This window comes from Streptomyces sp. NPDC059201 (assembly GCF_042754585.1).
Lineage (GTDB): Bacteria > Actinomycetota > Actinomycetes > Streptomycetales > Streptomycetaceae > Streptomyces.
This window is the reverse complement of the sequence record NZ_JBHZBB010000006.1, coordinates 391,203-446,727: the sequence shown is the minus strand read 5'-3', so window position 1 is coordinate 446,727 and position 55,525 is coordinate 391,203. Positions and strand designations below refer to the sequence as shown.

The window sequence follows — 55,525 nt, the reverse complement described above, 5'->3', positions numbered from 1 at the left end:
CCTGGGAGCCGTACACGCTCGTCGCGGTCGAGCTCGCGGCCGAGGGGATGGTGGTGCTCGGGCAGGCCGCGCCCGGCGTGCGGACGGCGGACCTCGCGGTGGGCATGGAGGTCGAGGTCGTGCCCGGGGTCCTGAACGAGGACGCCGAGCACGTGTGGACCACCTGGCGGTGGCGGCCCGTGGGGACGACGGAGGAGCGCGCGTGAACGACATCGCCATCATCGGGGCCGGGATGCACCCCTGGGGCAAGTGGGGGCGGAGCTTCGTCTCCTACGGGACCGCCGCCGCCCGCACCGCCCTCGCCGACGCGGGCGTGGACTGGCGGGACATCGGATCCATCGTCGGGGCGGACACCATGCGGTGCGGCTACCCGGGGTACGTGGCCGGGGCGACGTTCGCGCAGGCCCTCGGCTGGCAGGGAGCGCGGGTGAGCAGTGTGTACGCGGCCTGCGCCTCGGGCGCCCAGGCCATCGGCGCGGCCCGGGCGCAGATCCTGGCCGGGCTCGCGGACGCGGTGCTCGTCGTCGGCGCCGACTCCACCCCCAAGGGCTTCCTCGCGCCGGCCGGCGGGGAGCGGCCCGACGATCCCGACTGGCTGCGGTTCCGGGTGCTGGGGGCGACCAATCCGGCGTACTTCGCGCTCTACGCCCGCCGCCGGATGGCCCTGTACGGGGACACGGCGGAGGACTTCGCCCAGGTCAAGGTGAAGAACGCGGCGGCCGGGGCGCTCAACCCGCTGGCCCGCTACCGGAAGACGGTGACGGCCGAGGAGGTCGCCGCCTCGGCGGTGGTCGCCGATCCGCTGCGGCTGCTCGACATCTGCGCCACCTCGGACGGCGGCGCCGCGCTGGTGCTGTCGAGCATGGAGTTCGCGCGCCGGCACGGGCATCCGGATCCGGTGCGGATCCGGGCGGTGTCGACGGTCTCCCCCACCTATCCCAAGGCGGTGCTGGACCTGCCCGACATCGCGACCGACTCGACCGCCGCGCTCGCGCCGTCGCCGCACACCTTCCGCGCCTCGATCGCGCGGGCGGCGTACGAGGAGGCGGGGCTCGGGCCCGAGGACCTGTCGCTGGCGGAGGTGTACGACCTGTCCACGGCCCTGGAGCTGGAGTGGTACGAGGACATCGGCCTGTGCGGGCCCGGGGAGGGCGCCAAGCTGCTCAGGGACGGGGTGACCCGGCTGGGCGGGGCGCTGCCGGTGAACACCAGTGGCGGTCTCGCCTCCTTCGGTGAGGCCGTGCCCGCGCAGGCGATCGCCCAGGTCTGCGAGCTGACCTGGCAGCTGCGGGGCGCGGCCGGCGACCGGCAGGTGCCGGGGGCGCGGGCCGGGATCACCGCCAACCAGGGCCTGTTCGGGCACGGGTCGGCGGTGGTGGCGGTCCGCTGAGACCACGCGGGCCCGGCCGCCACGCGCGCGTGGCGGCCGGGTCCGTACCTATCAGGTCGCCACGTGCGCGTGGGCCCGGTCGGCGAGGACGAGGGCGTGCTCGACGACGGCGACGAGGACGCTCTTGACCGACTCGCGGTCGCGGGCGTCGCACATCACCAGCTCGACCTCGGGGTCGAGGTCGAGCGCCGCCCGTACCGTCTCCGTCGGGTAGCGGCGGGAGCCCTCGAAGCAGTTGACGGCCACCGTGAAGGGGATGCCGCGCCGTTCGAAGTAGTCGATGGCGGCGAAGCTGTCCTCCAGGCGGCGGGTGTCGGCGAGGACGATCGCGCCGAGCGCCCCCTGCGCCAGCTCGTCCCAGAGGAACCAGAAGCGGTCCTGTCCGGGGGTGCCGAACAGGTACAGGACGAGGTCCTCTCGGAGGGTGATCCGGCCGAAGTCCATGGCGACCGTGGTGGTCGTCTTGGCCTCGACGCCGTGCAGGTCGTCCACGGGACGGCCTGCCTCGGTGAGGACCTCCTCGGTCCGCAGCGGCCGGATCTCGCTGACCGTGCCGACCAGCGTCGTCTTGCCGACTCCGAAACCGCCCGCCACCAGGATCTTCAGGGTCACCGGCTCGACGGGGGGCTTCTTGCGGCTAGAGCGCCCGAAGGCCATTGATCACCTCGCGGAGGATGCTCACGTCCGGCAGCTGGGCCGGCGGAACGGGACGGGTCACGTGTACGAGTTCCTCGTCGACGAGGTCGCCGACCAGGACGCGGACCACCCCGACGGGGAGGTCGAGTCCGGCGGCGAGCTCGGCGATGGACTGGGGCTGCTCGGAACAGCGTTCGACGATCTCCACGTGTTCCGGGGAGAGCGACTGGTCGCGTCCGGGGTCGTCGGCGGCGGGTTCGGGGACCACCACGGCGATGAGGTCGAGCCGGTGGCGGCCGGCGGCGCTCGTCCGGCCCCGGGTCATCGCGTACGGGCGGACGACCGGGCCCGCGTCGTCGTCGTACCAGTGGTGGGGGACGGGCGTCCGGCGGCCGGGGGCGTCCCGGTCGGGCTGGCTGCGCTCGGCTGCGTCGCTCATACGGGGCGGCTCACCCTCCCGTGTGCGGACCGGTCCGGGGGGCCGTGCCGAGATGGGTGCCGACCCGCTTGACCATGAGGGTCATCTCGTAGGCGACCTGGCCGACGTCGGAGTCGGCGTCGGCGAGGACGGCGAGGCAGCTGCCGTCGCCCGCGGCGGTGACGAAGAGGAACGCCTCCTCCAGCTCGACCACGGTCTGGCGGACCCTGCCCGCCTCGAAGTGGCGGCCGACTCCCTTGGCGAGGCTGTGGAAGCCGGAGGCGACGGCGGCGAGGTGCTCGCCGTCCTCACGGCTCAGGTCCCGCGACGCGCCGGTGGCCAGGCCGTCGCTGGAGAGCACCAGGGCCTTGCGGATGGCGGCGACGCGGTCGACCAGCTCGTCCAGGAGCCAGTTCAGCTCGCCGTTGCCGTGGGCGGCGCTGCCCGTGCTTGCTGCGGCGTTCGGTGCGGTCATCGACCGTCCCCCTCGGGTGTCGTTCCGTGTGCTGTGGTGTCGTCCGGGCCGGAGCCGTGCCGGCGTCCGCGCTGCCAGCCGCGCTGCATGGCGGCCATGCGCGCGCGCACCTCCTCGGCGTCGCGCTCGAAGTCGTCCTCGGCCGGGCCGTGCTCGGCGGGCCGCGGGGCGCCCGTGCCGCCGTCGGCCGGGCGCTCGGGCTCGCGCAGCTGCGGGACGAGGCTGGCCTGGCGGACCCGGCGCGGAAGCCCGTCGAGCGTCACGGGGGCGTCGGCGGGCCGTACGCGGACCGGCTCGCGCGCCGCCGCGGGGGCCGCCGCCTCGCCCGGCGAGGCCGGAGCGGGGGGCGCGGGGGGTGCCGGGGGTGCGAACGGCTCGGGCCGCGGGGCCGGAGCCGGACGGGCGTCGGTGCCCTCCGGGCGTACGGGGACGAGCGTGGGTCCTGTGGTGCGCGGCGGCACCCGGCGGTCCTCGGCGCGGCCCGCGCCGGGGGCGGGGTGGGCGCGGCCGGGCTCGTCGAGCCGGCGCCCGTGGTCGACGACCAGCGTCGGCGGGCGGCGGCGCGGCAGCGGCACGGCTCCGGGGACGCCGGTGGCGCCGTCCTCGCCCGCCGGGTCGCCCTCGCCGTGGCCGGTGGCCTGGTCGGGGACCTGCTGGTGCTGTTCGCCGGCCGGGGCGAGGCCGGGGCGGCGGCGCTGGGGGCGGAAGAGGCCGCCACGCTCGCTGTCGCTGTCGAGGAGGTCGGCGGAGCGGTCGAGGAGCGCGTCGATGTCCTCGGGGCCGAGCGGCGGCTCCAGCTCGACCGGACCGTCCAGGGGGCCTTCGAGCGCCCGGTCCTGGGCACCGTCGAAGGAGCCGTCCACGGAGCCGGGCCTGTGACCGCCTCCCGTCACGTCCGTCAGATCGGGCACGCGCGCGAGGGCGGGCCGACGCTGCGGGAGCGGGTCCTCGTCGAGGACGCCGGCAGCCGCACCGGAGGTCGTACGGGATCCGTTCGAGGCGTGCTGCGGGTCGCCGTTCTGGGTGCAGGGGTCGACGGTCTTGCGGTCGAGGCGGAAGCCCGCGCCCTGGGTCTCGGGGGCGTCGGTGAGCAGCGCGGCCGGGATGAAGACGACCGCGGTGGTGCCGCCGTACGGGGAGGTCTGGAGCGAGACGCGGACGTTCTGGCGCTGGGCGAGGCGGCTGACCACGAACAGGCCGAGTCGGTCGGTGTCGGAGAGCTCGAACTCGGGGGTCTCGGCGAGCCGCAGGTTGGCGTCGAGGAGGACGTCGGGGCTCATGCCGAGGCCGCGGTCGTGGATCTCCAGCGTGAAGCCGTTGGCGACCCGCTCGCCGAGGACCTGGACGGCGGTGTGCGGGGGCGAGAACACGGTGGCGTTCTCGAGGAGTTCGGCGATGAGGTGGGTGAGGTCGGCGACGGCGGGGCCGCCGACGCCGAGCCGGGGCAGCCGGCGGACCTCGACGCGCTCGTAGTCCTCGACCTCGGCGACGGCGGCCCGGACCACGTCCATGAGCTGCACGGGCTTGCGCCACTGGCGGGAGGGGGCGGCGCCGGAGAGGATCACCAGGCCCTCGGCGTGGCGGCGCATGCGGGTGGTGAGGTGGTCGAGGCGGAAGAGGTCCGCGAGCTCCTCGGTGTCCTCGGTGCGCCGCTCCATGGTGTCGAGCAGGGTGAGCTGACGGTGGAGCAGGACCTGGTTGCGGCGGGCGAGGTTGACGAAGACCTCGGAGACCCCGCGGCGCAGCTCGGCCTGCTTCACGGCGGCCTCGACGGCGGCGCGCTGGAGGGTGTTGAGGGCCTGGCCGACCTGGCCGACCTCGTCCTCGCCGTACCGCAGGTGGGGGACCTCGGTCTCGACGTCGACGTGCTCGCCGGAGGCGAGGCGGCGCATGACGCTGGGCAGACGGACGCCGGAGACCTCCTGGGACTCCTTCTGGAGGCGGCGCAGGTCGCGGACGAGGGAGCGGCCGACGCGGACCGAGATGCCGATGGAGGCGAGGAGGGCGAGGAAGCCGAGGACACCGGCGACGCCCGCCTTGATCAGGACGCTGTAGGCGGCGGGCTGGACCCGGTCCTGGTAGCGGTCGCCCGCCGCGGTGTTCGCGCGGGCGAGCTCGTCGAGGACCGGGCTGGCCTCGTCCTGCCAGTACGCGGCCGTGACGCCCTTGGGCCGGTCGGTCGGGCCGCCCTTGATGAACTGCTCCTCGGCCGTGCGCAGGGCCGTGGTCTCGGGGCTGCGCCAGTACTGCTCGAAGCGCTGCCGCTCGGAGGCGGGGAGGAGTTCGAGGTTGACCTCGTAGTACTGCTTGCGGCCGGCGACGAGGTCGGAGACGGCGCGGATCTCCTGGGCGGTGATCCGGTCGGCGACGAGCGCGGAGAGGACGAGGGCGTCCTGACGGGAGAGGAGTTCACGGGCGCGGGTGATGCCGACGAGGGCGCGGCCCTGCTTGTCCATCTCGACGTTCTCCAGCGCGTGGAGGGTGACGAGGAAGCTGTAGCAGGGGTCGACCAGCCGGTTGTAGAACTCCAGCGCCTGGATCCGGCCGATGCTGCGCTTCTCGATCGAGCGGCGCAGAGAGGAGATCTCCTCGAAGGCGGTGAGGAGCGAGTCGAGCTTCTGGCTCGTGACCGGGCGCATCTCCTCGCGGACGCCGGGGTCCCCGGCGTTGGAGCGGATCCGGTCGATCTGGCGGTCGGTGGCGAGGCGGGCCTCGCGGAGCTGGGTGAGGGCCTCGGAGCCGCGCGGGTCGGCGAGGTAGACGAGGGACTGGCGGCGTTCGAGCTGGATGACCCGGGCCGTGTCCTCGATGGGATAGCCGACCTTGTCGACGATGTAGCCGACGTCCAGGAGCTGGTCGGCCTCGCGTCCGGTGAGGACGGTGGCGAAGGCCCAGAGGCCGGTGAGGGAGACGAGCGGTACGAGGAGCAGCGCCACGATCTTCCGGCGGATGGACTTCCCGCGAAAGCGCATGGCCTCCCCCACGTACGGCCTCCGTGGCCACGGAGGTCCCTCGAACGGCGTCGCCGCGTCAACACGGCGCGTCAACCTTCGGTTTCAACAAACGGCGGCGTGAGCCTACTACTGCATCGCGGCCATCTCGAAGGTGTGTCTGGGCGATTTTCAGCCTGTCGAGTGAGTGTTGATCATGAGATGTCCTGGTATTCCAGGAGTTATGGTCGGCCACTGTGGCGCAGGACACCTGACGGTGCACCATTTCGCGCCCCGGGCGCAATGGCTGGAATCGATCGTTCCGTTCGCGTTGTCGGGTGAAGTGGGGAAACCTTTTCCCTGTCCGGAGCGTCATGAAGTACGGGGGAACGCCCCGTCCGAGGACGGGCGGGTCGCGCGCCGGCCGGGCGCGCCGTGTAGAACCGCGTGATCCGGGCAGCCACCCCTGGGAGCGTCGTGCGGTGGGGAGTGACAGGACATGGAAGACGAGACGCGGACCGCGGGTCAGTTGTGGGTGGAGGACGACCGCGGACTGCGAAGGATGCCGGACCCGGTGCGGAACGCCGCGGTGCGGGCGGTGATGATCACGTCGGTGACGATCATCCTGGCCGTGGTCGCCTTCCTCACCTCGATCACGAGCTCCTGGCTGGCCTATCCGATGACGATAGCGGCGGTGGTCGCGACCGTGGTGGCCACCTGGAGCGTGCTGGACATCTGGATCACCCGCCAGGTCTGGCGGCAGCGCAACGGCGTGGTCTCCGAGCCGAGCAGCACCGCCTACCAGGCGCGGCGGGACCGGGTGGCGGAGGAGCGGGTCGCCTGACGGCTCGGTAGGGCGTGCCACGGATGGCGTGACACGGCACGGCGGAGGCCCGGTCCCTGGTGGGGACCGGGCCTCCGGCGTGTCCACCGGGCCTTCGGCGTGTCTACGGCGCCGTCGGGGGTTCCTCGTCCTGGTGGCGGCGGAACATCCGGGTCGCCGTGATCTCGCCGTGGATCGTCTCGCCCTCGCCGGCCGGCTGCGGCAGACCCGGCCGCAGGTGCTCCTCGACGCTGATGTACTTCAGGCCGGCCCGCAGGTCCGCGTCGTTGCGCAGCCGGATCACCAGCGGGAACTCGGCCAGCGCCGTGGTGTCGAACAGGCCGGTGGTGTAGAGCAGCTGGACGCCGAGCGCGTCCGAGACCGCCCGCTGGAGCTCCAGCAGATACGTGGCGTTGGCGCGGCCGATCGGGTTGTCCAGGAACAGCGTGCCCGCGTGCCGGTGCTTGTCCCGGCCCCGGTCGTTGGAGCGCAGCGCCGCCATCGTGCAGTACAGGGCGATGGCCGCGGTGAGCAGCTGGCCGCCGGAGAAGACGTCGCCCATCTGCCCCACCGGCACCCGCTCGGCGCGCAGCACCGCGTCGGGCTTGAGGATCTCGACCGCGATGCCCTTGGGTTCGAGCGCCGCCTGCACGCCGCGCAGCAGCAGGGACATGCCGTCGCGGCGCAGGTCGGAGTTCTTCCTGACGGCGGCGCGGGTGGCCTCGTCGACGACCTCGCCGAGCCGCTCCGTGAGGGTGGCCTGGTCGGGCTCCTCGAAGCGGATCCGCAGGAACTCCTGGCCGGACCACTCCCCCAGGCCCTCGGGGAGCCGGGAGAGCCGCTGGGCGGAGCGGAGGGTGGCGAGGGAGGTCTCCACGAGCCCGCGCAGCCGGTCCACGATCGACTCGCGGTTGCGCTCCAGTTGGGCCAGCTCGTCGGTGAGCACGCGCAGCCGGGGCGCGAACGCCTCGGCCCACTTGGCGGCGTGCTCGGGCAGCGCCGAGGCGGGCAGTTCGCGGATCTGCTGGCGGGCCGGGGTGCGGACCTGCTCGTAGCGGGTGGAGTTGGCGTGCCGGACGAGGATGTCGCTCGCCTCGCGCACGGAGGCGTCGGCGGCGGACAGCTCGGCCGTGCAGGCGCGCAGCGCCCGCCGGGCCTCGCCTGCGGTGGTCCTGGCCTCCTCCAGGGAGCCGGGGTACGGCTCCTGCTCCTCCGGCTCCTCCTCCGCGTGGTCGCGCAGCAGGTCGCGCAGGAGCGCCGCCGTCTCGTCGAAGCCGCCGGCGGCGTCCTCGGCGGACCGGTGGTCGCGCAGCAGCCCGGCGTGGGCGGCGCGCGCCGCGTCCAGGGCGTCGCCGCGGGCGGCGAGTTCGGCGCTCGCGGTACGCAGCAGGGCCTGGGCCCGGTCGGCGTCGGCCGGGACCAGCTCCTCCGGCAGCTCGGTGTGGGCCCCGCCGTCCTCGGGGGCGAGCCGCTCGGACTCGCCGCGCAGCCGGCCGAGCTTCTCGCTCGCCTCGGAGGCGCGGGTCTCCAGCATCTGCACCAGGGACTCGGCGCGGGCGGCGGCGGCCTGCCGGGACGGGCCGTCGGCGCCGTCGGTGGACTCCAGGAGCTGCTCGGCGCGGGTGCGGACCTTGTTGGTGAGCCGGTCCAGTTCGGCGAGGGCGGCGGACTCGTCGCTCTCGGCGCGGGCCTGCTCGGCGCGCAGGTCGGCGCCGACGCCGACCTTCTCGTACAGCTGGGAGGCGGCCCGGTACGCCTCGCGGAGGGTGGGGAGCGCGGCGCGGGGCGCGCCGGGGGTCTCCTCCGGCAGCTGTTCGGGGGCGCCGGCGATCTCGGCGCGCTCGGCGCGCAGCGCGCGGGCGGTGCGGTGGGCGTCGTCGGCGGCGCGCTGGGCGGCCCTGCGGTCCTCGTCGGCGGCACGCGCGCGTTCCAGGCAGGTCTGGGCGCGGGCCTCGGACTCGGTGGCGTCGTCGGCGAGTTCGCGGAGCTTGGCCTGCCAGGCGGAGCGCTCGCGCAGCCGGAAGGCGAGGCCGGCGAGGGCGTCGGCGGCGCGTCGGGCGCGCTGGGCGGCCTCCTGGCGGTCGTCGCGGACGGCGAGGGCCTCGGCTGCCGTCTCCTCGGCCTCCGCGCGCGTGGCGCGGGCCTCGTCGAGGGTCTGGGCGGCGGCCTCGGCGGTCTCCCGGGCGGTGGCGGCGACGGCCGCGAGCTCGGCGAGCATGCCGGGCGGGCAGTCGGCGCGCCAGGCACCGATCCGGGCGGCGAGGGCGCGGTCGCCGGCGAGGCGGGCCGCGAGGGCGCGGATCTCCTCGTCGCGGGCGGCGGCACGCGCGCGGAGCGCCTGCCGTTCCTCGTCGGCGGCGTGCTCGTCGTGCATGGCCGGGTTCGGCGGCACGAGGAAGACTCCGGTGTCCTCGCCGGCGTCCTGGGTCGGTACGGGGGCGAGGAGGGCGGCGGCGGTGCCGACGGCGACGGCGGAGCGGGGCAGCAGGGCGGCCGAGCCGAGGGCCTCGCGGGCGCGGCCGTAGGAGACGGGGTCGGTGATGACGACGCCGTCGACGAGCTCGGGGCGGGCGGCGAGCACGCGCGCGTGGTCGGCGGGGTCGACGGACTGGGCGAGGTAGCGCCAGCCGGGGAGGGCGGGGATGCCGTGCTCGCCGAGGAACTCGACGGTGGCGAGGACGTCGGGGCCGGGCGGCAGCAGGCCGCCGTCGCCGAGGGCGCCGAGGATGCGGGAGTCGTCGGCGGCGGCCGTGCGCAGGTCGAAGAGCTGGCGCTCGGCGGAGGAGACGGCTCCGTCGAGCAGGCGGCGCAGTTCCTCGGCGTAGCGGTCGAAGTCGGTGACGGAGAGCGGGGCCTGGGCGTCCGCGGCGTCGCCGGGCAGGTCCTCGTCCCCTTCGGCGGGGGCGGTGGCCCCGGCGCGCTGGCCGGGGAGCGGGGAGCCGGAGCCGGGGAGGCCGAGGAGTTCGGCGAGGCGCTCCTCGGCGGCCAGGGCCTCGGCGGCGCGGCGCTCGGCGTCGTAGGCGTTGCCCGCCGCCTCGGCGGCGTCGGCGGCGCGGGCGGCGGCGAGTTCGGCGCGGGACTCGGCGGCGGCCGTCTCGCGGGCGCGTTCGCTCGCGGTGCGGGCCACCTCGCGGGCGGCGTCCCAGGCGGCGACGGTGGTCTTCTCGGCGTCGGCGGCGGCGAGGGCGGCGCGGGCCGGGTCGGCGTCGGGGGCGGAGTCGTCGAGCCAGCCGGCCCGTACGGCCTCGGCGGTCTCCTGCTCGACCTCGGTGAGACGCTGGCGCAGGTGGCCGGCCTCGCTGCGGGCGCGCTGGGCCTCGGTGGCGGCGGCGGTGGCGTCCCGGTGGGCGGCCTCGCCGGCCTCCTGGAGGGCGGTGGACCGTTCTTCCTCCTCAGCGGCGTGCCGCTCGCCCTCCTCGGCGGCGGCGGCGAGGGCCCGTACGAGGTCGGCGGCGGCCTCGGCGCGGGCGGCGAGGGCCGGGGCGGCGTCGCGCTCGGCCTCGCGGATGGCGGCGGCCACGCGCGCGGAGCGGTCGCCCGCCGCGCGGTGGCGGAGCACCGATTCGGCGGCCTGCCAGGCGGAGTGCAGGGTGCGGGCCTCGATGAGCTCGCGGCGCTGGGAGGCGGCGCCCTTCTCGGCGGCGGCGAGGGCCAGGGAGGCGTGCCGGTAGGCGAGTTCGGCGGCGATGAGGGCGCTGCGCTCGCGGGCCGTCTCGGCCTCGGAGACGGCGTGGCCCGCGGAGGTGACCTGCTGGGCCAGTTCGGCGGCGCGGGCGCGTTCGCCCGCGGCGCGGCCGGAGAGGCGGCGGGCGAGGGTCCGGGTGCGGCGTTCGGCCGCGGCGTGGACCTCGCGCGCGTGGGAGCGGGTTCCGGCCGCGTCGACGATGCGGGTGAGGAGGTCGACGGAGCCGGCGGTGAAGTCGCGTTCGGCGGTGAGTTCGGCGCGGCGGCCGAGCTTGTTGCCGAAGCCGCCGACGAGGTCGGCGAGGCCGTCGGTGTCCCGGGTGTCGGTGACCGCGCGGAGGAGGAGGTCGGTGAAGTCGGAGTCCTTCTTGACCGCGAAGAGGCCGGCGGCCTCGCCCTCGTCGGCGTTCATCTCGCGCTGGTAGCGGAAGAGTTCGGGGTCGAGTCCGAGCTCGCCGAGGTGCTCGTTCCAGCGGTCGTGGATCTCCTCCCACACCACGTCGAGGTGCGGGTACGCCTTGCCGGCCTCGGTGAGGGCGTCGCGGAAGCCCTTCATGGTGCGGCGGCGGCCGGAGGCTCCGGAGACGCCCTCGGCGGCGGGGCGGACGGACGTCGCCTCGGCGACGGGGAGGTTGTCCAGGCTGAGGCCGGGGCCGGGGCGGAAGGAGTACCACGCCTCGGCGAACTTCCGCGGGTCGTTGGAGACCTGGCGGCCGCGCCACTCGCTGGCCTTGCCGACGACGACGAGTTCGCCGGTGAGGGTGTGCTGCCACTCCAGGGCGACGTGCCCGCAGTCGTCGGCGAGCAGGAACTTGCGGAGCACGCCGGAGCTGGCGCCGCCGAGGGTGTTGCGGTGGCCCGGGAGCATCACCGAGAAGATCAGCTTGAGGAGGACGGACTTGCCGCCGCCGTTCTCCAGGAAGAGCACGCCCGCGGGAGCGGGGCGGCGCGGCGGGCCGACGGGCTCCTCCTCGAAGAACTCCGCCTGGGTGGGGGCGGGGTGGGGCACGGGCGCGCCGACGCCGCGCAGGTCCAGGACGGTGTCGGCGTAGCGGGCGCCGGCGGGGCCGATGGAGTAGAGGCGGACCCGGGACAGCTCGTACATGGCGAGGGACTCTCGTGCTCTCGTGCTCGGGAAGTTCGGTTGCGCGGGGGCGGGGTGCGGCGGGGTGCGCCGGGGTTACGCGTGGAAGGGGAGGCCGGCGTCGGCGGCGAGGTGCAGGTCGTCGCCCTCGGGCGGCGGGACGAGGGTGGCGGTGCCGTCGCTGACGGGGACGATCCCGAGGTCGAGCAGTTCCGTCAGGGCGGCGGAACCGGCCATGTCGCGGACCTGGAGCTGGTAGCGGGCGGTGGTGCGGTAGGAGCCGCCGTTCTCGTCGCCGGTGCGCTGGAGGAAGCCGGAGTCGGTGAGGAAGGCGACGGCCTTGGCGACGATGCCGGTGGTGGAGCCGGCGAGGCGGCGGGCGTCCTTGGTGGCGCCGGTGGTGCTGCGGCGGGACCACACGCGCCAGGCGGCCTCCAGGCCGGGGGCGTCGGACGCGGGGTCGGTGTTCTCGCCCTCCTCCTCGGCGCGCTGCTCCAGGCGCAGGCACGCCTGGCGGACGAAGGAGTCCACGCCGTTGACGGTGAGGCGGCCGATGTACGCGTCGTCGGCGAGGTCCTCGGGGCGCGGGAACGCCATGGCGGCGACGGCGAGGTGGGCGAGGCCGTGCAGGAAGCGGTCGGCGGCGTCGGTGTGGGCGCGGCGGGCGTAGTCGCCCATGCGGACGGCGAAGACGGAGTCCTCGCCCGCGGTGACGGCCATCCCCGCGCGCGGGGAGACCTCCAGGACGATCAGGCCGAGGCCGGTCGCGACGGCGTCGGCGAGCCGCGCGAAGGCCGGGTCCTCCTGGTAGCGCCGCAGCAGTTCGGCGTACTCGGCGTCCCGCGCGGGGAGCAGCTTGGGCTGGAGCCCGAAGGAGACGAGCCGCGCGGCGTCGGCGGCGTCGGCGGGCGTGACCGAGGCGGCGGGCCCGGCGGTGGGCCCGGCGGTGGGCCCGGTTGTGGCGGGGGGCCGGGGAGGCTCCTGCTCGCTCCACGCGTCCGCGTACTCGGCGTACTCGGCGGTGTTGTCGCTCACGGCTGGGGCTCCTCGGTGCGGCTCTCGTTCGGTACGGCGGTGGTGCGGGCGGCCTTCGGCAGCGGAAGCGGCACGGGGGTGACGGCGGCGGGCGGCACGGGCGCCCCGCTTGGTGCGGTCGGCGCCGCGGCGGGGGCGCCGCGGCCCACGGCCCGGACCGTCGGCAGCTCCCGGCGCCGCGCGGACGCCCGGGGCGCCGGTGGGAGGGAGACGGCGCCTAGGCGGGGGCCGGGGGAGGCGGGGGGACGCGGGGCTTCGGATGGGGTGGGGGCGGGGGCGGGCGGTGCGGTGGGGGTCGCTGCGGCGGGAGTGGTCGGCTGTACGGGCTCCGCCTTGGGCGCTACGAGCTCCGCCGCGGGCGCGGCGGGCTCGGGCTGGGGCTCGGGCTCGGGCTGGGGCTGGGGCTGGGCAGGCTCCGCCTTGGGCGTGACGAGGTCGGCCTGGGGCTCGGCGGGCTCCGCCGGCGCGGGCTCGACGGGCTGCGCCACGGGCGCGGCGGGCTTCGCCGGCGCAGGCTCGGTGGGCCCCGCCGGCGCGGGCTCGGTGGGCTCCGCTACCGGCGCGGCGGGCTCCGCCTGCGCAGGCTCGGTGGGCTCCGTCGGCGTGGTGGTGGGTGCCGTCTCCGGGGCCTGGGCCGGAGCCTGCGTCAGGGTGGCCTGGGCCGGGGGCTTCGGGAGCCACGCGCGTGTGGGGCGGGTCGGGGCGGTGGTGGGCGGGTGGGGGGCCTGGCCGGGGGCGGGGGGCGTGGGGGCGGTGTCGGAGACGTACGTCACGTCGCCTCCGTACGGTCGGCGGCCATGCCGACGGCGTCGAGGAGGGCCGTGCCGACGATGAGGTCGGCGCCTCCGAAGCCGGGGTCGTCGAGCGGGGTGCCGTCGTCCACGGCGAAGAGCAGGCGCTCCTCGCCCTGGCGGTAGGCGGTGCCGACCGGGGGGCTGGCCGCGTGGACGGCGAGGAGGGCCACCAGGTAGGCGAGGTCCTCGCCGCCGGTGGCGCGGGCTTCCGCGAGCAGGCCGGAGAGCCGGCGCGGGGCGTCGTGCTCCAGGTCGAGCAGGCCCAGCGCGTCCGCGAGCTGGCGCTCGCTGAAGCGGGAGTCGTCGGGGGTCGCGATCAGCTCCGGCTCGGGCATCTCCGCGCCGAGGTGCTCGCGCTCGACGGGCGGGGTGAGCAGCAGGTCCACGAGGTCGCCGAGGCGGACCGAGGCGGGGGTGCGCAGGCCGGTGCCGCGCGCGAAGAAGGCGTCGGTGACCCGGGTGGCCCGTTCGACGGGGAGCGGCAGCACGGGGGCGACCAGCTGGCCGTACAGGTCGAGGCCGGTGTAGCGGGTGGGGGCGGCGAACGCCTGCCGGTCCTGCTCGGCGCGGAAGAGCGGGCCCGCCTCCAGGAGGCGGGACTGGAGCTGGGTGTGGCGGCGGATGCAGTCCTTGACGATGTCGACCAGTTCCGCGGCCCGCCGCTTGTGCTCGGGGTCCTCCGCCTCGTCGCGCGCCTTGCGGATGTTGGTGAGGATCGCGTTCTCGTGGCGGTAGCGGTCGGCGACGTGGTCGAGCGCCTCGGCGATCATGTCGGGCACGCTGTTGAGCCAGTCCACCGCGCGCACGTTGCGCCGGGTGGCCTCCAGGGTCCTGCGGAGGGTCTCGGCGTACTGGACGGTGCGGTAGCGGGCCTGCTCGGCGGCGAGCTGGGCGTCGGCCAGGCGGCCCCGGCTGATGAGGACCTCCAGCTTCACCTCGGCGGCGATCTGGGCGCTGGTGACGTCGGTGTCGAGGGCGCCGACCAGCACGTTGACGGCCTCGTCGGTGGTCCTGAGGCAGACCGTGCCGCCGTAGCCGGGGACCTCCTCGATGAGCTTGAAGTCGTAGTCCCGGCGGACGTACACGCCGTCGGTGCCGAAGGTGCCGTAGACGGCGCGGAAGCCCCGGTCGACGCTGCCGACGTTGATCAGGTTCTCCAGCACCCAGCGGGCCACGCGCTCGTGCTCGGCGGCGGGGCGGCCCGGGGCCTGGGCGGCGACGCGGGGCAGCAGCCGGGCGACGACCTGGTCGTGGTCGGCGCCGGTGTCGAAGTCCATGTGGAGGGTGACGAGGTCGATCGCGGCGAGGGCGACCTCGGCCATCGCGTAGACCGTGTACTCGCCGGCGAGGTTGGCCTTGCGCGCGTCGAGGTCGTGCAGCGGCGCGGTGCAGGCGAGCGCGCGCAGGCGCCGCGCGAGCCCCTCGTCGGCGGCCGGCCCCTGCGCGGGGCGCGGCCCCGCGCTGAGCTGGGGCGGAGCGAGGTCCGTCGAGGCAGGCGAAGTCACGGTGCACAGAGTAGGTCCTCGCACTGACATGGGTCGAAACGGCGCAGAAACCACCGCCCCACCCCCGTCCGGGGCGGTACCCTCCCCCGACACCCCGTGGGCAGGCCCGCGGCCGCCTGGGGGCCCTACGCCTCCGCCGGTTCGTCCACGGCCCGCGCGTAGGCGGCCGCGACGCGGTCGATGGAGTCGTCGAGGTAGCGGCCGAGGAGCTGTTCGGCGGCGGCCCGCTCCCCGGCCCGCAGGGCTTCGAGGATCTCCTTGTTGCGGACGAGGTAGGGCTCGTGGAGGGCCCGGGGGTCGTCCACCACGTGGAAGGCGAGCCGGAGTTCGGCGAGGACGCCGCGCATGAGCTCGTCGGTACGGGCGCTGCCGGCGAGGGCGACGAGTTCGCGGTGGAAGTGGATGTTGGCGGTGGAGACCGCGCGCCAGTCGCCGGCCCGCGCGGCGGCCTCGCCCTCGGCGACGGCGGCGGCCAGGCCGGCCACCGGGAAGGGCGGCTCGCCGAGCCCCCGGACGACGGCGCACTCGACGAGCCGGCGGGTGCGGTAGATGTCCTCGACGTCGTCCACGGCGAGGACGCGGACGAAGACCCCGCGGTTCAGCTCGTGGACGAGCAGCCGCTCGTGGGTGAGGAGCCGGAACGCCTCGCGCAGCGTGTTGCGGGACACCCCGAGGGCGCCGCCGATGCTCTCCTCGGAGAGCCGGGTGCCGGGCGGGAAGAAGCCCTCGGCGATGCGGGTGCGCAGGATGTCCGCGACCCGTTCCGCCGTGCTGGTGCGCCCGAGCAGCGCGCGGTCGTCGGCCAGTCCCCCGGTCGTCCCGGTGCCGCTCGCGTCCACGGTCCCCCTTCCAGCCGGGGCGGTGCGCCCCGTCGTCGTCCGGCCGCCGAGTCAACCGCAGAAACGGATCGGGGACAACATGCCTCTTGTCGAATCGTTGAACAATCCCCTACCTTGGCGCCACCGCACACGGTCACCACCGGAACACGCACCGCCCACTCGTACGTCTCTCAGGCACGCCTCCCCCAACTGCGAGGTGCAGATGAGCACGACACAGACCCGGCAGCACTCCCAGGACGACCGGCCCGACGCGACCGGCGCGTTCGGCTGGCTGCGCGCCCTCGGCCCGCGCGGACGGCGTGCCTTCGGCGGCGCCTTCGGCGGATACGCCCTCGACTCCTACGACTTCTTCACCCTGCCGCTGTCGATGGTGGCGATCGCCGCCTACTTCAGCCTGGACAAGGGCCAGACCGGACTGCTGACGACGGTGACCCTGGTGGTGTCGGCGGTGGGCGGCGCGCTCGCGGGGGTCCTCGCCGACCGGGTGGGCCGCGTCAAGGCCCTGATGATCACGGTGATGACGTACGCGCTCTTCACCGTGCTCTGCGGCTTCGCGCCCAACTACGAGACCCTGCTGGTCTTCCGGGCGCTCCAGGGCCTCGGGTTCGGCGGCGAGTGGGCGGTCGGGGCGATCCTGGTCGCCGAGTACGCCTCCGCCAAGCACCGGGGCCGTACGCTCGGCGCCGTGCAGTCGGCGTGGGCGGCCGGCTGGGCCCTCGCGGTGGTCGTCTACACCCTGGTCTTCCAGTTCTTCGACGCCGACCTGGCCTGGCGGATCCTCTTCTGGACCGGCGCCCTGCCCGCGCTGCTCGTGCTCTGGGTCCGGCGGAACGTCGAGGACGCCCCGCAGGCGGCCGCCGCGCGCGTGGCGAGCGCGGAGCGGGGCTCGCTGCGGGCCGTCTTCCGGCCCGGTCTGCTGCGCGTCACGCTCTTCGCGATCCTGCTGTCCACGGGCGTGCAGGGCGGCTACTACACGCTCGCCACCTGGGTCCCGACCTTCCTGAAGACCGAACGCGGGCTGACCGTGGTCGGCACCGGCGGCTATCTGGCGCTGCTGATCTCGGGCGCCTTCATCGGCTACCTGACGGGCGGCCATCTGACGGACCGGCTCGGCCGGAAGCGGAACATCGCGCTCTTCGCCGTCCTGTCGGCGGCGTCGGTGCTCGCGTACACCCAGATCCCTGCGGGTGCGAACACCCTCCTCCTGGTGCTCGGATTCCCGCTCGGCTTCTGCATGTCGGCCATCTTCAGCGGTTTCGGATCCTTCCTCGCCGAGCTGTACCCGACGCCGGTGCGCGGCACCGGCCAGGGCCTCACCTACAACACCGGCCGCGCGGTCGGCGCGATCTTCCCGACCCTGGTCGGCTTCCTCTCCGAGAGCTGGGGCGTCGGCGGGGCGCTGGTCTTCGGCGCGGTGGGGTACGGCATCGCGGTCGTCGCTCTGCTCGGGCTGCCGGAGACGCGCGGGAAGGAGCTCGGGTGAACGGCACCGACCTCCTGGGGGCGGGCGTGCCCGGTCCGCGCGAGGCACGCGCGCGTGCGCGGGCCGGGACGGCGGGCCCGACGGCCGGCTGGGCGCCCGGCCACGCCCAGGCCAACCTGATCGCGGTGCCCGCCGACTGGGCCTACGACGTCCTCCTCTTCTGCACCCGCAACCCGAAGCCCTGCCCGGTCCTGGACGTCACGGACGCGGGCGCCTGGACCACCCCGCTCGCGCCGGGCGCGGACCTGCGCACCGACGTCCCGGGCTACCGCGTCTGGGAGGACGGGCGCCTGGTGGCGGAGCCCGCGGACGCCACGCCGTACTGGCGGGACGACCTGGTCTCGTTCCTGATCGGGTGCAGCTTCACCTTCGAGGGGGCGCTCGCCGCGGCGGGAGTGCCGCTGCGCCACGTCGAGCAGGGCCGGAACGTGTCGATGTACGTGACGGACCGGGCCTGCCGGCCGGCGGGGCGGCTGCACGGGCCGATGGTGGTGTCGATGCGGCCGGTCCCGGCGCGGCTCGTCCCGGTGGCCCGGCGGATCAGCGGGCTGCTGCCTGCGGTCCACGGGGCGCCGGTGCACGCGGGCGACCCGGCGGCGCTCGGGATCCGTGACCTGGACCGGCCGGACTTCGGGGACCCGGTGGTGGCGGAGCCGGGGGACGTACCGGTCTTCTGGGCCTGCGGGGTCACCCCGCAGGCGGCCGTGACGGCCTCGCGCCCGCCGTTCGCCATCACCCACGCGCCGGGGCGGATGTTCGTCACCGACGTCCGGGACGAGGAGTACCGGATCGCCTTCTGACACGCACCACAGCACGTCAGCACCACAGCACCACAGCACCACAGCACCACAGCACCACAGCACCGGTGAAGGGAACAGCACCATCATGAGCGGGGTCTCGATCGACCTGAACGCCGATCTCGGCGAGGGCTTCGGCCGCTGGACGCTGACCGACGACGAGCGGCTGCTCTCCGTCGTCACCAGCGCCAACGTGGCCTGCGGCTTCCACGCGGGGGACGCGGTCACCATGCAGCGGGTGTGCGAGCTCGCCGCCGAGCGAGGGGTACGGATCGGGGCCCAGGTGTCCTACCGGGACCTGGCCGGTTTCGGGCGGCGCGCCATGGACGTGCCGGCCGAGGAGCTGGCCGCCGAGGTGGCGTACCAGATCGGCGCCCTGGAGGTGTTCGCCCGCGCGGCCGGTTCCCGGGTGGCGTACGTGAAGCCGCACGGGGCGCTCTACAACCGGGTGGTGGGCGACGCGGAGCAGGCGGCGGCGGTCGTCGACGGGGTGCTGCTCGCGGGCGGCGGGCTGCCGGTGCTCGGACTGCCCGGTTCGCGGCTGCACGAGGCGGCGGAGCGGGCGGGGCTCCCGGTGGTCGCCGAGGCGTTCGGCGACCGTGCGTACCGGGCCGACGGTTCCCTGCTGCCACGGGGGCAGGAGGGGGCCGTCGTGCACGACCCGGACACGGTGGTCGAGCGGTCGGTGGGGCTCGTCCGGACAGGCACGGTGACGGCGAGCTGCGGGACGCCCGTGCCCGTGCGGGCGCGTTCGCTCTGCCTGCACGGGGACACCCCAGGCGCGGTGGAGCTGGCCCGGCGCGTCCGGGCGGGTCTGGAGTCCGCCGGGGTCACCGTGGGGGCCTTCGCGTGAGGGTGCTGCGGGTGGGCGAGCACGCCCTCCTCGTCGAACTGGCCGACCGGACGGCCGCCGAGACCTTCCACGCGGAGCTGCTGCGGCGCCGGGCGGCGGGTGCGCTGTCCGGCGTACGGGAGATCGTTCCGGCGGCGCGGACGGTGCTGCTCGACGGGGTGGCCGAGCCGGCGGCGCTCGCGGCCGAGCTGCCGGGCTGGGAGCTCCGGCCGGGGCACGCGCGCGTGGGCGAGGTCGTGGAGGTGCCGGTCCGGTACGACGGGCCGGATCTGCCCGAGGTGGCCGCCCGGTGGGGGGTATCGCCCGCCGAGGCGGTGCGGATCCACGCGTCGGCCGAGTTCCGGGTGGCGTTCTGCGGCTTCGCCCCCGGCTTCGGCTATCTGACGGGGCTCGGCGCGCGGTACGAGGTGCCGCGCCGGGCGACGCCCCGGACCGCCGTGCCGGCCGGCGCGGTGGCGCTGGCGGGGCCGTACACGGGGGTCTATCCGCGCTCCTCGCCGGGCGGCTGGCAGCTGATCGGGACGACGGACGTGGTCCTGTGGGACACCGGCCGCGAGCCGGCGGCACTGCTCTCCCCCGGCACGCGCGTGCGGTTCGTCCCCGCGCGCGGCGCCCTCCCCGGGACGGGGGCCGGCCGATGAACGACCGCGCCGTCGCCGTGGTCCGGGCCGGCGCCCTGACCACCGTGCAGGACCTGGGGCGGACCGGGTTCGCGCACCTGGGCGTGCCCCGCTCCGGAGCCCTGGACCCCGCCGCCGCCCGCCTGGTGAACCGGCTGGTCGGCAACGAGGAGGGGGCCGCGGTCCTGGAGACCACCGTCACCGGCTGCGCCCTGCGGCCGCGCCGCGCGGTGACCGTGGCGGTGGGCGGCGCGCCCTGCCCGGTCCGGGCGGACGGCCGCCCGGTGCCCTGGGGCACGGCGGTACGGGTCCCGGCCGGCGCGCTCCTGGACGTCGGCCCGGCGGTCCGCGGGCTGCGCTCGTACGTCTCGATCGGCGGCGGGATCGCCGTCGATCCGGTGCTCGGCAGCCGCTCCACCGACCTGCTGTCCGGGCTCGGCCCGGCGCCGCTGGCGGACGGGGCGGTGCTGCCGCTGGGGGCGGCCACGGCCGTACGGGGGTCGGTCGACGCTCCCCCCTGGCCGGGCCCGCCGGACGAACTCGTCCTGCGGGTCCGGCTCGGGCCGCGCGACGACTGGTTCACGGCGCGGGCGCTCCGGACCCTCACCACGCGCGCGTACCTGGTGTCCTCGGCGAGCAACCGGATCGGGCTGCGGCTCGACGGGCCCGCCCTGGATCGGGCCCGCTCCGGGGAGCTGCCCAGCGAGGGCATGGTCCTGGGGGCGGTGCAGGTGCCGCCGGACGGACGCCCGGTGGTCTTCCTCGCCGACCATCCGACGACCGGCGGGTATCCGGTGGTGGCGGTGGTGCGGGAGGCGGACCTGGGGGCGGCGGCGCAGGCGGTGCCGGGGACGCCGGTCCGCTTCGTCACGGCGCCTTAGGGGCGCCCTCCCCCTGGATCTGGGGCGGGGTGCCGTAACCCCCGCCGCCGGGGGTGCGCAGGACCAGCACGTCGCCGGGGGCGACGTCGGTGGTGGCGGCGCCGTCGAGGCGTTCCACGGTGCCGTCGGCGCGCTCGACGAGGTTCTCGCCGAGCGCTCCCGGCGCGCCGCCCGCCATCCCGTACGGGGGCACCCTGCGGTGTCCGGTGAGGAGGGCGACGGTCATGGGCTCCAGGAACCGCAGCCGCCGCTCGACGCCGTCGCCGCCGTGCCACCGGCCGCGGCCGCCGCTGCCCTCGCGCACGGCGAAGGCGTCGAGGCGGACGGGGTGGCGCCATTCCAGGATCTCGGGGTCGGTGAGGCGGGAGTTGGTCATGTGGGTCTGGACGGCGTCGGCGCCGTCGAAGCCGTCCCCCGCGCCTGAGCCGCTGGCGACGGTCTCGTAGTACTGGACGCGGTCGTCGCCGAAGGTGAGGTTGTTCATGGTGCCGGAGCCCTCGGCCTGGACGCCGAGAGCCGCGTAGAGGGCGCCGGTGACGGCCTGGGAGGTCTCGACGTTCCCGGCGACGGTGGCGGCCGGCGGTTCGGGGGCGAGCATGGAGCCGGGCGGGACGCGAATCTCCAGGGGTGCCAGGCAGCCGCTGTTGAGCGGGATGTCCTCGTCGACGAGGGTGCGGAAGACGTACAGGACGGCGGCCATGACGACCGCGGTGGGGGCGTTGGCGTTGCCCGGGAGCTGGGGCGAGGTGCCGGTGAAGTCGAGGACGGCGGAGCGCCGTTCGCGGTCGACGCGGACGGCGACCCGGATGACGGCGCCGGAGTCGGTCTCGTACCGGTGGGTGCCGTCCCGGAGGCGGTCGACGATCCGGCGGACGGACTCCTCGGCGTTGGCCCGCACATGGCCCATGTACGCCTGTACGGCCTCCAGGCCGAACTCGGCGACGGCCTTGCGGAGTTCCTCGATGCCCTTCTCGTTGGCGGCGATCTGGGCGCGCAGGTCGGCGAGGTTGGTGTCGGGGTCGCGGGAGGGGTGGGGGGCGCCGGTGAGCAGGGCGCGGGTCTCGGCCTCGCGGAGTCGTCCGTCGCGGACGAGGAGCCAGTTGTCGAAGCGGACGCCCTCCTCGTCGATCGTGCGGCTGAAGGCGGGCATGGAGCCGGGGGTGATGCCGCCGATCTCGGCGTGGTGGCCGCGGGAGGCGACGAGGAAGCGCAGTTCACGGCCGGTGTCGTCGAAGACGGGGGTGACGACGGTGACGTCGGGGAGGTGGGTGCCGCCGTGGTACGGGTCGTTGACGGCGTAGACGTCGCCGGGCCGCAGGTCGCCCGCGCGGCGGCGGAGGACCTCCTTGATGGACTCGCCCATGGAGCCGAGGTGGACGGGGATGTGGGGCGCGTTGGCGACCAGGTTGCCCTCGGCGTCGAAGAGGGCGCAGGAGAAGTCGAGCCGTTCCTTGATGTTGACGGAGTGGGAGGTGTTCTCCAGGCGGACGCCCATCTGCTCGGCGATGGACATGAAGAGGTTGTGGAAGACCTCCAGGAGCACCGGGTCGACGTCGGTGCCGGCGGCGGTACGGGCCGGGCGCGGGACCGCGCGGGTGAGCAGGAGGTGGCCGGTGGGACCGGCGGTGGCGCGCCAGCCGGGGTCGACGACGGTGGTGGCGTCGTCCTCGGCGAGGATCGCGGGCCCGTCGACGGTGTCGCCGGGGCGCAGGTCCTCGCGGCGGTGGAGCGGGGTGTCGGTGGCGGTGGCGCCGTCGTGGGTGCGGACGGTGGCGCGGGGTTCGAGGGGGCCGGTACGGGCTCCGGCGGCGACGTGGACGGGGCCGTGGGGGCCCGCGGTGCCGACGGCCTCGACGGTGACGGCCTCCACGACGAGCGGCTTGTCCATGGTGAAGGCGTAGCGGGCGCGGTGGTCGGCGGTGAAGCTCGCGGCCATGGACTCGGCGGGGCCGAGGTCGACGGGGAGGCTCGCGTCGGTTCCGGCGTAGCGGAGCAGCACGCGCGCGTGGGTGGTGATGGCCGGGTCGGGGAGGCCGTCGGCGCGGAGTTCGGCCCGCGTGCGGTCGGCGAGTTCCGCGGCGACGGCGGTCACGCGCGCGTGGGTGCCGGGTTCGTCGAGCGGGGCCTCCACCGAGCGTTCGCGCAGGGCGGTGGCGTCGGCGAGTCCGATGCCGTACGCGGAGAGGACGCCCGCGAGCGGGGGTACGAGGACGGTGTCGACGCCCAGGGCGTCGGCGACGGCGCAGGCGTGCTGGCCGCCGGCGCCGCCGAAGCAGGTGAGAGCGTAGCGGGTGATGTCGTGGCCGCGCTGGACGGAGATCTTCTTGACGGCGTTGGCCATGTCGAGGACGGCGATCCGCAGGAAGCCGGCCGCGACCTCCTCGGGGGTCCGGTCGCCGCCGATCTCCTCGGCGAGGGCCTCGAACCGCTCGCGTACGACCCCGGCGTCGAGGGTTTCGTCGCCGTGCGGGCCGAAGACGGCCGGGAAGTGGTCGGGCTGGATGCGGCCGAGCATCACCTGGGCGTCGGTGACGGTGAGCGGGCCGCCCCGCCGGTAGCAGGCGGGGCCGGGGACGGCGCCGGCCGAGTCGGGTCCGACGCGGTAGCGGCGCCCGTCGTAGTGGAGGACGGAGCCGCCGCCGGCGGCGACGGTGTGGATGCTCATCATGGGTGCCCGCATCCGCACTCCGGCGACCTGTGAACCGAGTTCACGCTCGAAAGTGCCGGCGTAGTGCGACACGTCTGTGGACGTGCCGCCCATGTCGAAGCCGATGACGCGGTCGTGTCCGGCCTGGGCGGAGGTACGGGCCATGCCGACGACGCCGCCCGCCGGGCCGGAGAGGACGGCGTCCTTGCCGCGGAAGTGGGCGGCCTCCCGCAGGCCGCCGTTGGACTGCATGAACATCAGGCGGATCCCCGCGAGTTCGCCGGCGACCTCGTCGACGTAGCGGCGCAGCACGGGCGAGAGGTAGGCGTCGACGACGGTGGTGTCGCCGCGCGGGATCAGCTTGATCAGCGGGCTGACCTCGTGCGAGCAGCTGACCTGGGTGAATCCTGCCTCCCTGGCGGCGGCCGCGACGCGCTGTTCGTGCTCCGGGTGGCGGTAGCCGTGCATGAGGACGACGGCGGCGGAGCGGAGCCCTTCGCGGTGGGCGTCCGCGAGGGCGGCGGCGACGGCGGTCTCGTCGAGGGGCCGGACGACGGTGCCGTGGGCGTCCACCCGCTCGGGGACCTCCGCCACGCGCGCGTACACCGCCTCCGGCAGCACGATGTGCCGGTCGAAGAGGCGGGGCCGGTTCTGGTAGGCGATCCGCAGAGCGTCGCGGAAGCCCTCGGTGATGAGCAGCAGGGTCGGTTCGCCGCGCCGTTCCAGGAGGGCGTTGGTGGCGACGGTGGTGCCCATCTTGACGACGGCGACCTTGTCGGCGGGGACGGGCTCGTCGGGGCCGAGGCCCATGAGGAGCCTGATCCCGGCCACGGCGGCGTCCTGCCGGCGGGCCGGGTCGTGGGAGAGGACCTTGCGGGTCACGAGGCGCCCGTCGGGGCGCCGCCCCACGACGTCGGTGAAGGTGCCGCCCCGGTCGATCCAGAACTCCCAGCGCCCGCTCATTCCCCCATTGTCGCCGCGAGGGCCTCGGCGAGGGCGGTCTCCGCGCGCGCGTCGAGCGGACCGGTTCCGGTGCCGCCGGAGCGGTGGAGCAGCTCCTCCCCCGCGAGCAGCAGCAACTGCGGCAGCAGGTCACGGCTCCGGCGCAGCACCCAGCCGGTCCCGGCCGTGGCGAGCCACAGGGCGGTCTCGGCGCGGGTCGGCGGCGGCTCGGACGCCTCCGGGGAGGGAGCGGGCCCCCGGGCGAGCCCCCGCTCCGCCAGGAGCCGGTGGAAGGCCCCGGCGACCGCGCGGTGCCCCCGCTCGCCGGGATGGAGCCGGTCGGCGCTCCACAGCCGCCGGTCGTCGGTCCAGGCCGGGTCGGCGAGGTGGAGGTGGACGGCGCCGTGCCGGGCCGACAGCGCGTGCACCACCGCGTTCACGGACCGCCGCCGACGGGCGAGCGGCCGGGCCAGCGGCCCGGGAAGCCCGAGCATCCGCCCCGGATCGGGCAGACAGGCCGTCAGGAGTACGGCTCCGGCCGCGTCGAGCGCGGCGAGCACGCGATCCAGGCGGCGGGCGAACAGCCCGATGTCGAAGGTGTGCCGCAGGGTGTCGTTGACGCCCACGACGACGGAGGCGAGGTGCGGCCGGAGAGCGACCGCCCGCGGCGCCTGTTCTTCGGCGACGTCCCCGCTGAGCGCCCCGCTCACGGCAAGGTTGGCGAACTCCAGCCGCTGCCCGGCCTCGACCAGCCCCTCGGCCAACAGCGCGGCCCACCCCCGCCATCCCCCGGCAACCCGATCCCCCACGCCCTCGCTGAACGAGTCCCCGAGCACGACGAACCGAAGGGGGGCGACCTCGGAGGGGGCGGGGGCGCCGGGGCCCGGGGCCTGCTCGGCGCGGGCGGGGCCGACCTGCGCTGGAACCGTTCCCGCGCGGGCGAGGCGGACCGGTTCCGGGGCAGTTGCCGCCCGGGCGGAGCCGACCGGCTGCGGAGCCGTTCCCGTACGGGCAGGGCCGACCCCATCCGGAAGCTTCCCCCCGTGGGCAACCACGGCAGAGCCCGCCTCCGGGGCTGTGCCCGCACCGGCGAGGCCGCCCGGCACCGGAACCGTCCCCGCGCGGGCGGCTGCGGCGGAGGCCGCCTCCGGTGGGGTCTGGGCCGGGGGCCGGGCCGCACGGAGGGGGGTCATCTGTCGGCCCCCTGGTTCCGGGCCGGGGCCGGTTCCCCGGCGGGGGTCGCTGCGGCGGGGCCTCGGAGTCGGGCGACCGGGTCCGTGGCGCGCGGGGCGGTGGCCGCCTCGTGGGCGCGGAGGAAGGCCGTCACCGAGCGGTCCCAGGAGAAGCGTTCCGCACGCGCGCGTGCGGCGGCTCTGCGCCGGGGCTCCGGCAGGGCGAGGAGTCCCCGGGCGGCGTCGGCGAAGGCGGCGGGGGTGTCTGCGGCGGCCGCGCCGGCCGCGCCGACGACCTCCGGGAGGGCGGAGGAGGCGCTGACGACGGCGGGCGTGCCGCAGGCGAGGGCCTCCAGGGCGGAGAGCCCGAAGGTCTCGGCGGGGCCGGGGGCCAGGCACAGGTCTGCGGCGGCCTGGAGGTTGGCGAGTTCCTCCCGGTCGGCGACGTGGCCGAGGAATCGGACCGGCAGGCCCCGTTCCCGGGACCGCCGCTCCAGGCCGGAGCGCAGCGGCCCGTCGCCCGCGACGACGAGCCGGGCCGGGACGCCGGCGTCGAGCAGGTAGGCGAGCGCCTCCACCGCCGTGCCGGGTCGTTTCTCCACGGAGAGCCGGGAGCAGAGCACCAACAGGACCCCGGCGCCCTCGGCGTACCGGGCCCGTACGGCGGGGTCGCGCCGCCCGGGCCGGCAGTGCTCCAGGTCGACGCCGAGCGGAGCCCGTACGACATTGCGGGCGCCGAGGCGGACGAACTCGTCCTCCGCCCAGGCCGTGGTGCACACGATCCGGCCGAAGGCCCAGGCGGTGCGGCGGTTGAGCCGGTCCGCCGCGCGGGCGGCGAGCGGGGCGGGGACGCCCCAGGTGCGCAGGACTCCGTCGGCGGTCTCGTGGGAGACCATCACGGAGGGAACGCGGGCGCGCCGGGCCCACTCCCCTGTCCAGCGCAGCGTGGTGCGGTCGGAGACCTCGATCCGGTCCGGGGCGAGCCGTTCGAGGAGGTCGGCCAGCCGTCGCCGGTCGGCGAGGACCCGGTAGCCGCCCGTGCCGGGGAGCTCGGGCCCCGGCAGGGTGATCACCCGGCCCTGTTCGGCCGGCTCGTCGGAGGCGGTGGCACCGGGAACGATCAGGACAGCCTCATGCCCGGCCGCCCGGTAGCCCCGCCCGAGCCGGTCGAGCGCGGTGCGCAGCCCACCCGAAGTGGGCGTGACGAAGTTCGCAAGCCGCACGATCCGCAGCCCGTCCCGCCCGTACGAGGCACCGTACGCCCGAGCCCGCGCGGACCTGGCCGCAGTGGTCCCGGCCGCAGGGAGCTCGGCCGCAGGGGTCCCAGCCGCAGCGAGCTCGGCCGCAGGGAACGGGGCCGCAGGAGGTATCCCGGCTACAGAAGCCCCGGCCGCTGGGAACCCGGCCGCAGGGAACGCAGCCGCAGGAGGTTCCCCGTCCATAGCAGACCCCGCCACAGCGGCCCGGGCCGCGAGGGACGCGGCCGCAGGAGCTGTCCCGACCGCAGCGGGCCCGGCCACGGCAGACCCGGCCGCACGAGGTGTCCCGGCCACAGCGGGCCCAACCGTGGGCAACAGGGCCGCACCAGCGGTCCCGGCCGCACCGGACCCGACTACAGCAGGCCCGGTCACGGGGGAAGCGGCCGCACGAGTTGTCCCGACCACAGCAGACCCGGCCACTGCGGGCCCGACCGCAGCAAGCCCCGCCCCGGGAGACCCGGCCGCACCAGCTGTCCCGGCCTCACCGGACCCGACCACAGCAGACCCGCCCGCAGGGGTCCCGGCCGGCTCGCCGCCCCGTCCCGGCTCCGTCTCCGTGGTTCCTTGGCTGTGGCCGTTCATGCCGCCACCGCCGTTCGCTCGCGTAGGACCTCCAGGTAGTGGGCGATGAGTTCGTCGCCGAGGGTCTCCCAGGTGCGGCCCTCTACCTGGGCGCGGCCGGCGGCGCCGTAGGTGGCGCGGAGGGTGGGGGTGGTGGTGAGGGTGGTGATGGCCTCGCGGAGGGCTGCGGGGTCCTCCGGGGGGACCAGGAGGCCGGTGTGGCGGTGGGCTACGAGGTCGAGGGGGCCGCCGGCGGCCGGGGCGATGACGGGGAGTCCGCTGGCCATGGCCTCCTGGACGGTCTGGCAGAAGGTCTCGTAGGGGCCGGTGTGGGCGAAGACGTCGAGCGAGGCGAAGATCCGGGCGAGGTCGTCGCCGGTGCGGCGGCCTAGGAAGTGGGCGCCCTGGAGCCGGTCGCGGAGGCCGGGGCCGCTGGGTCCGTCGCCGACGATCACGAGCCGGACGCCCGGGAGGCCGTCCGCCGCTGCCAGCAGGTCCACGCGCTTCTCGGGGGCCAGGCGGCCGACGTACCCGACCAGGAGTTCGCCGTCGGGGGCGAGCGCACGGCGCAGCTCCGGGTCCCGCCGGGCGGGGTGGAAGCGGGCGGTGTCGACGCCCCGGCCCCAGAGGCGTATCCGCTCGATGCCGTGCGCCTCCAGATCGCGGAGGGCGGCCCTGGAGGGGGCGAGGGTGCGGTCGGCGGCGCCGTGGACGGCGCGGAGCCGGCGCCACGCGGTGCCCTCCCCGGTGCCGACGTAGGTGCGGGCGTACCCGGCGAGGTCGGTCTGGTAGACGGCGACGGCGGGCACCCGGAGGCGGCTGGCGGCGGCCATGGCGCGGACGCCGAGGACGAAGGGGCCGGCCAGGTGGACGAGGTCGGCGCGGTGGGCGGCGATGGCTGCGGCGACGCGGCGGCTGGGGAGGGCGACCCGTACCTGGGCGTAGCCGGGCAGGGGCAGGGAGGGGACGCGGACCACGGGGCAGGGTGCGTCGGCGTCGGCGGTGGGGTCGGGGACGGCCGGGGCGATCACGAGGGGCTGGTGGCCTCGGCGGACGAGGTGGCGCGCGGTCTGGAGGGCGCAGTGCGCCACACCGTTGATGTCAGGGGGAAAGGATTCGGTGACGATGACGACACGCATACGGGTGTTCTCGTCGCGCCCGACGTGTCCCCGCCGACGTGGATCTGGACGCCGGGGGAACGTCCCGTGAGCTTTTCCCGCCCCGCCCGCGCGGCACGGCTCCGATACCCGGACCGACGCCGCGCGGAGCCGTACACGCGCGCGTGCCGAAGGCGGGCGGGCCCCCTGTCCCCGGGGCGGGGCCACGCTCGACGGAGCTGCCGTCGGGGGCCGCGCCGCCCCGGGCGCGGAGGCGGTGGTGGTTGGGCCGGGTCAGACCTGGAGGTCGGGCCCGATGCGGTTGCGGACCGCGGTCTGGACCTCGACCTCCTCGGCCGGGTCGGCGGCGAGGCGGCGCAATCGCTCGGCCACGCGCGCGTCGGCGGTCTCCGCGTGCTGGGCCGCGATCTCGCGGGTGGTCTCCTCGCAGTCCCAGAGGCACTCGACGGCGAAGCCGCTGGCGAAGGAGGGGTCGGTGGCCGCGAGGGCGCGGGCGGTGCGGCCGCGCAGCTGGGAGGAGGCCGTCTCCCGGTAGACGTGGCGCAGCACGGGGGCCGCGCAGGCGATGCCGAGGCGTCCGGCGCCGTCGACGAGGGTGCCGAGGGCGGTCGCGTCGGGCCCGGTGGCGCGGATGGCGGTGCGCAGGGCGCCGAGGACGAGCCCGGCGTCCCGGTCCTCGCCGCGCGCGGCGAGGGTCTCGCCGGCGGCGGCGCCGAGGGGGTCGGTGCGGTGGATCCAGGCGCGGGCGCGGGCGACCGCGTCCTCGCCGCACATGCGGAGGTAGGCGGCGACGGCGGCGCGGGCGACGGCCAGGGCGTCGCGGTCGACGGCCCCGGGGACGTCGCCGTAGGGGTCGCCGTGGGCAGAGGCGGCCGAGGCGGCGGCCGCGTCGAGGGGGTGCACGGCGTCGGCGGCGGCCTCGACGAGGTCGAGGACGGCGGGGTCCCGGGTGGCGGCCAGGTGGTGCAGGACGGCGGCACGCGCGCCGGGGGCGCCGGCGCGGCCGGCGGCCAGCAGCTCGGGGCGGTCCTCGGGCCCGGCCACGGCCGCCAGGCAGCGGGCGGCGGGTCCGGCGAGGTCGGCTCCGCGCTCGTACCCCTCCTGGGCCCAGTCGAGGACGGCGCGGACGCTCCAGCCGGGGCGGGGCCCGGTGGGGCGCAGCTGCCGCTGCCAGCGGTCGAAGGAGCCGTGTTCCTGGGCGGCGCGGACGCGGGCGCCGACGGCCTCGCGCCGGTCCTCGGCCCACAGGCGCCAGGGGCGGGGCTCGAAGGCGTCGCGGACGGTGCTCGCGAGCGCGGTGTCGCCGGCCTCGTCCCGGGGGAAGCGGGCGAGGACGGGCTCGGCGAGGGAGCGCAGTCCCGCGTCGTCGTCGCGGAGGGCGAGCTCGTCGAGGGCCCAGGTCCAGTTGGCGCCGGTGGCCGCGTAGCGCCGCAGGAGGAGCAGGGCGTCGTGGCGGCCGTAGGAGGCCAGGTGGCCGAGGACGGCGAGGGCGAGCCCGGTGCGGTTCTCCTCGGTGTCGAGGTGGTCCTCGGGTGCGAAGAGGTGCGCCTCGACGGCCTCCAGACCTCCGTGGAGGTCGAGGTAGAGCCGGGCGTAGTAGAGGGAGCGGTTCTCGACCCGCCAGTCGTGGCGGGGGTCGGCGAGCACGCAGTGGTCGAGGGCCGCGAGGGCCTCGGCACGTGGCGCGGCGAGGGCGTGCAGGGTGCCGTCGCCGCGGCCCCGCTGGAGCAGACCGAGCAGGGTGCCGCTCGGCGCTATGGCTGGTTCGAACATGGGAAGACGCCTCACATCAAGCTGTCGACACGACGGGGGTGGACCGGGGTGGACCGGGTCGGGCGCTGGGCCCGTCCGCGCGGTGCCCGCCCTAGTAGGCCGTGGGACAACATGTCGGGCCGTCCGTCGTACGTCGCTTGTGCGCGCTGCTCATCTTCCTCTGCCTCTCGTCCGTGGCCCGGTCGGACGGCCGGGCTTGTCGTCATGATGACCGACCGTTTCCACCGCCGCGACCACATTTACGGCACCGTTCCCACCTGGGGTTCAAGCCTCGTTCACCGGGTGGTGAAGAGCTCCAGGAGTTCGGTCTTGCCGAACATGCGGGCGGTGTCGACGGCGGACGGAGTGCCGGACTCCGGATTCGCGCCGCCGGCGAGGAGGGCGCGGATCACGGCGTCCTCGCCCTTGAAGACGGCTCCGGCGAGCGGGGTCTGGCCCCGGTCGTTGGCGCGGTCGGCGTCGGCGCCGCGCTCCAGGAGGGCGGTGACCGCGGCGGCGTGGCCGTGGTAGGCGGCGAGCATGACGAGGGTGTCGCCCCGGTCGTTGGTGAGGTTCGCGGGGACGCCCGCGTCGACGTAGGCGGCGAGGGTGTCGGCGTCGCCGGTGCGTGCCAGGTCGAAGACCTTCGACGCCAGCTCGACGACCTCGGGGTCCGGGGTCTCGCTCATCTTCACAACCGCCTTCCGTGCTCCGCCTGCGTCCCGCGCGCGTGCCGCCCGGGTACCGCCTGCCCTTGACCTGCGCACGGCAAGCGCGGCCGTACGAGTGAATCGACAGAGTACTGCCCGAGCGGTGACATGACCGCGTCCGGCCGAGGCGAGGATCACCGGGTCCACCGCGTGTGGCCGGCACCCCTCGGTGCCCCCTTACCCCACTTCGGCGGTTTCGCCACCCGGGACGGTGGTCACCGTCCGCCGGTCAAGTGAAAACGCCCGCTATTCACCCGAATGCACCTTTAGTCACATAGATACTTGCCGTGAACCTGGAAGGACTGATCGTGACTGTCCCCTCAACCAGGAGAACACCCAATGATCCTGTCCATCTCAGGCGTGGTCCTGCTCGGCATCATCTGCTTCCTGTTCTTCAAGAAGGACGGCCTCAAGGCCTCGCACGCCCTCGTCTGCGCGCTCTTCGGCTTCTATCTGGCGGGCACCGCCATCGCACCGAGCATCACCGCGGGCGGCCAGAGCCTGGCCGGCCTGCTGGGCGGAATCAAGTTCTGACGCCTCTCACCCCCTTCCACACCTCAGGAGTACGACGTGGCCCGGCGACCACTCCCCCGCATTCTGAGCAGCGGCAGCGTGCAGCTCGCGCGCAGCCGAGAGATCGCGCGGTCGGCCGCCGACAGCGCCACCGACGTGCTCCACCCGCTGATCACGGTCTCCCGTGGTCTGCGGAAACTGGCCGCGACCGCGCGCGCCAAGTGGGCCGCGACCCCCAAGGAACGGCGCGGTCCCACGCTGTTCCTGGTCGCGGCCTGTGTCCTGGTCGTCGCCCTCGTGCCGTACGGGCCGCTGCTCGCGCTCGTCGCGCTCATGGGCGCCGCCGCGTGGAAGGGGCGTGAGAAACCGGTCGTGAAGACCGGCCCCGACGAGGCGGAGGTGGCCCGGCTGAAGGGCCTGTACGAGGCCCTGGTGCCGTACTTCTCCGTCCCCGAGGACCCCGAGCCGCTCTTCGCCCACGGAGGCGACTGGGGCCGGGCCTTCGGCGACCACGCCTTCGACGAGAACGGCCGCCTGACGCGGCTGCGGATCTCCTACCCGCCGTACTTCACGGACGGCGAGGCCGCCTCCCGCGCCCGGATCGAGCAGCTGCTCCACGCCAAGTCGGGGCGCGGCCGCGAGTACCTCTTCGACTGGGACGAGGAGGGCAACCGGCTCGTCATGCACGTGCTGCCCGCCCTCCCGACCACCATCGCCGCCCAGCGGTTCGTCACCGCCCCGGGCGAGACCGTGCTCGGCTTCACCGACGCCGACGCCGTGCAGCGGACCGTGCCGGTCGTCTCGGCGGACGGCTCCGAGGACGCGCCGGCCGTCGTCTGGCGCACCGGACCCCGCTCCACCGAGCCGCACCTGCTCGCCGTCGGCCAGCCCGGCAGCGGCACCAGCTCCCTGCTGCGCTCCCTCGCGCTCCAGGCCCTCGCCCACGGCGACGTGCTGATCGTGGACGGCGCGGGCGCCGGCGAGTACGCCTGCCTCGTCGGCCGCGACGGCGTCCTCGGCATCGAGAGCGAGCTCTCCGGCGCCCTGGAGAGCCTGGAATGGGCCTCCCACGAGACCGAGCGGCGGCTCATCTCCGCCAACCGCGCCCGGCAGGCCGGCCACCCGGCACCGGCGGACACCCGCCGCCCCCTGTGGATCCTCCTCGACCGCCCCGGCGTCCTCGGCCACCTGGCCGCCGCCGAGGGCCGCCCCGACCCCCAGGAGCTGCTCCGGGTGCCGCTGCGGCACGGCAGGGCGGCCCAGGTGACGGTGGTGGTGGCGGAGCAGTTCGACACGGCCGACGCGCTCCACGAGGGGGTACGCGCGCACACCCGCGCCCGCGTGGTGCTCGGCCCCGCCTCCCCCGAGCAGATCGCCGCGGTGCTGGGCGCCGCGCCGCACACCACCCCGACCCCGCAGGTCCCGCCGGGCCGCGGCTACGCCCGCCTCGGCACCGGGCCGGTCCTCCGGCTCCAGGTGCCGGCCACCCCGGACCCGTACGACGACGCCGTCGGCGACACCGACCGGCAGGCCGTCCTCGACCTGCTCCCGGACCGGCGTCCCGCGGCCACGGTCGCCCTGGAGAAGGTCCCGGAGGCGGCGGCCGAGCCGACCCCCGACCTCTCCCCCCGCCACGCCCCGGTCCCGGCGGAGGGCTGACGGCGGGACACGCCACCCGACGGCGGAACGCGTGCACGGCGAAGGCCGGTACGGACCCCCCAGGTCCGTACCGGCCTTCGCCGTTCCCACACGCGCGCGAGACGGGCCTACGCCACTGCCACGCGCGCGAAGGACGGGCCTACACCGATCCCAGCCCGCGCAAGACGGGCCTAGGCCGTCGCCACGCGCGCGAAGGAGCCGGTCTTCCCGCTTCCCACGCGCGCGTGGACCCCAGCCCCCCTCAGGCCACGAACGTCCGAGGCGGCTCCACTCCCCCGCCGACGCCCGACTCCACCAGCCGCGCGGCGGCGGCCAGCCGGGCGGCGGCCTCGTCGGCGACCGGGCCGCTGACGGTGAACGGCAGGCGGACGTACCCCTCGAAGGCGCCGTCGACGCCGAAGCGCGGGCCCGAGGGCACCCGGACGCCGACCCGCTCGCCGGCCTCGGCCAGCCGGGAGCCGGAGAGCCCGCCGGTGCGCACCCAGAGCGTCAGGCCGCCCTTCGGTACCTCGAACTCCCACTCCGGCAGCTCCCTGCGGACCGCGGCGACGAGCGCGTCCCGGTTCTCCCGGGCCTGTGCCCGGCGCAGGCCGACCGCCTCCTCCCACCCTCCCGTGCGCATCAGCCAGTTGACGCCGAGCTGCTCCAGGACGGGGGTGCCGAGGTCGGCGTAGGCGCGGGCGGCGACCAGGGAGCGGATGACGTCGGGCGCGGCGCGCACCCAGCCGATCCGCATGCCGGCCCAGAACGCCTTGCTGGCCGAGCCGACAGTGAGGACCGTGGAGCCGGCCGGGTCGAAGGCACAGACCGGCCGCGGCATCTCCACGTCGTCGTCGAGGTGGAGCTCGGTCATGGTCTCGTCGACGACCAGGACGGTGCCCGCCGCGCGGGCGGCCTCCACGAGCCCGCGCCGCTGGTCCTCGTCGGCGAGGGCGCCGGTCGGGTTGTGGAAGTCGGCGACGACGTACGCGAGGCGGGGCGCGGCGTCGCGCAGCACCTGGCGCCAGCGGCCGAGGTCCCAGCTGCCGAGCCCCTCGGACATGGCGACGGGGACCAGCCGGGCGCCGGCCTCGCGCATGAGCTGGAGGATGTTGGCGTACGAGGGGGACTCGACGGCGATCCGCTCGCCGCGCCCGGCGAAGAGGTGGCAGATGGCGTCGATGGCGCCCATGGCGCCGGTGGTGACCATGATCTGCTCGGGCATGGTCGGGATGCCTCGGGCGGTGTAGCGCTCGGCGAGCGTGGCGCGCAGCGCGGGCAGCCCGGCCGGGTAGTCGCCGTGGGTGTGCGCGTACGGCGGCAGCTCCTCCAGGGCGCCCTGGACGCTGCGGGTCAGCCAGGGCTCGGGGGCGGGCAGGGCCGCGCAGCCGAGGTCGATGAGGGAGCCGAGGGTCTCCGGGGGGAGCGGTTCGAGGCCGCGCGCGGGCAGCGGGTTGCCGGCCGGGACGGCGGTCCAGCTGCCGGCGCCGCGCCGGGACTCCAGGAAGCCCTCGGTGCGCAGCGCCTCGTAGGCGGCGGCCACGGTCGTGCGGCTGACTGTGAGGGAGAGGGCGAGTTCGCGCTCGGCGGGCAGCCGGGCGGCGACCGGCACGCGGCCCTCCAGGACGAGCAGGCGGATGCCGTCGGCGAGGGCGCGGTAGGCGGGCGGCTTGCGCGTGCCGGGGCCCGCGGGGCGGGGCTGCTGCGCCTGGAGCTGCCGCGCGAGCTGGGCGGCCCCGACGGCCGAGGTCCACTGAGCCATGGAAATCAGTCCACCTTCGTCGAATTGGCCATGGTTGGCATCCATTCTCCCGCCACAGAGTGTCATGGGTCGGTCCACCGTCACCACACCGGGCCGCGATCCACCGCCAACACCACCCCAGGGGGGCACGTCCATGTCCATCGCCTCCGGCTCACGCGGCCGGCATCTGACCCGTCGGCTCGTCCAGCTCTACGCCGGCCTGGCCCTCTACGGGGTCAGCTCGGCCCTGCTGGTCCGCGCGGGGCTCGGTCTGGAGCCGTGGGGCGTGCTGCACCAGGGCCTGGCGGAGCGGACGGGGCTGACGATCGGGGTGGTGTCGATCATCGTCGGCGCGGTCGTCCTGCTGCTGTGGATCCCGATCCGGCAGCGCCCGGGCCTGGGCACGGTGTCGAACGTGTTCGTGATCGGCCTGGCGATGGACGGGACGCTGGCGCTGCTCCCGGAGATCCACGCCCTGCCGGTCCGGATCGCGCTCCTGGCCCTGGGCATCGTGCTGAACGGCCTGGCCACCGGCCTGTACATCGCGGCCCGCTTCGGCCCCGGCCCGCGCGACGGTCTGATGACCGGACTGCACCGGCTGACCGGCCGGTCGATCCGGCTGACCCGGACCCTGATCGAGATCGCGGTCGTCACCACCGGCTTCCTGCTCGGCGGTTCCGTCGGCGTCGGCACGGTCCTGTACGCGCTGTCGATCGGCCCGCTCGCCCAGTTCTTCCTCCGTTTCTTCGCCGTCCCCGGGCCGGAGGCCGCCGTCGACACCGCCGTCGCCGCCCCGTCACCGGAAGGCGCCATACTGCGGCGGTGACTCGCGTACGCCACCCCTACCTCGACCACCCGCTCCCGCTGCCCTTCGCCCACCGGGGCGGCACGGCGGACGGCCTGGAGAACACCGCGGCCGCCTTCCGCCGGGCCGCCGCGGCGGGCTACCGCTATTTCGAGACCGACGTCCACACCACGGCCGACGGGGTGCTCGTCGCCTTCCACGACGCGACCCTGGACCGGGTGACGGACACCCCGGGCCGGATCCGCGACCTGCCGTGGGCGGCGGTGCGGGAGGCCCGGGTGGCCGGCAAGGAGCCGCTGCCGCTCTTCGAGGACCTGCTCCAGGAGTTCCCCGAGGCCCGGTGGAACGTGGACCTCAAGACCGAGTCGGCGCTCGCCCCGCTGGTGGACCTGATCTCCCGCACCGACGCCTGGGACCGGGTCCTGGTCAGCTCCTTCACCGAGGCCCGGGTGGCGCGGGCGCAGCGCCTCGCCGGACCCCGGCTGGCCACCTCGTACGGCGTGACCGGGGTCGCCGCCCTGCGGCTGCGCTCGCTCGGCCTGCCGGTGCCGCTGCGGGCCGGCGCGGTGGCGGCGCAGGTCCCGGAGACGCAGGGCGGGATCCGCGTGGTGGACCGCCGCTTCGTACGGGCGGCGCACGCGCGCGGGCTCCAGGTGCACGTGTGGACCGTGAACGATCCGGGGCGCATGGAGTCTCTCCTCGACCTGGGGGTCGATGGCATCATGACCGATCATCTGGAGACGCTGCGCGAGGTCCTCACCGCCCGCGGGGCATGGGCCTGAGGCCGGAGCGGGCGTCCCGGGGACGGGGACGAACGAGGGGGGCGTGCGGCCGTGACCGCCGAGACGACCGGTCCTGAGGGGCCCATCACCGATCCGGCCGAGCGCAGACGGGAGCAGCGCGGCTGGTACTTCTACGACTTCGCCTGCTCGGTCTACTCGACCAGCGTCGTGACCGTGTTCCTGGGGCCGTACCTGAAGAGCGTGGCCGAGAACGCCGCGGGCGGCGAGGACGGGATGGTGTACCCGCTCGGCATCCCCGTGGCGCCGGGTTCGCTCTTCCCGTACGCGGTCTCCCTCTCGCTGGTGGTGGCCATCGTGGCGATGCCGCTGGTGAGCGCGGCGGCGGACCGCTTCGGCCGGAAGAAGCCGCTGCTCGCGGCGGCGGCGTACATCGGCGCGGGGGCGACAACCGGGATGTTCTTCCTGGAGGGCACCCGGTATCTGCTGGGCGCCTTCCTGCTGATCGTGGCGAACGCCTCCTTCGCGGTCGCGATGATGCTCTACAACGCCTATCTGCCGCAGATCGCCGACCCGGACGAGCGGGACCGGGTCTCCTCGCGGGGCTGGGCCTTCGGCTACACCTCCGGCGCCCTGGTCCTGGTGCTCAACCTGGTCCTGTACTCGGGGCACGAGTCCTTCGGCCTGGAGGAGGGCGAGGCGGTCCGGATCTGCCTGGCCTCGGCGGGCCTGTGGTGGGGTGCCTTCGCGCTGATCCCGCTGCGGCGGCTGCGCGACCGGCGGCTGCCGCCCGCCCCGGGCGGCGCGGACCGCCCGGCGGGCGAGGGGGCGGTCGGAGCGGGCTGGCGACAGCTGCGGTCGACCATCAAGGACATGCGCAAGCACCCGCTGACGCTGGCCTTCCTGCTCGCCTACCTCGTCTACAACGACGGGGTGCAGACGGTGATCTCGCAGGCGGCGATCTTCGGCGAGGAGGAGCTGGGCCTGGAGAAGACGACGCTCATCACGGCGGTGCTGCTGGTGCAGGTCCTGGCCGTGGCGGGCGCCCTGCTGATGGCCCGGTTCGCCCGGACGTACGGCGCCAAGCGGACGATCCTGGGCGCGCTCGTGGTGTGGACGGTCATCCTCATGGCCGGGTATCTGCTGCCCGCCGGGGCCCCGGTCTTCTTCTACTGCCTGGCGGCGGCCATCGGGCTCGTGATGGGCGGCACCCAGGCGCTGTCCCGCTCGTTGTTCTCGCACCTGGTGCCGGAGGGCAAGGAGGCGGAGTACTTCTCGGCGTACGAGCTGAGCGACCGGGGACTGAGCTGGCTGGGGCCGCTGATGTTCGGGCTCGTGTACCAGCTGACGGACAGCTATCGAGCTGCCATCATCTCCCTCGTGATCTTCTTCGTGGCCGGTTTCGCGCTGCTCGCGCGGGTGCCCGTGCGGGATGCCGCGCAGGAGGCGGGCAATGTCGTACCGGAGCGAATTTAGACGCGGAAGTGAAAGGCCGGTAGTGTACGCGTTTGGCCTGCCAGGCGGACCGTTACTGCGTGCTGCTTTGGTGAAGACGACGAGTCACATCTGCCGCCAGATGTGACAAATCGGTCACTGGTGGGTACAACAAGGGGCGGCACGACGGGCGACGCATTACCCGGAACGGGAATCTTTCTCGCCGACCGGACGTTGACCGGATGACGACGACAGCGACACCTGTCCTGTGGGCGACAAGCCCGGGAGGCACGATTCATGAGTGAGCGAGCTCTTCGCGGCACGCGCCTCGTGGTGACCAGCTACGAGACCGACCGCGGCATCGATCTGGCCCCGCGCCAGGCCGTGGAGTACGCATGCGAGAAGGGCCATCGTTTTGAGATGCCCTTCTCGGTGGAGGCGGAGATTCCGCCGGAGTGGGAATGCAAGGTCTGCGGAATCCAGGCACTCCTGGTGGACGGCGACGGACCCGAGGAGAAGAAGGGGAAGCCGGCGCGTACGCACTGGGACATGCTGATGGAGCGGCGTACCCGTGAGGAGCTGGAGGAGGTCCTGGCCGAGAGGCTGGCCGTCCTGCGCTCCGGCGCCATGAACATCGCGGTGCATCCGCGCGACAGCCGCAAGTCCGCCTGACGGACGACACGGCAGAGCAACGCCGAGGGGCCCGGTACACGATCCGTGTACCGGGCCCCTCGGCGTACCTTCGTCGGCCTCTCAAGGCGTCTGCCGGCCTAGGCGTCTGCCGGCAGCTTTCAGGGCGTCAGGGGCGGGCGACCGCCGTCACCGGGGCCGTACGGGCCCTGGGGCGCGTCGTCGCGGATGACCTCACCCTGGACCACCTTTCCGTCCGGGCGGTGCATACGGGCCTGCTGGAAGGCGTCCTGGAGGCTTCCGGGCGGTGCGGCGGCCATCCTGCGCTCGGCGGCCTTCTCCGCGGCGCTCCCGAGGGCCCTGCGGACCGGGGGCAGGAGCAGCAGGAGTCCGGCGGCGTCGGAGATCAGGCCGGGGAGCATCAGGAGCAGGCCGCCCAGCATCAGGAAGCCGTTGCGGTCCTCGGCGCCCTTCCGGTCGGCGGCGCTCGGCACCGTACCGCTCTGCGCGGCGGCCTGGGCCTGCTGGAAGGTGGAGCTCAGGTTGGCGAAGGCCCGGCGGCCGGCCCGCTTGACGACGGTGGCGCCGAGGACGGCGCCGCCGACGAGGAGCAGCAGCACGGTCAGCCCGCCCGCCGCGTCGGCCACGACGGTGAGCAGCCAGATCTCCAGGACCAGCCAGGCGGCGAGGCCCAGCGGGAGGAAGGTGCGCGCGCGGGAGCGCCGGGGGGTCTGCGGGGGCGGTGCGCCGGTCGTCATGCGCTCCAGTGTGCCTGGACCGCCGCAGGAACGTCGTAAGGAAAGGATCAGCCCGGACCGCGCGGGGGCGGTCCGGGCCGGGGCGTGCGGGGCGGGTCAGCCGCGCTTGCGGCCGAGGAGCTTCGTGACCTTCTCTGCGCGGGCGCTGATGCCCCAGCCGGTGACGCGCCAGAGGGCCTCGACGAGGATGTCGCGGCTCATCTTGGAGTCGCCGACCTCGCGCTCGACGAAGGTGATCGGGACCTCGACGACGTGGAAGCCGGCGGCGACGGCCCGGCGGGCGAGGTCGACCTGGAAGCAGTAGCCCGCGGAGGCCACGTCGTCCAGGCCGAGGCCCTCCAGGGTCTCCTTGCGGAAGGCCCGGTAGCCGCCGGTGACGTCGCGGATCGGGACGTCGAGCATGACGCGGGAGTAGAGGCTGCCGCCGCGGGAGATGAACTCGCGGGACTTGGGCCAGTTCACGATCCGGCCGCCCGGCACCCAGCGGGAGCCGAGGACGAGGTCGGCGCCCTTGAGCGCGGTGAGCAGCCGGGGCAGTTCCTCGGGCTGGTGGGAGCCGTCGGCGTCCATCTCGACGAGGACGTCGAAGCCGTGCTCGATGCCCCAGCGGAAGCCGGCGAGGTAGGCGGCGCCCAGCCCCTCCTTGCCCTTGCGGTGCAGGACCTGGACGTGGTCGTCCTCGGCCGCGATCTCGTCGGCGAACTTGCCCGTGCCGTCGGGGCTGTTGTCGTCGGCGACGAGGACGTACGCCTCCGGGACGGCCTCCCGTACGCGCGCGACGATCGGCCTGATGTTGTCCGCCTCGTTGTAGGTCGGAATGATCACCAAAGCCTTGCCGAGCGGGCCGTAACGCCTCACGCCACCGTCGTTCACTACTGCCCCTTCGGATACAGACACAGGCCCCCACCTTAGCGAGGTCTCCGCGGTGGTCTGGTCCTACGGGGTGTGAGACGTGCGACGCCGGGGCGCGGCCGGGGCGCCGGGGGTGCGGTGCGGGGCGCCGGGGTGCGGTGCGGGGCCCGACGTCCTTCGGTCCGACCCGGGACCCGCCGGCTGCGGATCGACACAAGGCCGTTGTCTACTGAACGTCCGGGCCCCACCCGGGTCGCACCTTCCGCCGGTGAAACCTTCCCTCGCGGCCGAGGCGCGGGCGGCGGTCGGCGCCGGCGAGGAGGTGTGGTCCGGTCGGACGTCCTGTGGTGGACGCGGGAGAACCTACCGGGCCATGGCGGTCGGCTGTCAACACCGGTTTGACCTGCGGGGTTCCCGAGAAGCCGCAGGCCGGGCCGGAAGATCCGCAGGTCGGGGACGAACCCGTGGTGCGTACATCCGGGTGGGCGTCAATCGGACATCACTCGTTCGGCCGTACGAAAACCGTCTGTCCGTACACAACTGTCCGCAGGCAGACGGGGAGTTCCGCGCCTGGGGACAGATCGGGCAGACCGGGCGTTCCGGAGCGGGGGTCGGTGGACCAGCGGGCCACCCGGTCGTCGGGCGCCTGGACGACGAGGTCGCCGGTCCGCCAGATCGCGTAGTCGGCGGGGGCGCCGGGCACGAGGGTGCCGGCGTCGTCCCGCCCGACCGCGCGCCAGCCGCCGCGCGTGTGGGCGGTGAAGGCGGCGCGGACCGAGATCCGGTGCTCCGGGGTGCGGTGGAAGGCGGCGGCCCGGACGGTGCCCCACGGGTCGAGCGGGGTGACCGGGCTGTCCGAGCCGAAGGCGAGCGGCACGCCGGCCTTCAGGAGGGCGGCGTACGGGTTGAGGGTCCGGGCCCGTTCGGCGCCGAGGCGCTCGGCGTACATGCCGTCCTCGCCGCCCCACAGGGCGTCGAAGGCGGGCTGGACGGAGGCGGTGAGGCCGAGCTCGGCGAAGGCGGCGACCGTCTCGGGGGTGAGCATCTCGGCGTGCTCGACGCGGTGCCGGGCGGCCCGGATCCGGGCCAGGCCGAGCTTCTCGGCGGCGGCCCTGACGCCGTCGACCACGGCGGTGACGGCGGCGTCGCCGATGGCGTGGAAGCCGGCCTGGAGGCCCGCCTCGGTGCAGGCCACGACGTGGGCCGCGATCGCGGCGGCGTCCAGGTGGGCGGAGCCGGAGTGGCCGGCGGAGTCCGCGTACGGCTCGTGGAGGCAGGCGGTGTGCGAGCCGAGGGAGCCGTCGGCGAAGAGGTCGCCGGCCGCGCCGAGGGCGCCGAGCGCGCGGGCCCGCTCGATGTCGAGGTCGGCCCAGTAGCCGACGACGCGGGGGCCGGGCTCGGCGCGGGCGAGGTCCAGCAGGCCGGTGAAGTCGTCCTCGGAGGAGATCCGCGGCCCGCCGCACTCGTGGAGGGTGCCGATGCCGAGGGAGGCGGCGTGGGTGCGGGCGGCGCGCTGGGCGTCGGTGCGCTGGCGCGGGGAGACGGCGGCGAAGGCGGCGGCGCGGACGGCGTGGTGGGCGTCGCCGGTGAGGGGCGCGCGCCCCTCGTGGAAGCCGTCGAGCTCCCGTACGCCGGGGACGAGGTCGAGCAGCGCGGTGGTGACGACGGCCGAGTGGACGTCGATCCGGGTGAGGTAGAGGGGGCGGCCGCCGGTGAGGCCGTCGAGCTCCTCGCGCGTGAGCGGGCGCCGCTCGGGCCAGCGGGAGGCGTCCCAGCCGTGCCCGATGAGGATGCGGTCCTCGGGGCGGGCGGCGGCGTGGGCGCGGATCAGCTCCGCCGCCTCGGCGAGCGAGGCGGCGGAGGAGAGGTCGAGGCCGGTGAGCGCGAAGCCGGTGGCCGTGGTGTGGACGTGGGCGTCCACGAAGGCCGGGGTGACGAGCGCGCCCTCCAGGTCGATCACCTCGTCCACGCCCGAGGCGAAGGCGTCGGCGGCGCCCTCCTCCCCCACCCAGGCGATGTGGCCCCGCTCCACCACCATGGCGGTCGCGAAGGGGTCGGCGGGACTGTGGACTTCTCCGCCACGCAGGAGCACGGTGCGGTGGTCGCCGGGATTCAGGCTTTCGCTCATGCGACCAGGCTAAATGCGCGGCGGCCTGGCTTCGTACGGGGTGGACAGGACGACCGTGGTGCGGCTGGAGACGTGGGCCTGGGAGCGGATGCGGCTGAGCAGGTGCTCCAGCTCCAGGGGGGTGGAGACCCGGACCTTGAGGATGTAGTTCTCGTCACCGGCGACGCTGTGGCACGCCTCGATCTCGGGGATGTCGGCGAGCCGGTCGGGGGTGTCGTCGGGGGCGCTGGGGTCGAAGGGTTTGACCGAGATGAAGGCGGTCAGCGGCAGTCCCACCGCCTCGGGGTCGACGACGGCGGCGTAGCCGCGGATGACTCCGCGCTGCTCGAGGCGGCGGACGCGCTGATGCACGGCCGACGTGGACAGGCCGGTGGCCTTGCCCAGGTCGGTGTAGCTCATGCGCCCGTCCTTGACGAGCAACTCGACGATCTGACGATCCAGCTCCTCCATGCGCCGACCCTATTGCGCCGAAGGGTCCGGGGCCCAGCCGGGAGCGGGTCGTATGCGCCGCTATGGGCGATCACGGGGCACCTGCGCAAGGCATGTGACGAACGCCACAGGTTTGCGCCCGGCATCGGGTGTCGGCTCACGGTTATGCGGAGTCCCGTATGGGAAGGGCTTGCTGTGGTTCGGCCGCACAGTATCGGCCGACCGGTCCGAGGGGGAGATTCTCCATGCAGGAGCCCGTTGATTCCGTCGAGACGTCGGACGAGTTCGACGCGTACGACACCTTTGAGATGTTCCGGGTCATCTGCCCGGAGTGCGACCAGCCGATCGCGCTCCTGGCGGACGAGGACGCGCTGCCCGAGCACGCGCTGTGCCCGTCGCCGTGGAACCCCTTCACCCTGACGGTCTGCCCCGGCACCGGCCGGTCCGCCGACGAGGCGCGCTCCGCCGACGAGGGCGCCGGCGTCCAGGAGCAGGCGACCGCGCTCCTCCTGACGCTGCCGCAGGGCCTCGACTGGCGGACGCAGCCGTTCTCGCACATCGGCGGCCCCGGCTCGCGGCCGATCCGCGCGGCGCAGCTGCGCCGCGCGGCCTGAGCCGGACGCGGGCCTAACCCTCGTCGCTCCAGTAGCTTCCCTGCACCATCGCCGCGAGGGTGGCGTGGTGCAGGATGAGCTGGTCCGGGTCCGCGGGGACCTCGACCTCGCCGAAGTACGCCTGGCGGTACGCGATCCTCAGCATCACGATCGCGTGCCGCAGCGCCGCGTACAGGGTGTGGAACTCCATCGCGCGCGGCGCGTGCCCGGTCAGTTCCGCGTACCGCAGCTCGATCGCCTCGCGGCGCAGGAAGCCGGGCAGGCCCGGCTGGCCGAAGCTCACAGTCAGGTCCTGGAAGAAGCGGTGCAGGTAGACGGTCCAGCCGAGGTCGACCTCGCGGGGCGCGCAGGCCGCCATCTCCCAGTCGAGGACGGCGGCGGGGGCGAAGCCGTCGTAGACGATGTTCCCGATCCGGGCGTCGCCCCAGCAGAGCACAGCGGGCCCCTCGTCCTCGGGCCACAGCTCCTCCAGGCGCGCGAAGGCGGCCTCGATGAGCGGTGAGGGCGCGAGTCCCTCCACCACCCAGGCGTAGAAGGCGCGTTGGGCCTCGACATGCCGGCGCAGCGGGCTTCCCTCGCCCTCGGGGAGCAGGAACTCGGCCTCCTTCGACGGGAACTGGTCGTGCAGCCGCGCCAGGACCGCCACCGAATCGGCCTCCAGCGCGGCCCGTTCGGCGTCGGTCGCGGCGTGCAGCCAGTTCCCCTCGTACGTGTAGGGCATGACGTCCGGCGGGACGCGGCCCTCGGCTCGGGCCATCACGAAGAAGGGCGCGCCGAGCGGTCCGGGGTCCTCCTCCAGCCAGAGCACGCGCGGGACGGGCACGTCGGTGTGGTCGGCGACGAGTCCCATCACCCGGTGCTGGCGGGCCATGTCGTAGACGGGGAAGACGGTGTACGCGGCGGGGTCGGCGGCCAGCCGCAGGGCGCAGCCGCGTACCGGGGCGTCCGGGTGCTCCAGGTCGAAGAGCAGCGTCTCGCTGGACATGCCGTTGGAGCCGGGGACGGCGAGACCGGAGACGGTGGCGCCGGGCAGCCTGGTGTCGAGCCAGGCGGTGAGCCGGACGGCGAGCTCCTCGGGGTCGCGGGTGGTGGTGCGGGGACGGGGTGCCGTGGCCATGGGTACCTCCTCTGCGACGGAACGCGGAACGAGCACGGAACGAGCACGGAGCGAGCACGGGACGAACGAGGAACGAACGGGGAACGATCGGGCTCAGGGGGCGGTGGAGGTGAAGTCGGCGAAGCCGCTGGGGTCGTGGCGGCCGAAGGAGCCGTGCTCGAAGATGCCGTGGCCGGTGCGGCCGTCGAGGGTGAAGCGGGCGGAGTGGTCGGTGACGCCGTACGCGGCGAGGGGGTGGGCGGCCGGGTCGGAGAGGTCGTAGACGCGCCGGTCGGTCCAGTCCCGGCCCTGCCAGGTGCCGTGCTGCCAGTCGCCCGCGGGCGGGTAGCCGGCGCCGACGGCGAGCGGGGAGGAGGCGAGGATCTCGACGCCGATCTCCAGGGGCTTGCCGGTCGGGTCGGTGAGGTGGACGACGGCGCTCTCGGGGTGGCGGGTGCCGGGCCGGTAGCTGATCTCGGTGCGGGGCCAGCCGAGTTGGGCGTCCCGGTGGCCGTTGCGGACGAGCTGGGCCTGGTTCAGGGTGCGGTAGCCGTCCGCGTCCTCCTGCGCGACGACCATGACGAAGCGGTCCTCGAAGCGCATGGGGATCCAGAGCCAGTGGAAGCCCTCGGTGCGCGACTCGGCGGCGCGGCCGGGCTCCTCGCCGGGGAGGGGGCGGACTCCCCAGCTGCGGTCGCGGGTCCCGGTCCACTCCCCCGCCGTGACCTCGAACCGCTCGCCGCCCGCGGTGATGCTGCCCGCGCAGTGGCCGGCCTGGACGAAGCGGCGGCCTTCGAGGGTGAGCCGGTTGCCGGTGCGCTGGAGGTGGTGCGGCTCCCAGAGGGCGGGGAAGTCGCCGGTCCAGGTGAGGTCGAAGGAGAGCCCGTCGGGGTCGGCCGGGTCGGCGGCGCAGCTGAGGGTGAAGCGGCGCAGCGGTTCGTCGACGGTGATCCGCAGGGGGCCGACCTCCAGGCGCATCCGGTCGTCGCCGAGCGCGTCGGAGGCGCGGACGGCGTGCAGCCGGTCGCCGGTGCGCAGGGTGGCGTAGGCGTCGACGACCCCGGCGTTGGGGTAGACGCCGAGCCCGGCGATGAGCAGGGCGCGGCCGGTGTGGTCGAAGACGTGGAAGATGCAGCGGTCGTAGACGTTCCGGTCGCCGCTGACGTGGTGCTTCATCGACAGCGGGGCCTGGTGCACGGGGTATTCGTCGAGCGCGACGGGCCGGTCGTCGTCCACGGCTGACCTCCTGGTCCTCGAAGAGGATCTGACGGTACGTCAGGGATCGCGGCGAGGACCAGAGGTGTGCGCGGGGCGCGGGCCACGGGGAGGAGCGGGTAATGCTCGGATAAGACGCAGATAAGGAACGGGTAAGGGGCGAACTTCCGCTCGAATCCGTTCGGCGGTGACCCGGCGGGGCCGGGGCGCGTTGGTCCGGGCATGACCACGCTGTACTCCACACCCAGCGGAGTCGGTCGGCATCGACAGACCGACTCACGCGGTGAAGAATCGGTTCATCACTGGGTTCCGGACGCGTCCGCCGCACCGGGCCCCGCCCCCGACGGCGCCGCCCCGGCACCGTTCCCCGCGCAGGCCCCCGCTCCGGGACAGCCCCCCGCGCCCGCCCCGCCGGCGCCCGTGCCCGCACCTGTCCCCGCGCCCGTCCCCGTACCCACCCTCATGTCCGTGCCCGCGCCGGTGCCCGTGCAGGTCCTTCCCGACCCGCCGATCTACCAGGCCCTGTACGCGCTCTGGGCCAGCCAGGGGCGCACGCTGCCGGGGCGCGGGGACGCCGAGTGGGCGCGGCTCGCCGCCGGGCCGGTCTGGGCCGACCGGACCGTCCGGGTCAGCGGGGTCCTGGTCCCGCCGGGCGAGGCGCGGCGCTGACCGCCCGCCGGGTCACATGAGGCCCGCGCGGGTGACCAGGACGGCGAGGAGGACGACGAGGGTCCAGCCGAGGACGTGCTCCAGCAGCTCGGGGCCCTTGTCGTCCTTGGGGCCGCCCGTGCGCGTGCGCGAGAGGAGACGGCCGGCGAGGGTGGTGGTGGCGCTCATGGCCACCACCATGGGGCACCAGGCCGCCCCCGGACCAGAGACGTCCCTCACACCCCCGTCCGGGCACCGGTCGGCTCAGAGCACGCCGACCGCCTGAAGCGCCTTGCGCTGCGCGGGAGTCGGCCGGTCGGGGAAGTACAGGTAACAGACCCCGCCTGTGCCGGACACCACTTTCCCGCTCGCGTTGTACCGCTTGGTACGGAGCCAGATGTTCTCCCACTCCCGCCGTCGGTAGACGCGGCGGACGGCGGCGTTGTCCGGGGAGGCGGGGTCGTTGGCGATCACGTCGCCGGCGGGGGTGAAGCCGATGACGGTCATCAGGTGACCGGAGGTGCCGTAGCCGGCGCCGGTCAGTTCCTCCGCGCGGAAGGACTGGGACGTGATGACCGGGACGCCGGCGCGGATCAGGGTCTCCAGGTCGGTGAGCGAGCGGAGCCGGGTGACCACGGCGTTCAGGTCCGGGTAGGTGGCCGCGTAGGCGGCGTTGAAGGGCCAGTTCCCGCAGCCCTCGTACTGGAAGTCGTAGGTGAAGCGGGCCGCGTGGCAGACCTGCGGGTCGGCGAAGTCCGGGTTCACCCAGGCCAGCTCCGCGGCGGAGGGCTTCCGCCCCCAGTACTCGACGATCATCTGCGAGGAGGTCGGGCTGCACCACGCCTCGCCGCCGTTGTCGTACTCGGGGTACTGGCCGACGTGGGTGTTCTGCGAGTAGCGCGGGACGGCCAGCTCGCGGGCGAGGCCGGGCGCGGAGGCCGGGACGGTGAAGCGGTCCGGGACGTCCGAGGCCATCGCGCCGAGCCGCCAGACCGTGGGGGTGAGAGTGGTGCCCGGGCGGCGGTACAGGGTGAGCCGCAGCCGGTACGAGGCGAGCCGGAGGCCGCTCGCCGGGTCGTCGACCGCGAAGGTGTCGGTCCAGACGCTGCTCCGGCCGTCGGTCTGGTCGTCCACCGAGGTCCGCCGGATGTCGGTGTCGCCGGAGGCCCACCGGCCCATCACGAACCACGGGGTACCGGTCCCGTCCCCGTACGTGCCGGACAACTCGACCTGGAGCCAGGTGCCGGCCGGGGTGCGGGCGTTCCAGGAGGCGATCACCTCGGTCGCCGGCACCGCCGGGGTGTGCGCGGGCGAGGTCCAGCGGGCGTACTCCCAGGCGGTGGTCAGCCCGGTGTGCGGGTCGGTGTAGTCGGTACGGCCCAGGGGCGCGTCCAGGACCAGGCCGGGGCGGTGCCCGGCGACGGCGCGGGTGCCCTCGGCGGCCCCGGCCCGCCAGTCGGTGGAGGTGGACCAGAAGCGGTTGGCGACGGTCGCGGGCGCCGCGAGCCCGGCGCCCTCCTCCGTACCGCCGGGTCCGGACGCCGAGGCCGGTACGGCTCCGGTCGCGGCGGCCGTGCCCGCGGCGGCCGCGAGCGCTGCGGCGAGGACGGTCCGGCGTGAGGCTGATCCGGGCATGGCGAGGACCCCCAGTCGAGGACGGAACGGCGATCGGGCGGGCTGCGCGGGCCCACTATCCCGGCTCGGCGGGGCCCTGCGCCAGCACTTCGGCCCGCGTCGCCGCCACCGACATGGGTAGAGACCACTGACGGCGGCACCTCGCTGACCTGCGAAGGCACCCCCTGACCTACGCTGGGCCGCATGGACGACCTCGACCGCGCGGCCCGCGCGCTGCTCCGGCTGCCGCCCTCGCTCGGCCCGGTCCGGCTGGTCGCGGTCGACGGCCACGCGGGCTCGGGCAAGTCCACGCTCGCCCGCCGGCTCGCCGCCGCGCTCGGCGGCGCGCCCGTCCTGCGGCTCGACGACCTCGCCACCCACGAGGAGCTCTTCGCGTGGACCGGCCGGCTGCGCGCCCAGGTCCTGGAACCGCTGGAGCGCGGCGAGACCGCGCGCTATCACCCGTACGACTGGACCCTGCGGCGCTTCGGCCCCGCCCGCGAGCTGCCCCCGGCACCGGTGGTGCTGGTGGAGGGCGTGGGGACCGGGCGGCGGGAGCTGCGGCCGCACCTGGCGTGGCTGCTGTGGATGGAGAGGGCGGCCGGGGCGTCCTGGGAGCGGGGCCGGCGCAGGGACGGACCGGAGCAGGCGGAGTTCTGGGACGGCTGGGTGGTGGCGGAGACTCGCCATTTCGCCGAAGACCCCTCCCGGCCCTTCGCCGACACCCTGGTACGGGAGCGCGGCGAGGGTTACGACTGGCTTCCCGGGCCTGCTGTGACAGCGGGCCCGGACCAGATCATCACCCACCGTGACGGCCTGATGGCGGCGGACTGAGTCCCCGGAATTCCGCTTCCGCAAGTGCCTCGACCGCGCTTGACCCCGGGGGCTTACAGGTCTTACGTTCTCAATGTGCGGCTTTTCGACAGCCGCCGCGGACACGAAGCCCCCGGTTGTTCCCCCGTGATCGGGGGCTTCGTTCTGCCCTCCACGCGCCTCTCCGAGCCCCTCCCGGGCTTCCGCGCTCACCCAGGGTCACCGCTTCCGGATCTTGCGCTTCTCCTTAAGCGCACCACCCCTGCGCAGGTACGATGCCCGCAGGTGCGGTCAAATCCCGTCCATACGCCGACGGTTGTGGGGGACCCGATGGACATCGGCACGCAGGGCGCGCAGGCCCCCGCCGAGCTCGCCTGGCTGCGCGGAGTGGACGCCTACACCATGGGCGCCTATCCGCAGGCCGAGGAGGAGTTCCGGGCCGCGGTGCGGATCGATCCCGGCATGGCGGACGCCTGGCTGGGGCTGCACGCGCTGCGGGTGGACACCACCACCGCGCTGCTGCGCATGTACCGCAACCGCGAGCGCTTCGGCGAACAGCGCGCCCGGCACCGGCGCACCCTCAACTCCTGGTACTGGCTCGGCTGGTGGGTGCAGCCGGTGCTGGAAAGCCCCCGCGACCTGCTGCTCGCGCACGCCTCCCACTGGCTCGACGGACGGCACGTGCCGGAGCTCGACCGGGCCCTCGCCGAGCTGCCGCCGGTCGACACCGACCCGCAGGTCCGCTTCCTGCACGCCTGCCGCTCCTACCTGGTCAAGGACTGGGAGCAGCTCGTGCGGCACACCGAACCGCTCGTCGACGACCCGCTGCTCGGCATCGAGGCCGGCCTCTTCGGCGGCATGGCCCGGGTGCGCCTGGAGATGTACGGGCAGGCCGAGCCGCTGCTGTCGGCCGCCCTGATGCGCTGCCGCAGCGAGCAGCCCCAGCGCAAGGAGCTGCGCTACTGGCTCGCCCGCGCCCACGAGGGCACCGGGCGCAGCGCCGCCGCCCTCCCCCTCTACCGCGCGGTGCACCGCGTCGACCCGGCGTTCATGGACACCGCCGCCCGGCTCGCCGCCATCGCCGAGTACGACGGCTTCGACGGGCTGGACGGCATGGACGAGCAGGCGGGGCTCGCCGCCGTCGCCCTCGGTCCGGTGGGCGTCGGCCCCGGCCAGGACCGTACGGACACCGCCGCCGGGCCCGAGACCGAGCCCGTCGTCCCCGGCGGCGACGGGCTGCGCCGCTCCCCCGACCCGGTGCCGCCCGGCGCGCCGGCCGCGCCCCCGGAGGTCGTACGGCACAGCTCGCCGGTGCCCGCGCAGGCCGGGCCACCGCGCTTCCCGGCCGGTCCGACCGATCCGGTGCTGCTCGCGGAGGCCCTCGCCGAGTTGGAGGGCATGGTCGGGCTCGAACCGGTGAAGCGGCAGGTCAAGGCGCTCTCGGCGCAGTTGGAGATGGCCCGGCTGCGGGCCGGTCAGGGGCTGCCGGTGCAGCCGCCGAAGCGGCACTTCGTCTTCTCCGGGCCGTCCGGCACCGGCAAGACGACGGTGGCCCGGATCCTGGGCCGGGTCTTCTACGCGCTCGGCCTGCTCGGCGGCGACCACCTGGTGGAGGCCCAGCGGGCCGATCTGGTGGGCGAGTTCCTCGGCCAGACGGCAGTGAAGGCGAACGAGCTGATCGACTCGGCCGTCGGCGGGGTCCTCTTCGTCGACGAGGCGTACGCGCTCTCCAACTCCGGCTACAGCAAGGGCGACGCGTACGGCGACGAGGCCCTCCAGGTGCTGCTGAAGCGGGCCGAGGACAACCGGGACCACCTCGTCGTCATCCTCGCGGGCTACCCCGAGGGCATGGACCGGCTGCTCGCCGCCAACCCCGGGCTCTCCTCCCGCTTCACCACCCGGGTCGACTTCCCCTCCTACCGGCCGCTGGAACTGACCTCGATCGGGGAGGTGCTGGCCGCCGCGAACGGCGACGGCTGGGACGAGGAGGCCCTGGACGAGCTGCGCTCGATCAGCGCCCATGTGGTCGAGCAGGGCTGGATCGACGAGCTGGGCAACGGGCGCTTCCTGCGCACCCTGTACGAGAAGTCCTGCGCCTACCGGGACCTGCGGCTCTCCGGCTACCCCGGCACGCTCACCCGCGAGGACCTGGCCACGCTGCGGCTCGGGGACCTCATGCAGGCGTACGGGGAGGTCCTGTCGGGCCGCGGTCCGACGGACCGCGGCCCCCAGCAGGACCCCCCGTTCTGACCCGCTAGGCCACCGGCGCCGGAGCCGGGGCCGGGGCCGGAAGCAGCCGGTGGGCAGGGTCGCGGACCTCGCCGACCAGGGTCTCCAGGACGTCCTCCAGGGCGACCAAGCCGAGGATCCGGCCGTGGGCGTCGGCGACCTGCGCGAGGTGGGTCGCCGCGCGCCGCATCACGGTGAGGGCGTCGTCCAGCGGCAGTTCGGCGCGGAGCGTCGCCATCGGGCGCCACAGGTGCTGCGGCACCGCCCGCTCCCGCTCCTCCACGTCCAGGACGTCCTTCACGTGGACGAAGCCCATGAAGACGGCCTGGTGGCGGCCCTCGGCGCGGACCGGGAAGCGCGAGTAGCCGGTCCGTACGGTCAGCTCCTCGATCTCCCGGGGGGTGGCCGACGGCGGGACGGTCACCAGCGCGGCGGCCGGGAGGAGGACGTCGGTGACCGGGCGGCTGCCCAGCTCCAGGGCGTCCTCCAGGCGCTCCTGCTCGGCCGGGTCGAGGAGTCCGGCCTGCCCGGCGTCCTCGACGAGACGGCCGAGCTGCGCCGAGGTGAAGACGGCCTCCACCTCATCCTTCGGCTCGACCTTGAAGGCCCGCAGGACCAGCTCGGAGCAGGCGCCCAGGGCGGACGTCACGGGCCGGCAGAGCCGGGCGAAGCCGACCAGCCCGGGGGCGAGCCAGAGCGCGGTCCGTTCGGGCGCGGCCATCGCCAGGTTCTTCGGGACCATCTCGCCGATGACGAGGTGGAGGAAGACGACCACGGCGAGGGCGATCACATAGCCCAGCGGGTGGATGAGACCGGCCGGGACGCCGAGGGCGTGGAAGGCCGGTTCGAGGAGGTGGGCGACGGTCGGTTCGGCGACCGCGCCGAGCGTGAGCGAGCAGACGGTGATGCCGAACTGGGCGGCGGCCATCATCCGCGGCAGGTTCTCCAGGCCGTACAGCACCTGCTTGGCGCGGGCTCCGCCGAGCGGCTCGATCTGGCTGCGGCGGACGGAGACGAGCGCGAACTCGGCGCCGACGAAGAAGCCGTTGGCCAGGACGAGGAGGAGGGCGAGGAGGAGTTGCAGGGTGCTCATCGGACCGCCTCCGCCATCGGCACCGGCGCGGTGCGCACGATCCGGACCCGCTCGGCCCGGAAGCGGTCGACCTGGCGGACCGAGAGCCGCCAGCCGGGCAGTTCGGCCCGGTCGCCGGGGGCCGGGATGCGGCCGAGGAGGTCGGCGACGAGCCCGGCGACGGTCTCGTACGGGCCGTCCGGCACGTCGAGTCCTATCCGGCGCAGGGTGTGGACCCGGCAGGAGCCGTCGGCCTCCCAGGCGGGGCGGCCGTCCTCGGCGGGCGCGGCGGCCAGCTCGGGGCGGGCCTCGGCGGCGGGGTCGTGCTCGTCGCGGACCTCGCCGACGAGCTCCTCGACGATGTCCTCCAGGGTGACCACACCGGCCGTGCCGCCGTACTCGTCGACGACGACGGCGATCGGCTGCTCGCGGCGCAGCCGCTCCAGGAGGGCCTGGACGGGCAGGCTCTCGGGGACGAGGAGCGGCGGGACGGCGATCCGCCCGACGGAGGTCCGCGGGCGGGCGTCGGGGGCGACGGCGAGCGCGTCCTTGAGGTGGACCATGCCCACGACCTCGTCGATGCGGTCCCGGTAGACGGGGAAGCGCGAGAGGCCGGTGGCGCGGGTGAGGTTGAGGACGTCGGCCGCGGTGGTGTCCCACTGGAGGGCGCTGACCTTCACGCGCGGGGTCATGACCTGCTCGGCGGTGAGGCCGGCCAGGGACAGGGTCCGTACGAAGAGGTCGGCGGTGTCCTGTTCGAGGGCGCCGGCGCGGGCCGAGTGCCGGGCGAGGGATTCCAGCTCGCCGGGGGTGCGGACCGAGTCCAGCTCGTCGGTGGGCTCCACGCCCAGGGCGCGTACCAGCCCGTTCGCCACCCGGTTGAGCAGGGCGATCACCGGCCGGAAGGCGGCGGAGAAGCGGCGCTGCGGGGCGGCGACGAAGCGGGCGACCTGGAGCGGCCGGGAGACCGCCCAGTTCTTGGGGACCAGCTCGCCGACGACCATCTGCACGGCCGAGGCGAGCAGCATGCCGATCACCACGGCGATGCCGGAGACCGCGCCCGGGGGGAGCCCGGTGGCGGTGAGCGGCGGGCGCAGCAGCCCGGCGAGCGCGGGCTCGGCGAGCATGCCGACGACGAGCGAGGTGAGGGTGATGCCGAGCTGGGTGCCGGAGAGCTGGAAGGACAGCTCGCGCAGCGCCGAGACGACGGTGCGGGCCCGCCGGTCACCGGCGGCCGCGGCCCGCTCGGCCTCCGCGCGCTCGACGGTCACGAGGCCGAACTCGGCGGCGACGAAGAAGCCGTTGGCGAGGATCAGGAGAAGGGCTGCCAGGAGGAGCAGCAGAGAGACGATCATGCCGCCGCCTCGGAAGAGGGGGCGGCGCGGGTACTACCGGACGATCCGTCCATTGCCGGAGGGAGTCACTCCTCGGGTCGAAGGGTGGCCTCGCCGGCCGCCGGCGGCGGCCCTGCACACGCGAGGCGGTGGTGCACTCGGCACCACCGCCTCAAGAGTAGTCACGCGGACGCCCCGCTTGGCAGGGGGGACGCCCCGGATGGGGGACGGACCGGGGTTCCCCCGGACCCCCGCGTCGGGGGTTCAGGCCGTCTCGGCTCCGGTGCCGCGGCTGTCCGCGAGGGCCCGCAGGGCGCGGGCGTCCCTGATGGCGGACTCCTTGGCGATGCCCGGCTGGATGCCGAGGGCCGGGAGGCTGGTGCCGTCGCTGAGGTCGAGGAAGACCCACGGGTCGCCGGGACGCAGGTTGACGCGGAGGATCTCCGCCCAGGCGAGGCGCCGGGTGCGGGTGATGTTGACGACCGTGACGCCCTCGCTGTCGGCGACGACCTTGGGGCGGCTCAGCATCACGAGGACGCCGAGGAAGAGCCCGGCGATGAAGACGAAGCTGACCCGCTCCCCCGGCCCGAGCCGCTCCAGCATCAGCGCCACGGCGGAGATCGCCGCGAACATGGCGACGCCCACGGTCAGCAGGACGACGCGGGTGCGGCCCGGCCGGAAGGTGACCGGGAGGGCGGGCGTGAGCGACTCTGACATCGGGGTTCCTCGGTGCCTTGGGTGGTACGGGGGGTGCCGGGGCGCCGTCAGAGGCGGCAGGCGTGGATCGCGGTGGTGAGGATCGCGCGGGCACCGATCTCGTACAGGTCGTCCATGATCCGCTGCGCCTCCTTGGCGGGGACCATCGCGCGGACGGCGACCCAGCCCTCGTTGTGCAGCGGGGAGACGGTCGGCGACTCCAGGCCCGGGGTGAGGGCGACGGCCTGCTCCAGGTGCTCGGCGCGGCAGTCGTAGTCCATCATCACGTACGAGCGGGCGACGAGGACGCCCTGGAGGCGGCGCAGGAACTGCTGGACCTGCGGGTTGTCGGCCTCGGCGCCGTGGCGGCGGACCACGACCGCCTCGGACTTGAGGATCGGCTCGCCGATGACCTCCAGGCCGGCGTTGCGCAGGCTGGTGCCGGTCTCGACGACGTCGGCGATGATCTGGGCGACGCCCAGCTGGATCGCGGTCTCGACCGCGCCGTCCAGGTGCACGACGGAGGCGTCGATGCCCTGGTCCGCGAGGTGCTTGGCGACGATGCCCTCGTAGGAGGTGGCGATCGTCATGCCGCCGAAGTCCTCGGGGCCTGTGGCGGTGCCTGGGCGGGTGGCGTAGCGGAAGGTGGAGCGGCCGAAGTTCAGCGCCAGGATCTCCTCGGCGCTGGCGCCGGAGTCCAGGAGCAGGTCACGGCCGGTGATGCCGATGTCCAGCTTCCCGGAGGCCACGTAGATGGCGATGTCCTTCGGCCGCAGGTAGAAGAACTCGACCTCGTTGTCGGGGTCGATGACCACCAGTTCCTTGGACTCCTTGCGCTGGCGGTAGCCGGCCTCATGGAGCATGGCCGACGCAGGTCCGGAGAGGGAACCCTTGTTGGGGACGGCGATGCGCAGCATGGGGTGGGCTTCCTTTGCCTGGGAGTGGTGGGAAACGGGGGGGGTGGGTGCTCAGAGGTGGGCGTAGACGTCGTCGAGGGAGATCCCGCGGGCGACCATCATCACCTGGACGTGGTACAGCAGCTGCGAGATCTCCTCGGCGGCGGCTTCCTTGCCCTCGTACTCGGCGGCCATCCAGACCTCGGCGGCCTCCTCGACGACCTTCTTGCCGATGGCATGGACGCCCTTGCCGACCAGTTCCGCGGTGCGGGAGGTGGTGGGGTCGCCGGTCTCGGCCTTGAGCTTGAGCTCGGCGAAGAGCTCTTCGAAGGTTTTCCGGGTTTCGTTCGCCATGATGGTCCTAAGAGTACGGGGTAAGGGTCGCGCCCCTAGCGCCAGGGCTCGCTGACCGTGCGCAGGATCGTCGCGGTGGCGACGGCGGCGGTGACGGCCTCGTGGCCCTTGTCCTCGCTGGAGCCTTCGAGGCCCGCCCGGTCCAGGGCCTGCTCCTCGGTGTCGCAGGTCAGGACGCCGAATCCGACGGGTACGCCGGTGTCGATCGAGACCTGGGTGAGGCCATGGGTGACGCCCTGACACACGTACTCGAAGTGGGGCGTCCCGCCGCGGATGACGACGCCGAGCGCCACGACGGCATCGTAGCCGCGTCCGGCGAGCACCTTGGCCACCACCGGGAGTTCGAAGCTGCCGGGGACGCGGAGCAGGGTGGGCTCGTCGATGCCGAGCTCGGACAGGGCGCGCAGCGCGCCGTCCACGAGGCCGTCCATGATCTTCTCGTGCCACTGGGCCGCGACGACCGCGACCCGCAGGTCGCCGCAGTTCTTCACGCTGAGGACGGGTGCGCCCTTGCCGCTCATGGTTCTCCTTGCCGGGGGTGAAAGACGATCGGGTTACTGGTTGCCGCAGGTGGGCGCCGGGGAGCCGTCCAGCCAGGGGAGGTCGTGGCCCATCCGGTCCCGCTTGGTGCGCAGGTAGTCGAGGTTGTGCTCGCCGGCCGTGACGGGCATCGGCTCGCGGCCCTCGACGGCGAGGCCGTGGCGGGTGAGGGCGTCGATCTTGTCGGGGTTGTTGGTCATCAGGCGCAGGCTCACGACCCCGAGGTCGGCCAGTATCCGCGCGCCGGCCGCGTAGTCGCGGGCGTCGGCGGGCAGGCCGAGTTCGAGGTTGGCGTCGAGGGTGTCGCGGCCGCGCTCCTGGAGCTCGT

At 74.8% G+C, this 55,525-nt stretch carries 49 protein-coding genes (2 of these 49 only partly in view); 18 read left to right on the top strand and 31 right to left on the bottom strand.

What is annotated here, in order from left to right; all coding sequences use genetic code 11:
• A protein-coding gene (locus ACFXMG_RS22195) for a Zn-ribbon domain-containing OB-fold protein (protein ID WP_383828772.1) crosses the window boundary here: on the top strand, window positions 1–206 show its end. It extends 262 nt beyond the left edge of the window; 206 of the gene's 468 nt are visible here — the last part of the coding sequence; its start codon lies off the left edge, out of view; its stop codon occupies window positions 204–206.
• Complete coding sequence (locus ACFXMG_RS22190) at window positions 203–1,390, top strand: lipid-transfer protein (protein WP_383828770.1); 1,188 nt, start codon at window positions 203–205, stop codon at window positions 1,388–1,390. The genes ACFXMG_RS22195 and ACFXMG_RS22190 overlap by 4 nt, the downstream gene beginning before the upstream one ends.
• 51 nt (window positions 1,391–1,441) lie before the next feature.
• Here the strand turns inward: ACFXMG_RS22190 and ACFXMG_RS22185 are convergent, their stop codons facing one another.
• Genes ACFXMG_RS22185 through ACFXMG_RS22170 form a run of 4 tightly spaced genes read right to left on the bottom strand, consistent with a single transcriptional unit; the run spans window position 1,442 to window position 5,891 of the window.
• Entirely contained in the window at window positions 1,442–2,047 is a 606-nt protein-coding gene (locus ACFXMG_RS22185; RefSeq protein WP_383828768.1) for an ATP/GTP-binding protein, read from the bottom strand.
• Window positions 2,028–2,465, bottom strand: coding sequence for a DUF742 domain-containing protein (locus ACFXMG_RS22180; RefSeq protein ID WP_383828767.1), 438 nt, complete (start codon window positions 2,463–2,465; stop codon window positions 2,028–2,030). Before ACFXMG_RS22180 ends, ACFXMG_RS22185 begins: the two co-directional genes overlap by 20 nt.
• 10 nt (window positions 2,466–2,475) lie before the next feature.
• Window positions 2,476–2,919, bottom strand: coding sequence for a roadblock/LC7 domain-containing protein (locus ACFXMG_RS22175; protein WP_383828765.1), 444 nt, complete (start codon window positions 2,917–2,919; stop codon window positions 2,476–2,478).
• On the bottom strand, window positions 2,916–5,891 hold the full coding sequence (locus tag ACFXMG_RS22170) for a nitrate- and nitrite sensing domain-containing protein (RefSeq protein WP_383828763.1): 2,976 nt from the start codon (window positions 5,889–5,891) through the stop codon (window positions 2,916–2,918). Before ACFXMG_RS22170 ends, ACFXMG_RS22175 begins: the two co-directional genes overlap by 4 nt.
• A gap of 457 nt (window positions 5,892–6,348) precedes the next feature.
• Here ACFXMG_RS22170 and ACFXMG_RS22165 point away from each other — a divergent pair, with 457 nt between their 5' ends.
• Window positions 6,349–6,693, top strand: coding sequence for a hypothetical protein (locus tag ACFXMG_RS22165; protein WP_383828761.1), 345 nt, complete (start codon window positions 6,349–6,351; stop codon window positions 6,691–6,693).
• 103 nt (window positions 6,694–6,796) lie between these two features.
• Here ACFXMG_RS22165 and ACFXMG_RS22160 read toward each other — a convergent pair whose 3' ends face one another.
• The 5 genes from ACFXMG_RS22160 to ACFXMG_RS22140 all read right to left on the bottom strand — a co-directional run bounded on the left by ACFXMG_RS22160 (window position 6,797) and on the right by ACFXMG_RS22140 (window position 15,613).
• Window positions 6,797–11,461, bottom strand: a complete 4,665-nt coding sequence (locus ACFXMG_RS22160; protein ID WP_384120078.1) for a hypothetical protein — start codon at window positions 11,459–11,461, stop codon at window positions 6,797–6,799.
• 75 nt (window positions 11,462–11,536) lie between these two features.
• Window positions 11,537–12,475, bottom strand: coding sequence for a hypothetical protein (locus ACFXMG_RS22155; RefSeq protein WP_383828759.1), 939 nt, complete (start codon window positions 12,473–12,475; stop codon window positions 11,537–11,539).
• Window positions 12,472–13,248 (bottom strand): hypothetical protein, encoded by a 777-nt coding sequence (locus ACFXMG_RS22150; RefSeq protein ID WP_384901889.1) that lies wholly within the window; start codon window positions 13,246–13,248, stop codon window positions 12,472–12,474. Before ACFXMG_RS22150 ends, ACFXMG_RS22155 begins: the two co-directional genes overlap by 4 nt.
• The gene (locus ACFXMG_RS22145; protein WP_383820861.1) at window positions 13,245–14,774 is read right to left on the bottom strand and encodes a hypothetical protein; all 1,530 of its coding nucleotides are present in this window, start codon (window positions 14,772–14,774) and stop codon (window positions 13,245–13,247) included. Before ACFXMG_RS22145 ends, ACFXMG_RS22150 begins: the two co-directional genes overlap by 4 nt.
• Before the next feature lie 125 nt (window positions 14,775–14,899).
• On the bottom strand, window positions 14,900–15,613 hold the full coding sequence (locus tag ACFXMG_RS22140) for a GntR family transcriptional regulator (RefSeq protein WP_383820858.1): 714 nt from the start codon (window positions 15,611–15,613) through the stop codon (window positions 14,900–14,902).
• 202 nt (window positions 15,614–15,815) lie between these two features.
• Here ACFXMG_RS22140 and ACFXMG_RS22135 point away from each other — a divergent pair, with 202 nt between their 5' ends.
• The 5 genes from ACFXMG_RS22135 to ACFXMG_RS22115 all read left to right on the top strand — a co-directional run bounded on the left by ACFXMG_RS22135 (window position 15,816) and on the right by ACFXMG_RS22115 (window position 20,247).
• Window positions 15,816–17,096 (top strand): MFS transporter, encoded by a 1,281-nt coding sequence (locus tag ACFXMG_RS22135; RefSeq protein ID WP_383820856.1) that lies wholly within the window; start codon window positions 15,816–15,818, stop codon window positions 17,094–17,096.
• On the top strand, window positions 17,093–17,896 hold the full coding sequence (locus tag ACFXMG_RS22130) for a putative hydro-lyase (RefSeq protein WP_383820853.1): 804 nt from the start codon (window positions 17,093–17,095) through the stop codon (window positions 17,894–17,896). Before ACFXMG_RS22135 ends, ACFXMG_RS22130 begins: the two co-directional genes overlap by 4 nt.
• Before the next feature lie 85 nt (window positions 17,897–17,981).
• Window positions 17,982–18,746, top strand: coding sequence for a LamB/YcsF family protein (locus ACFXMG_RS22125; RefSeq protein ID WP_383820851.1), 765 nt, complete (start codon window positions 17,982–17,984; stop codon window positions 18,744–18,746).
• Window positions 18,743–19,387, top strand: coding sequence for an allophanate hydrolase subunit 1 (locus ACFXMG_RS22120; protein WP_383820848.1), 645 nt, complete (start codon window positions 18,743–18,745; stop codon window positions 19,385–19,387). Before ACFXMG_RS22125 ends, ACFXMG_RS22120 begins: the two co-directional genes overlap by 4 nt.
• Window positions 19,384–20,247: a biotin-dependent carboxyltransferase family protein gene (locus ACFXMG_RS22115; protein WP_383820845.1), complete on the top strand. Its 864-nt coding sequence runs from the start codon at window positions 19,384–19,386 to the stop codon at window positions 20,245–20,247. The genes ACFXMG_RS22120 and ACFXMG_RS22115 overlap by 4 nt, the downstream gene beginning before the upstream one ends.
• Here ACFXMG_RS22115 and ACFXMG_RS22110 read toward each other — a convergent pair.
• From ACFXMG_RS22110 to ACFXMG_RS22085, 6 genes are all read right to left on the bottom strand, one after another.
• The gene (locus tag ACFXMG_RS22110) at window positions 20,234–23,857 is read right to left on the bottom strand and encodes a hydantoinase B/oxoprolinase family protein (protein ID WP_383820842.1); all 3,624 of its coding nucleotides are present in this window, start codon (window positions 23,855–23,857) and stop codon (window positions 20,234–20,236) included. The genes ACFXMG_RS22115 and ACFXMG_RS22110 overlap by 14 nt on opposite strands.
• Window positions 23,854–24,672, bottom strand: a complete 819-nt coding sequence (locus ACFXMG_RS22105) for an SGNH/GDSL hydrolase family protein (RefSeq protein ID WP_383820839.1) — start codon at window positions 24,670–24,672, stop codon at window positions 23,854–23,856. Before ACFXMG_RS22105 ends, ACFXMG_RS22110 begins: the two co-directional genes overlap by 4 nt.
• A gap of 353 nt (window positions 24,673–25,025) precedes the next feature.
• Window positions 25,026–26,240 (bottom strand): glycosyltransferase, encoded by a 1,215-nt coding sequence (locus ACFXMG_RS22100; protein WP_383820865.1) that lies wholly within the window; start codon window positions 26,238–26,240, stop codon window positions 25,026–25,028.
• Between the two features lie 605 nt (window positions 26,241–26,845).
• Window positions 26,846–27,967: a glycosyltransferase family 4 protein gene (locus tag ACFXMG_RS22095; RefSeq protein WP_383820836.1), complete on the bottom strand. Its 1,122-nt coding sequence runs from the start codon at window positions 27,965–27,967 to the stop codon at window positions 26,846–26,848.
• A gap of 252 nt (window positions 27,968–28,219) precedes the next feature.
• Entirely contained in the window at window positions 28,220–29,719 is a 1,500-nt protein-coding gene (locus ACFXMG_RS22090; protein ID WP_383820834.1) for a HEAT repeat domain-containing protein, read from the bottom strand.
• Between the two features lie 275 nt (window positions 29,720–29,994).
• Window positions 29,995–30,387, bottom strand: coding sequence for an ankyrin repeat domain-containing protein (locus ACFXMG_RS22085; RefSeq protein WP_383820831.1), 393 nt, complete (start codon window positions 30,385–30,387; stop codon window positions 29,995–29,997).
• Between the two features lie 360 nt (window positions 30,388–30,747).
• On the opposite strand from ACFXMG_RS22085, the gene ACFXMG_RS22080 reads away from it, so the two are divergent.
• Both ACFXMG_RS22080 and ACFXMG_RS22075 read left to right on the top strand, forming a co-directional pair.
• Window positions 30,748–30,942, top strand: coding sequence for a hypothetical protein (locus ACFXMG_RS22080; protein ID WP_030493667.1), 195 nt, complete (start codon window positions 30,748–30,750; stop codon window positions 30,940–30,942).
• 36 nt (window positions 30,943–30,978) lie between these two features.
• Window positions 30,979–32,580, top strand: a complete 1,602-nt coding sequence (locus ACFXMG_RS22075; protein ID WP_383820829.1) for a hypothetical protein — start codon at window positions 30,979–30,981, stop codon at window positions 32,578–32,580.
• A gap of 241 nt (window positions 32,581–32,821) precedes the next feature.
• On the opposite strand, the gene ACFXMG_RS22070 is transcribed toward ACFXMG_RS22075, so the two are convergent.
• Complete coding sequence (locus ACFXMG_RS22070; RefSeq protein WP_383820827.1) at window positions 32,822–34,321, bottom strand: PLP-dependent aminotransferase family protein; 1,500 nt, start codon at window positions 34,319–34,321, stop codon at window positions 32,822–32,824.
• 133 nt (window positions 34,322–34,454) lie between these two features.
• Between ACFXMG_RS22070 and ACFXMG_RS22065 the strand changes: the two genes are divergently transcribed.
• The 4 genes from ACFXMG_RS22065 (at window position 34,455) to ACFXMG_RS22050 (ending at window position 37,951) form a co-directional block, all read left to right on the top strand.
• A complete protein-coding gene (locus ACFXMG_RS22065) occupies window positions 34,455–35,126 on the top strand; it encodes a YitT family protein (RefSeq protein WP_383820824.1) in 672 nt (223 codons plus the stop codon).
• Window positions 35,123–35,887, top strand: a complete 765-nt coding sequence (locus tag ACFXMG_RS22060; RefSeq protein ID WP_383820821.1) for a glycerophosphodiester phosphodiesterase — start codon at window positions 35,123–35,125, stop codon at window positions 35,885–35,887. The genes ACFXMG_RS22065 and ACFXMG_RS22060 overlap by 4 nt, the downstream gene beginning before the upstream one ends.
• 51 nt (window positions 35,888–35,938) lie before the next feature.
• Window positions 35,939–37,321, top strand: coding sequence for an MFS transporter (locus ACFXMG_RS22055; RefSeq protein ID WP_383820818.1), 1,383 nt, complete (start codon window positions 35,939–35,941; stop codon window positions 37,319–37,321).
• A 255-nt stretch (window positions 37,322–37,576) separates the two neighbouring features.
• Window positions 37,577–37,951: an RNA polymerase-binding protein RbpA gene (locus tag ACFXMG_RS22050; protein WP_015032218.1), complete on the top strand. Its 375-nt coding sequence runs from the start codon at window positions 37,577–37,579 to the stop codon at window positions 37,949–37,951.
• Window positions 37,952–38,070: 119 nt separating this feature from the next.
• Here the strand turns inward: ACFXMG_RS22050 and fxsA are convergent, their stop codons facing one another.
• From fxsA to ACFXMG_RS22030, 4 genes are all read right to left on the bottom strand, one after another.
• A complete protein-coding gene (gene fxsA / locus ACFXMG_RS22045; protein WP_383820816.1) occupies window positions 38,071–38,667 on the bottom strand; it encodes an FxsA family membrane protein in 597 nt (198 codons plus the stop codon).
• Between the two features lie 96 nt (window positions 38,668–38,763).
• Entirely contained in the window at window positions 38,764–39,564 is an 801-nt protein-coding gene (locus tag ACFXMG_RS22040) for a polyprenol monophosphomannose synthase (RefSeq protein WP_383820813.1), read from the bottom strand.
• A 454-nt stretch (window positions 39,565–40,018) separates the two neighbouring features.
• Window positions 40,019–41,647, bottom strand: coding sequence for an amidohydrolase (locus tag ACFXMG_RS22035; RefSeq protein ID WP_383820812.1), 1,629 nt, complete (start codon window positions 41,645–41,647; stop codon window positions 40,019–40,021).
• 9 nt (window positions 41,648–41,656) lie between these two features.
• Window positions 41,657–42,097 carry an Lrp/AsnC family transcriptional regulator gene (locus ACFXMG_RS22030; RefSeq protein WP_383820810.1) on the bottom strand — a complete coding sequence of 147 codons (441 nt, stop codon included), beginning with the start codon at window positions 42,095–42,097 and terminating at the stop codon, window positions 41,657–41,659.
• 224 nt (window positions 42,098–42,321) lie between these two features.
• On the opposite strand from ACFXMG_RS22030, the gene ACFXMG_RS22025 reads away from it, so the two are divergent.
• Window positions 42,322–42,690: a hypothetical protein gene (locus ACFXMG_RS22025; RefSeq protein WP_383820808.1), complete on the top strand. Its 369-nt coding sequence runs from the start codon at window positions 42,322–42,324 to the stop codon at window positions 42,688–42,690.
• 13 nt (window positions 42,691–42,703) lie between these two features.
• On the opposite strand, the gene ACFXMG_RS22020 is transcribed toward ACFXMG_RS22025, so the two are convergent.
• Together ACFXMG_RS22020 and ACFXMG_RS22015 are read right to left on the bottom strand one after the other, a co-directional pair.
• The gene (locus tag ACFXMG_RS22020) at window positions 42,704–43,807 is read right to left on the bottom strand and encodes a phosphotransferase family protein (protein WP_383820806.1); all 1,104 of its coding nucleotides are present in this window, start codon (window positions 43,805–43,807) and stop codon (window positions 42,704–42,706) included.
• Between the two features lie 93 nt (window positions 43,808–43,900).
• Window positions 43,901–45,022: a hypothetical protein gene (locus ACFXMG_RS22015; RefSeq protein ID WP_383820803.1), complete on the bottom strand. Its 1,122-nt coding sequence runs from the start codon at window positions 45,020–45,022 to the stop codon at window positions 43,901–43,903.
• Between the two features lie 447 nt (window positions 45,023–45,469).
• On the opposite strand from ACFXMG_RS22015, the gene ACFXMG_RS22010 reads away from it, so the two are divergent.
• A complete protein-coding gene (locus tag ACFXMG_RS22010) occupies window positions 45,470–45,670 on the top strand; it encodes a hypothetical protein (protein ID WP_383820801.1) in 201 nt (66 codons plus the stop codon).
• Window positions 45,671–45,682: 12 nt separating this feature from the next.
• Here the strand turns inward: ACFXMG_RS22010 and ACFXMG_RS22005 are convergent, their stop codons facing one another.
• On the bottom strand, window positions 45,683–45,838 hold the full coding sequence (locus tag ACFXMG_RS22005; protein WP_383820799.1) for an SCO1431 family membrane protein: 156 nt from the start codon (window positions 45,836–45,838) through the stop codon (window positions 45,683–45,685).
• Between the two features lie 75 nt (window positions 45,839–45,913).
• Window positions 45,914–47,284, bottom strand: a complete 1,371-nt coding sequence (locus ACFXMG_RS22000) for a peptidase C39 family protein (protein ID WP_383820796.1) — start codon at window positions 47,282–47,284, stop codon at window positions 45,914–45,916.
• Between the two features lie 183 nt (window positions 47,285–47,467).
• Between ACFXMG_RS22000 and ACFXMG_RS21995 the strand changes: the two genes are divergently transcribed.
• Window positions 47,468–48,097, top strand: a complete 630-nt coding sequence (locus ACFXMG_RS21995; protein ID WP_383820793.1) for a uridine kinase — start codon at window positions 47,468–47,470, stop codon at window positions 48,095–48,097.
• A gap of 309 nt (window positions 48,098–48,406) precedes the next feature.
• A complete protein-coding gene (locus ACFXMG_RS21990; protein ID WP_383820791.1) occupies window positions 48,407–50,326 on the top strand; it encodes an AAA family ATPase in 1,920 nt (639 codons plus the stop codon).
• Window positions 50,327–50,330: 4 nt separating this feature from the next.
• Here ACFXMG_RS21990 and ACFXMG_RS21985 read toward each other — a convergent pair whose 3' ends face one another.
• From ACFXMG_RS21985 to ACFXMG_RS21955, 7 genes are all read right to left on the bottom strand, one after another.
• Window positions 50,331–51,398, bottom strand: a complete 1,068-nt coding sequence (locus ACFXMG_RS21985; RefSeq protein ID WP_383820788.1) for a hemolysin family protein — start codon at window positions 51,396–51,398, stop codon at window positions 50,331–50,333.
• The gene (locus ACFXMG_RS21980; RefSeq protein WP_383820785.1) at window positions 51,395–52,732 is read right to left on the bottom strand and encodes a hemolysin family protein; all 1,338 of its coding nucleotides are present in this window, start codon (window positions 52,730–52,732) and stop codon (window positions 51,395–51,397) included. Before ACFXMG_RS21980 ends, ACFXMG_RS21985 begins: the two co-directional genes overlap by 4 nt.
• A gap of 243 nt (window positions 52,733–52,975) precedes the next feature.
• Entirely contained in the window at window positions 52,976–53,428 is a 453-nt protein-coding gene (locus ACFXMG_RS21975) for a PH domain-containing protein (RefSeq protein WP_383820783.1), read from the bottom strand.
• A gap of 47 nt (window positions 53,429–53,475) precedes the next feature.
• Complete coding sequence (gene hisG, locus ACFXMG_RS21970) at window positions 53,476–54,324, bottom strand: ATP phosphoribosyltransferase (RefSeq protein WP_383820780.1); 849 nt, start codon at window positions 54,322–54,324, stop codon at window positions 53,476–53,478.
• Window positions 54,325–54,375: 51 nt separating this feature from the next.
• Window positions 54,376–54,657, bottom strand: a complete 282-nt coding sequence (locus ACFXMG_RS21965) for a phosphoribosyl-ATP diphosphatase (RefSeq protein WP_383820778.1) — start codon at window positions 54,655–54,657, stop codon at window positions 54,376–54,378.
• Window positions 54,658–54,692: 35 nt separating this feature from the next.
• Window positions 54,693–55,178, bottom strand: coding sequence for a 6,7-dimethyl-8-ribityllumazine synthase (gene ribH, locus ACFXMG_RS21960; protein WP_282696477.1), 486 nt, complete (start codon window positions 55,176–55,178; stop codon window positions 54,693–54,695).
• A gap of 33 nt (window positions 55,179–55,211) precedes the next feature.
• A protein-coding gene (locus ACFXMG_RS21955) for a bifunctional 3,4-dihydroxy-2-butanone-4-phosphate synthase/GTP cyclohydrolase II (protein ID WP_383820776.1) crosses the window boundary here: on the bottom strand, window positions 55,212–55,525 show its end. It continues 964 nt past the right edge of the window; the window shows 314 of its 1,278 coding nt (coding positions 965–1,278); the start codon falls outside the window, past its right edge; it ends in the stop codon at window positions 55,212–55,214.

What these genes read in the sequence shown, in the direction of transcription:
- ACFXMG_RS22050 (WP_015032218.1), top strand. Translation starts at nt 37,577, where the DNA reads ATGAGTGAGCGAGCTCTTCGCGGCACGCGCCTCGTGGTGACCAGCTAC.
- ACFXMG_RS22025 (WP_383820808.1), top strand. Translation starts at nt 42,322, where the DNA reads ATGCAGGAGCCCGTTGATTCCGTCGAGACGTCGGACGAGTTCGACGCG.
- ACFXMG_RS22180 (WP_383828767.1), bottom strand. Translation starts at nt 2,465, where the DNA reads ATGAGCGACGCAGCCGAGCGCAGCCAGCCCGACCGGGACGCCCCCGGC.
- ACFXMG_RS21965 (WP_383820778.1), bottom strand. Translation starts at nt 54,657, where the DNA reads ATGGCGAACGAAACCCGGAAAACCTTCGAAGAGCTCTTCGCCGAGCTC.
- ACFXMG_RS21980 (WP_383820785.1), bottom strand. Translation starts at nt 52,732, where the DNA reads ATGATCGTCTCTCTGCTGCTCCTCCTGGCAGCCCTTCTCCTGATCCTC.
- ACFXMG_RS22065 (WP_383820824.1), top strand. Translation starts at nt 34,455, where the DNA reads ATGTCCATCGCCTCCGGCTCACGCGGCCGGCATCTGACCCGTCGGCTC.
- ACFXMG_RS22030 (WP_383820810.1), bottom strand. Translation starts at nt 42,097, where the DNA reads ATGGAGGAGCTGGATCGTCAGATCGTCGAGTTGCTCGTCAAGGACGGG.
- ACFXMG_RS21985 (WP_383820788.1), bottom strand. Translation starts at nt 51,398, where the DNA reads ATGAGCACCCTGCAACTCCTCCTCGCCCTCCTCCTCGTCCTGGCCAAC.
- ACFXMG_RS22020 (WP_383820806.1), bottom strand. Translation starts at nt 43,807, where the DNA reads ATGGCCACGGCACCCCGTCCCCGCACCACCACCCGCGACCCCGAGGAG.
- ACFXMG_RS22160 (WP_384120078.1), bottom strand. Translation starts at nt 11,461, where the DNA reads ATGTACGAGCTGTCCCGGGTCCGCCTCTACTCCATCGGCCCCGCCGGC.
- ACFXMG_RS22070 (WP_383820827.1), bottom strand. Translation starts at nt 34,321, where the DNA reads ATGGCTCAGTGGACCTCGGCCGTCGGGGCCGCCCAGCTCGCGCGGCAG.
- ACFXMG_RS22035 (WP_383820812.1), bottom strand. Translation starts at nt 41,647, where the DNA reads ATGAGCGAAAGCCTGAATCCCGGCGACCACCGCACCGTGCTCCTGCGT.
- ACFXMG_RS21975 (WP_383820783.1), bottom strand. Translation starts at nt 53,428, where the DNA reads ATGTCAGAGTCGCTCACGCCCGCCCTCCCGGTCACCTTCCGGCCGGGC.
- ACFXMG_RS22135 (WP_383820856.1), top strand. Translation starts at nt 15,816, where the DNA reads ATGAGCACGACACAGACCCGGCAGCACTCCCAGGACGACCGGCCCGAC.
- ACFXMG_RS22095 (WP_383820836.1), bottom strand. Translation starts at nt 27,967, where the DNA reads ATGCGTGTCGTCATCGTCACCGAATCCTTTCCCCCTGACATCAACGGT.
- ACFXMG_RS22005 (WP_383820799.1), bottom strand. Translation starts at nt 45,838, where the DNA reads ATGAGCGCCACCACCACCCTCGCCGGCCGTCTCCTCTCGCGCACGCGC.
- ribH (WP_282696477.1), bottom strand. Translation starts at nt 55,178, where the DNA reads ATGAGCGGCAAGGGCGCACCCGTCCTCAGCGTGAAGAACTGCGGCGAC.
- ACFXMG_RS22125 (WP_383820851.1), top strand. Translation starts at nt 17,982, where the DNA reads ATGAGCGGGGTCTCGATCGACCTGAACGCCGATCTCGGCGAGGGCTTC.
- ACFXMG_RS22000 (WP_383820796.1), bottom strand. Translation starts at nt 47,284, where the DNA reads ATGCCCGGATCAGCCTCACGCCGGACCGTCCTCGCCGCAGCGCTCGCG.
- hisG (WP_383820780.1), bottom strand. Translation starts at nt 54,324, where the DNA reads ATGCTGCGCATCGCCGTCCCCAACAAGGGTTCCCTCTCCGGACCTGCG.
- ACFXMG_RS22170 (WP_383828763.1), bottom strand. Translation starts at nt 5,891, where the DNA reads ATGCGCTTTCGCGGGAAGTCCATCCGCCGGAAGATCGTGGCGCTGCTC.
- ACFXMG_RS22165 (WP_383828761.1), top strand. Translation starts at nt 6,349, where the DNA reads ATGGAAGACGAGACGCGGACCGCGGGTCAGTTGTGGGTGGAGGACGAC.
- ACFXMG_RS22175 (WP_383828765.1), bottom strand. Translation starts at nt 2,919, where the DNA reads ATGACCGCACCGAACGCCGCAGCAAGCACGGGCAGCGCCGCCCACGGC.
- ACFXMG_RS22110 (WP_383820842.1), bottom strand. Translation starts at nt 23,857, where the DNA reads ATGAGCGGGCGCTGGGAGTTCTGGATCGACCGGGGCGGCACCTTCACC.
- ACFXMG_RS22115 (WP_383820845.1), top strand. Translation starts at nt 19,384, where the DNA reads ATGAACGACCGCGCCGTCGCCGTGGTCCGGGCCGGCGCCCTGACCACC.
- ACFXMG_RS22090 (WP_383820834.1), bottom strand. Translation starts at nt 29,719, where the DNA reads ATGTTCGAACCAGCCATAGCGCCGAGCGGCACCCTGCTCGGTCTGCTC.
- ACFXMG_RS21995 (WP_383820793.1), top strand. Translation starts at nt 47,468, where the DNA reads ATGGACGACCTCGACCGCGCGGCCCGCGCGCTGCTCCGGCTGCCGCCC.
- ACFXMG_RS22080 (WP_030493667.1), top strand. Translation starts at nt 30,748, where the DNA reads ATGATCCTGTCCATCTCAGGCGTGGTCCTGCTCGGCATCATCTGCTTC.
- ACFXMG_RS22185 (WP_383828768.1), bottom strand. Translation starts at nt 2,047, where the DNA reads ATGGCCTTCGGGCGCTCTAGCCGCAAGAAGCCCCCCGTCGAGCCGGTG.
- ACFXMG_RS22085 (WP_383820831.1), bottom strand. Translation starts at nt 30,387, where the DNA reads ATGAGCGAGACCCCGGACCCCGAGGTCGTCGAGCTGGCGTCGAAGGTC.
- ACFXMG_RS21990 (WP_383820791.1), top strand. Translation starts at nt 48,407, where the DNA reads ATGGACATCGGCACGCAGGGCGCGCAGGCCCCCGCCGAGCTCGCCTGG.
- fxsA (WP_383820816.1), bottom strand. Translation starts at nt 38,667, where the DNA reads ATGACGACCGGCGCACCGCCCCCGCAGACCCCCCGGCGCTCCCGCGCG.